Annotated in this window: 36 protein-coding genes; 20 read left to right on the top strand and 16 right to left on the bottom strand. The window is 65.6% G+C overall.

What is annotated here, in order from left to right; all coding sequences use genetic code 11:
- From SSA01S_RS12920 to SSA01S_RS12940, 5 genes are all read left to right on the top strand, one after another.
- A partial coding sequence (locus tag SSA01S_RS12920) for a TniB family NTP-binding protein (RefSeq protein ID WP_156477779.1) occupies positions 1-1,574 on the top strand: 1,574 nt, incomplete at its 5' end.
- Between the two features lies 1 nt (position 1,575).
- Positions 1,576-3,459 (top strand): TniQ family protein, encoded by a 1,884-nt coding sequence (locus tag SSA01S_RS12925; RefSeq protein WP_061780656.1) that lies wholly within the window; start codon positions 1,576-1,578, stop codon positions 3,457-3,459.
- On the top strand, positions 3,452-3,832 hold the full coding sequence (locus SSA01S_RS12930; protein WP_061780657.1) for a hypothetical protein: 381 nt from the start codon (positions 3,452-3,454) through the stop codon (positions 3,830-3,832). The genes SSA01S_RS12925 and SSA01S_RS12930 overlap by 8 nt, the downstream gene beginning before the upstream one ends.
- 97 nt (positions 3,833-3,929) lie before the next feature.
- Entirely contained in the window at positions 3,930-4,640 is a 711-nt protein-coding gene (locus tag SSA01S_RS12935; RefSeq protein WP_061780658.1) for a hypothetical protein, read from the top strand.
- A 4-nt stretch (positions 4,641-4,644) separates the two neighbouring features.
- Positions 4,645-5,415, top strand: a complete 771-nt coding sequence (locus tag SSA01S_RS12940) for a hypothetical protein (protein ID WP_156477780.1) — start codon at positions 4,645-4,647, stop codon at positions 5,413-5,415.
- A gap of 780 nt (positions 5,416-6,195) precedes the next feature.
- On the opposite strand, the gene SSA01S_RS12945 is transcribed toward SSA01S_RS12940, so the two are convergent.
- Genes SSA01S_RS12945 through SSA01S_RS12960 form a run of 4 tightly spaced genes read right to left on the bottom strand, consistent with a single transcriptional unit; the run spans position 6,196 to position 8,527 of the window.
- Complete coding sequence (locus SSA01S_RS12945; protein ID WP_061780660.1) at positions 6,196-7,095, bottom strand: pirin family protein; 900 nt, start codon at positions 7,093-7,095, stop codon at positions 6,196-6,198.
- Complete coding sequence (locus tag SSA01S_RS12950; protein WP_061780661.1) at positions 7,088-7,549, bottom strand: NUDIX hydrolase; 462 nt, start codon at positions 7,547-7,549, stop codon at positions 7,088-7,090. The genes SSA01S_RS12945 and SSA01S_RS12950 overlap by 8 nt, the downstream gene beginning before the upstream one ends.
- Positions 7,546-8,238, bottom strand: a complete 693-nt coding sequence (locus SSA01S_RS12955) for a glutathione S-transferase (protein ID WP_061780662.1) — start codon at positions 8,236-8,238, stop codon at positions 7,546-7,548. Before SSA01S_RS12955 ends, SSA01S_RS12950 begins: the two co-directional genes overlap by 4 nt.
- A 4-nt stretch (positions 8,239-8,242) precedes the next feature.
- Positions 8,243-8,527 (bottom strand): BolA family protein, encoded by a 285-nt coding sequence (locus SSA01S_RS12960; protein ID WP_058731947.1) that lies wholly within the window; start codon positions 8,525-8,527, stop codon positions 8,243-8,245.
- Positions 8,528-8,567: 40 nt separating this feature from the next.
- Here SSA01S_RS12960 and SSA01S_RS12965 point away from each other — a divergent pair, with 40 nt between their 5' ends.
- Entirely contained in the window at positions 8,568-9,182 is a 615-nt protein-coding gene (locus tag SSA01S_RS12965; RefSeq protein WP_058716698.1) for a J domain-containing protein, read from the top strand.
- 137 nt (positions 9,183-9,319) lie between these two features.
- Here the strand turns inward: SSA01S_RS12965 and SSA01S_RS12970 are convergent, their stop codons facing one another.
- On the bottom strand, positions 9,320-10,084 hold the full coding sequence (locus SSA01S_RS12970; protein WP_061780663.1) for a VOC family protein: 765 nt from the start codon (positions 10,082-10,084) through the stop codon (positions 9,320-9,322).
- Positions 10,085-10,278: 194 nt separating this feature from the next.
- On the opposite strand from SSA01S_RS12970, the gene cobS reads away from it, so the two are divergent.
- The 4 genes from cobS to SSA01S_RS12990 all read left to right on the top strand — a co-directional run bounded on the left by cobS (position 10,279) and on the right by SSA01S_RS12990 (position 14,731).
- Entirely contained in the window at positions 10,279-11,283 is a 1,005-nt protein-coding gene (gene cobS / locus SSA01S_RS12975) for a cobaltochelatase subunit CobS (protein WP_061780664.1), read from the top strand.
- A 5-nt stretch (positions 11,284-11,288) separates the two neighbouring features.
- Positions 11,289-13,112: a cobaltochelatase subunit CobT gene (cobT, locus tag SSA01S_RS12980; RefSeq protein ID WP_061780665.1), complete on the top strand. Its 1,824-nt coding sequence runs from the start codon at positions 11,289-11,291 to the stop codon at positions 13,110-13,112.
- Positions 13,109-13,354, top strand: coding sequence for a ribbon-helix-helix domain-containing protein (locus SSA01S_RS12985; protein ID WP_061780666.1), 246 nt, complete (start codon positions 13,109-13,111; stop codon positions 13,352-13,354). Before cobT ends, SSA01S_RS12985 begins: the two co-directional genes overlap by 4 nt.
- Before the next feature lie 330 nt (positions 13,355-13,684).
- Complete coding sequence (locus SSA01S_RS12990) at positions 13,685-14,731, top strand: PepSY-associated TM helix domain-containing protein (protein ID WP_167348919.1); 1,047 nt, start codon at positions 13,685-13,687, stop codon at positions 14,729-14,731.
- Here the strand turns inward: SSA01S_RS12990 and SSA01S_RS12995 are convergent.
- Together SSA01S_RS12995 and SSA01S_RS13000 are read right to left on the bottom strand one after the other, a co-directional pair.
- Positions 14,685-15,041, bottom strand: coding sequence for a GntR family transcriptional regulator (locus SSA01S_RS12995; protein WP_061780668.1), 357 nt, complete (start codon positions 15,039-15,041; stop codon positions 14,685-14,687). The two genes, SSA01S_RS12990 and SSA01S_RS12995, sit on opposite strands and share 47 nt — an antisense overlap.
- Positions 15,042-15,124: 83 nt before the next feature.
- Positions 15,125-15,703 carry a nitroreductase family protein gene (locus SSA01S_RS13000; protein WP_061780681.1) on the bottom strand — a complete coding sequence of 193 codons (579 nt, stop codon included), beginning with the start codon at positions 15,701-15,703 and terminating at the stop codon, positions 15,125-15,127.
- A 140-nt stretch (positions 15,704-15,843) separates the two neighbouring features.
- Between SSA01S_RS13000 and SSA01S_RS13005 the strand changes: the two genes are divergently transcribed.
- Positions 15,844-17,430, top strand: a complete 1,587-nt coding sequence (locus SSA01S_RS13005) for a peptide MFS transporter (protein WP_061780682.1) — start codon at positions 15,844-15,846, stop codon at positions 17,428-17,430.
- A 175-nt stretch (positions 17,431-17,605) separates the two neighbouring features.
- Here SSA01S_RS13005 and SSA01S_RS13010 read toward each other — a convergent pair whose 3' ends face one another.
- Positions 17,606-18,598 carry an aldo/keto reductase gene (locus SSA01S_RS13010; protein WP_061780669.1) on the bottom strand — a complete coding sequence of 331 codons (993 nt, stop codon included), beginning with the start codon at positions 18,596-18,598 and terminating at the stop codon, positions 17,606-17,608.
- The gene (locus tag SSA01S_RS13015; RefSeq protein ID WP_061780670.1) at positions 18,595-19,839 is read right to left on the bottom strand and encodes a dicarboxylate/amino acid:cation symporter; all 1,245 of its coding nucleotides are present in this window, start codon (positions 19,837-19,839) and stop codon (positions 18,595-18,597) included. Before SSA01S_RS13015 ends, SSA01S_RS13010 begins: the two co-directional genes overlap by 4 nt.
- A gap of 98 nt (positions 19,840-19,937) precedes the next feature.
- Here SSA01S_RS13015 and glmM point away from each other — a divergent pair, with 98 nt between their 5' ends.
- From glmM to SSA01S_RS13050, 7 genes are all read left to right on the top strand, one after another.
- On the top strand, positions 19,938-21,278 hold the full coding sequence (gene glmM / locus SSA01S_RS13020) for a phosphoglucosamine mutase (RefSeq protein WP_058716708.1): 1,341 nt from the start codon (positions 19,938-19,940) through the stop codon (positions 21,276-21,278).
- Positions 21,278-21,502: a DUF1272 domain-containing protein gene (locus SSA01S_RS13025; protein ID WP_058753351.1), complete on the top strand. Its 225-nt coding sequence runs from the start codon at positions 21,278-21,280 to the stop codon at positions 21,500-21,502. Before glmM ends, SSA01S_RS13025 begins: the two co-directional genes overlap by 1 nt.
- A 57-nt stretch (positions 21,503-21,559) precedes the next feature.
- Entirely contained in the window at positions 21,560-22,246 is a 687-nt protein-coding gene (gene gpmA / locus SSA01S_RS13030) for a 2,3-diphosphoglycerate-dependent phosphoglycerate mutase (protein WP_056432082.1), read from the top strand.
- 130 nt (positions 22,247-22,376) lie between these two features.
- On the top strand, positions 22,377-23,279 hold the full coding sequence (locus SSA01S_RS13035; protein ID WP_082795079.1) for an N-acetylmuramidase domain-containing protein: 903 nt from the start codon (positions 22,377-22,379) through the stop codon (positions 23,277-23,279).
- Positions 23,276-23,827, top strand: coding sequence for a hypothetical protein (locus SSA01S_RS13040; RefSeq protein ID WP_156477781.1), 552 nt, complete (start codon positions 23,276-23,278; stop codon positions 23,825-23,827). Before SSA01S_RS13035 ends, SSA01S_RS13040 begins: the two co-directional genes overlap by 4 nt.
- Before the next feature lie 105 nt (positions 23,828-23,932).
- Complete coding sequence (gene purE / locus SSA01S_RS13045; protein WP_061780672.1) at positions 23,933-24,418, top strand: 5-(carboxyamino)imidazole ribonucleotide mutase; 486 nt, start codon at positions 23,933-23,935, stop codon at positions 24,416-24,418.
- Entirely contained in the window at positions 24,418-25,473 is a 1,056-nt protein-coding gene (locus SSA01S_RS13050) for a 5-(carboxyamino)imidazole ribonucleotide synthase (RefSeq protein ID WP_061780684.1), read from the top strand. Before purE ends, SSA01S_RS13050 begins: the two co-directional genes overlap by 1 nt.
- Positions 25,474-25,482: 9 nt before the next feature.
- Here SSA01S_RS13050 and SSA01S_RS13055 read toward each other — a convergent pair whose 3' ends face one another.
- From SSA01S_RS13055 to SSA01S_RS13070, 4 genes are all read right to left on the bottom strand, one after another.
- Positions 25,483-26,178 carry an energy transducer TonB gene (locus SSA01S_RS13055; protein WP_167348920.1) on the bottom strand — a complete coding sequence of 232 codons (696 nt, stop codon included), beginning with the start codon at positions 26,176-26,178 and terminating at the stop codon, positions 25,483-25,485.
- Between the two features lie 159 nt (positions 26,179-26,337).
- The gene (locus SSA01S_RS13060) at positions 26,338-28,143 is read right to left on the bottom strand and encodes a DUF885 domain-containing protein (protein WP_061780674.1); all 1,806 of its coding nucleotides are present in this window, start codon (positions 28,141-28,143) and stop codon (positions 26,338-26,340) included.
- Positions 28,144-28,283: 140 nt separating this feature from the next.
- Positions 28,284-28,583, bottom strand: coding sequence for a hypothetical protein (locus SSA01S_RS13065; RefSeq protein WP_061780675.1), 300 nt, complete (start codon positions 28,581-28,583; stop codon positions 28,284-28,286).
- 12 nt (positions 28,584-28,595) lie between these two features.
- The gene (locus tag SSA01S_RS13070) at positions 28,596-31,442 is read right to left on the bottom strand and encodes a M16 family metallopeptidase (RefSeq protein ID WP_061780676.1); all 2,847 of its coding nucleotides are present in this window, start codon (positions 31,440-31,442) and stop codon (positions 28,596-28,598) included.
- 214 nt (positions 31,443-31,656) lie between these two features.
- On the opposite strand from SSA01S_RS13070, the gene clpB reads away from it, so the two are divergent.
- Entirely contained in the window at positions 31,657-34,236 is a 2,580-nt protein-coding gene (gene clpB, locus SSA01S_RS13075; protein WP_061780677.1) for an ATP-dependent chaperone ClpB, read from the top strand.
- Between the two features lie 74 nt (positions 34,237-34,310).
- On the opposite strand, the gene SSA01S_RS13080 is transcribed toward clpB, so the two are convergent.
- On the bottom strand, positions 34,311-37,415 hold the full coding sequence (locus SSA01S_RS13080; protein WP_082795080.1) for a TonB-dependent receptor: 3,105 nt from the start codon (positions 37,413-37,415) through the stop codon (positions 34,311-34,313).
- Positions 37,416-38,049: 634 nt separating this feature from the next.
- Positions 38,050-41,028 carry a TonB-dependent receptor domain-containing protein gene (locus SSA01S_RS13085; protein WP_244885683.1) on the bottom strand — a complete coding sequence of 993 codons (2,979 nt, stop codon included), beginning with the start codon at positions 41,026-41,028 and terminating at the stop codon, positions 38,050-38,052.
- Between the two features lie 260 nt (positions 41,029-41,288).
- On the opposite strand from SSA01S_RS13085, the gene SSA01S_RS13090 reads away from it, so the two are divergent.
- Positions 41,289-41,810 (top strand): hypothetical protein, encoded by a 522-nt coding sequence (locus SSA01S_RS13090; RefSeq protein WP_156477782.1) that lies wholly within the window; start codon positions 41,289-41,291, stop codon positions 41,808-41,810.
- Positions 41,811-41,882: 72 nt separating this feature from the next.
- On the opposite strand, the gene SSA01S_RS13095 is transcribed toward SSA01S_RS13090, so the two are convergent.
- Positions 41,883-43,138 (bottom strand): aspartyl/asparaginyl beta-hydroxylase domain-containing protein (locus tag SSA01S_RS13095; RefSeq protein ID WP_156477783.1); only part of this gene is annotated, 1,256 nt, incomplete at its 5' end.

Here is a 43,138-nt window from a genome sequence, read left to right on the forward strand (position 1 = left end):
CACTTTCTGCGGGGCAAGCGGAGGCGCTGGCTGGCCTGGAGGGTCCGATCGCCGAGGCCGATCGCCTCATGCGTGTGCGCCCACAATCCCTCTATGCAGCCAAGCCGCTGGAGAGCGGCGGCGCTATCGTAGATCTGGTGGAGGCCGTCGGTGCTGACCGCGCCGCCAGAATCGAGTCTGCGCGCCGTGCGCCAACTCGACCGGACGATAGATCGCCTATCGCCGCTGTCCTCGATGGATATCCCATCGACCGCCATGACTTGCTTGCTAACCGGATTGCAATAACCGAGGTTGAAGTTCCCGGCGTGGCAGTACCGGTCGATCGACGTGCGCATGGCACTGCGATGGCCTCGTTCATCATACACGGAGATCTCGACGCGTACGAGCCTCCTCTAAATCGCACAATTGCCTCCGTTCCAATCTTGGGCGCTCCGCAATCGCTCAGCGTGGAAACGACGCCTCCGGACAAGCTTCCAATCGGAATGGTTTACCGAGCCGTATTGGCCTTGGTCGCCGACGAGGATGGAAACCTGAGAGATGACAGCAACATCGTCATCCTCAACCATTCGATCTGTGATCGCGAAGCACCTTTCTCTCGCCGCCCCAGCAATTGGGCCAAACTACTCGACCACCTCAGCCACCAATATCGGCTCCTGTTTGTGGTGAGCGCAGGAAATGTCATCGATACGTTTGACCTCGACACGTATACCAGCTGTGCGCAGTTCGACGCGGCACCATCAAATGAGCGGCAGATTGTCCTCCTTCGCAGCGTCGAGAATTTCAAAGGTCGACGTGTCATTCTCAGCCCTGCAGAGGCGATCAACGCCATCACCGTGGGGGCGGTCCACGAGGATAGAACAGTTGGCAATCCGCAAGGGCATCTGAATCCCTATGCGCCTATCGGCGTGCCCAATCTGGGGTCGTCTGTGGGGCTCTTCTCGTCCATCCTGCGCGAGCTGGGAGACGGCTTCTACGAGAAGGGCACCGAGGAGGTGCTGCAGAAACGGTCCTATCTCGGCCTGCGGGAACGCGGCGTAAAGCTGTTGATCATCGACGAGGTGCAGCACCTCCAGTATCGCAGCACGCCGCGAAGCGATGTGACGGATACGCTGAAGCGCGTGCTCGACGACGCGATCTGCCCGCTCGTTTTCATCGGCATCGATGACGCGGCACCCTTCCTCAATGCTAACAAGCAGCTCGCCAACCGTCTGCATCCGCCTTGCGATCTGCCACCGCTTGACATCTGGAACGAGACGCAGCGGGCGACTTTCAAGGCCTATGCTCACGGCTTGGACAAGGCACTGGTCGATAGCGGGCTTACGACCCGTCTTTCGGGCCTTGCCAAAGGCAATCGCCTCACTTGCCTGATGGCGGTCTCCAACGGGGTGCTGGGGAGAGTTTCTAACCTCGTCAGGTCCGCCCTCGCCGAAGCGTTGTCCAGGAATGCCGAGATGATCGAGGTCTGCGATCTGTCAGCGGCAACGCAGTCCTGGGCCATGGTGCAGGGCTTCATCGACTACGACCCATTCGTCAGCAACGTTCGCTGGGCCGACTTCGGCCCGAGGCCGAACTGACATGGCCGAGATCAGCCGCGACATTCCGTCGGTTCTCCTGCCGCTGGCGCCAGAACCAGGCGAAAGCCTGATGGGGCTCGTTTCACGCGTTGCGGCGCGAAACATGCACGGGACGGTGGCTCACATCCTGGCTGCCGCCAAGTACCCCCATCACGCGCACTTCGACATGGCCATCTCGCGACCCGAAAGGTTGACCGATCTGGCTCGGGTACTGGGCGTTACCAAGGCGGACCTGGTCGAGCGCTTCCATGAGCCGGTACCCACGCCATATCGGACGATCCGCGTCGACTTCTTCGGCACGAACGTCATGGCCTGCGATCTCGACTTCCGTGCTCGCCGAATCTGTCCGCGCACGCTTCGCGAGACGCCGCACCACCGGGCGATCTGGAATCACCGATTAGTGCCATGGTGCACAGAGACCGGGGGGCTCGTTATCGAGAGATGCCCTGCATGCGCTGCCGATCTACGCTGGCATCGAGCCGAAGGCGTGGCCGTCTGCGACGCTTGCAAGGAGGATCTTCGTCAGTTCGACTCGACCTTCGATGAAGGGCTCCGGCATATCGTGGATCCGCTCCTCGATCTGATCTCTCCGGATCCCGCGCGATACGAACCGGCGATCCTGCGTTTGCATCCGGACGTGCGCGACATCGGTCGAGGAGCAGCTTTCGAGCTTGGATGGACGCTCGCCTGCGCCTTCGGCGGACCAGCCGGCGAGACGCCCCGGCAGAGGCAAAGCAAGTTGCCTAGGGACACGATCGTCGACACGCTTGTGCAGGCTGCCGACCTTCTCACCGCTTGGCCCGGATGTATCGAAGACCTACTGGCCAGCTTTGGGCGCTCCAATGACGCCATTACCCTCGACCGTACCGTACGGCGTCTACGGGCGGACTTTCGTCCGCGTCGCTCGTGGCCCGAGCTCTCCGAACTCGTGGTCAAGGCACATCCCTCGATCTTTACCTGGAGCGTCAGATCGAGGGGCGTCGTCCACGACTTCGCTCCCGGCCTTGTCGGCGGCCAGGAGGCGATCCGACTGCTTGGCATGGGATCGCGCAAGTTCACGCACCTCTATCGCAGCGGCCTTGTGGACCAGATCGTGCGGAGCGGTGGTGAGCGTCACGCCTTCGCAACCTACGATGCCACAAGTCTGACAGCGGCAAGCGAGGTGTTCAGGGATCGGATGCGGGTCACCGCCGCTGCCGAAAAGCTCGGAACCACCTACCATGGGATCGAACAGCTTATTTGCCTCGAAGTACTTGAGGAGATCACCGACGCACGTGTCCTTGCCGTCTCTTTAGGACGGCAGATCAGCCGGAGCGGGTTTGAAGAGCTCGAGGCGGACATCCGACGCGCGGCGGTCGCCAGCGGGGATGGCTGGGTGCCTGCCTATGATGCGCTCAAGGCGATGGGCAGTGCCGAGAAGCCTTACGGCCCTCTCCTCGTCGCGATGCGGGACCGCCTGCAGCCTTTCGCGCTCGAAGTTGGCGAAGCTCCTCTTCTCGCGCGTGTCCGTCTTCCGAATCGCCGGTGCCTTCGTGATGCGCGCCTTGCTTTCGAGCCGATGGCGCATCCCAATTTTCTGTTCGATGACCAGATCAGCCGGATCGACGCCGTCGACGTACTGAACCTGACGCCAGCCACTCTGCTCAAATCGATCGCTGGCGAGCTCGGGGACGCGAAGACTGCTGCAACCCGCCTTCACCGGGAGGTCGTGCTGCGGATGGCTCGCAGGCGCATCGCCGCTGGCGAGATCCGCCACCGCTGGATGGAGGGGGCCCGCAAAGTCCCCGAGGCGCTCAAGCCGGGTGGGCCGATCCCACGGCTCGGCCCCGCCGGCTGGGATCGCGCAATCGTTGAATTTCACATGGAAGGAGCACGACATGGATAAGCTGCTGACGCGGAATGTCGGAGGCATGGCGGTTGGGCGGCACGACCGCGCCCTCCGGATGGCCAAAAGGCTCACGCGTATCCTGCGCAACGATCTCGGATACGCCGACATCCGCCTCCACATGGCGCAGAAGTGTGTGGCTGCAGGTCTCGCCTGCCGGAACATGCACGACCTCGCTCACGCATCGTTCCCGCGCGGTTGGGACGGCAACAATGCCGTCGACCTCCTCCTCGTGAAGGGTTTCGTACGCGATGAGGCGACGGCCGTCATGGCGATCGAGCTCCTCGAGGAGCGTCATGCCTTCGTGCCCACCGCCGCCTGGAACCCCATCGGCTACGCTTGGCCGAGCGACACCAGTCGCATGATCCACTGACCTTTGGCGGCGTCGAAGTCCGACGAGACGCGCCCCCCCTGAGTGTTCCACCACCAGCCGCAACGATGCGGCTCAAATAGGGAAAACGAAGATGCCCATGAACCACGACATGCCCCCGCTCGCGGATCAGGCTACCTATGATATCCCGCACCTGATGAACGGCGGCACCGACATCGTGCCGGTCGAGGCGGTGTTTCATGTGCCGGCCGTCCATCCGGCGGGCAGCGGACCCTGGCTCGCCGAAGCCGACAAGATCGCGTGGCGTGACCGGACCACTGGCCTGGACTGCATTATCCGGCGCTCGCGGGCGACCGGCTGCTTGGAAGGTTTCGTCGCTGTGCCGCCGTCCCATCCGCTCTTTGGCCTGAGCGTTGCCGCGATCGTGGCATTCGACCTCAGGGTGCATGGCGGCGTCACCTATGCGGCAGAGTGCCAGCGGAACGTGCCAGAAGACACGAGCGTCTGCCACGTTCCGCGTCCAATTTTCCGGCAGACCCCGGCCCGCGATGCCATCATAGCCAAACCCGCCTCACCGCAGCGCCTGATCCCCGGTCATGGGCCTGAAGACGATGCGTGGTGGTTCGGCTTCTCCTGCGACAAGGCAACCGATCTGCGTCCCGATGGCAGCCGCTCGTCGAGGGCCGATCGTGTTCCGCTCGGGATTTCGCTCCCCGTCTATCGGGACGAGAACTTCGTCTACCGCGAGTGTCTCAAGCTCGCTCATCAGCTGCATGCCCTTTCTGCTGATGGCCATACCACTAGGATCGTCTCCGATCGCCAGCTCACCAACGGCAAGACGGAGGGCTGAGCGAATGACCGAAGCCATGTGCATCGATGAGCCTTGGGGCAGCCACCTGCGGCTTGAGCCCCGCGGCGGCCAGCCGCCCGTTCTCGTGGATCAGAACGGAGACGAGTGGGGGACCGTCCGCGACGCCTTCTGGTTCGGCTTTCTCAATGGCCGCAGCGACTATGGCCGCATTCCGCCCGACCGGCTTGATAAAGTGCAGTCGGTCCTGATGGCCATGCTCCGGAGAAACGTCGACGAGCGCGAGATCGTCATGGATATCTTCGAGGGCAATGCTGACCACGCATGGTGGGTGAAACAGTGTCTCAGATCGACCGGACTCATCGCCAACGCGAGCCTCACCTCGGAAATGTTGACCTCGCTCGGTCGTTCGGTGCTCGCCATGCTGGTGGCAACGGAAAAGACCGATAGGATCGGCAGCAATGGAACGATCCCGCCAAAGGCCGAGCTCGCCACCCTCGGCACTTCGTTAGCGGACCGCGAATCCAGGGTGGCGCACATAGAGAGCAAGGCAGCCGGATGGGACCGGGCCTTTCTCAGATCGCAGTTCGCCAACAAGGCTGCGGTGGTGCTGTCGGCCAAAAGTGCTGGTCCGATCCGCGTCCGCCAGACCGTCTGGATTCTTACCTTCGCCGACGAACAGCGCAGGGACGCGTTCTATGATTGGCTCTGCACGCGTCTCGACCGGTGGGATGATTGGATGGGAATGGCCGAGGATGCTGACGCCAATCGCCTCACCCATCACCTCCTCAGTACGATGGCCTCCACTTTGAACTAATATTGCAATGACGTCCCGGCAGAACTGGACTAGCCGGGACGTCATAAGCGTGAACAGGCTGTGCTCGTGACGCGCATTGCTGCTTAAGGCGAGGCTAACCTCCGCGGCAGGCCTGATTCCACTTCACCACACGTTCGAACCAGCAGCCTGTCCGATGGCGTAGAACGGTGGAGCCCAGCGATACGATGAGGTTCCCTTCGATCCATCAGATCAGGTCCCGGCGGAGTGCGTCATCTAAACGCGAGAGGCGCCCTTGGAACCCCCAGCTTGCTCGCCTTTTGGACTTCCGACGCGGTTCATGAAATTTCCTGTAGCGGACTACCGAAATCGGACGTATCTTCGGTCTTAACAGGACATGGTGCAGCTCTGTCGGTCTGGACGCTTCCCAAGAGCGCCCTTGATGAAGTGCACCAAGGGACACTGTTCGCCAAAGCCGCAGAAATTCGTGTCGGATTCGTGCAGCTTTATCGGATACGTTCACATTGATGGTGTTTTAGCGGTTCGCTGGCTGAGTGAGCTGTTTTCACGTTCAGGCGTTGGCCCATGGCCTTCGACTTCGCTCAGGCCGAACGATGAAAACGGCTTCAACCCTCACCGGGCGCTTCTCCCCTCCCGCAGGCGGGAGGGGCTGGGGGAGGGCCGGGAGTCTCACCGAGACCAACGCTTGTGGCCCTTTCCCCTCCTCAACCCAGTTTCAGGTAAACGATGCCCCGCATCGTTGAGGTCATGCTGGGGGCATGACCGACCTGAAACTCCCCGCCGGGAGAGGGGCTCCCAGGCTCACGGATAGCTGACGGTCTTGGGCACCTCCGGGATTTCGATCCGCTCGGCATCATCGCCCGGCACGGTCGGGAACTCCCGCGCCTTCCACGCCCGCTTGGCCTCTTCGATCCGTTCGCGGCGGGAAGAGACGAAATTCCACCACACATGGCGGGGTGTCGTGAACGCATCGCCACCACACAGCATCACCCGCCCGCCCGATTCGGAGCGCAGGGTCGCAGCGATTCCCGGCTTCAGGATATAGAGCCGCTGCGGCTCCAGCGGCATGCCTTCCAGGCTCGCTTCGCCCAGCGCGCAATAGACGGCGCGTTCCTCGGCCGCCGCATCGATGGGGATGCTGCCGCCGGGCTCCAGCGCGATGTCGGCATAGATGGTGCCTGCATAGGTCGTGGTCGGCGCGCGCTGTCCCCACAGCTCCCCCATGATGATTCGCGCGGTCGCGCCCTGTCCTTCGATTTCGGGCAGGGCGTCGGCGCCGACATGCTCGAAGCAGGGATCGATCTCCTCCTGCGCCTCGGGCAGCGCAAGCCAGGTCTGTATGCCCGACAGGACCGGGCCTTGTGGCCGCATCTCGCCCGGCGAGCGTTCGGAATGGACGATGCCGTGCCCCGCCGTCATCAGGTTCACCGCGCCCGGCTCGATGACCAGATCGGTGCCCAGCGAATCGCGGTGGCCGATCGCGCCGTCGAACAGATAGGTGACGGTCGCCAGGTTGATATGCGGATGCGGCCGCACGTCGATGCCCGAGCCGGGTTGCAGCTGCGCCGGGCCCATCTGGTCGAAGAAGATGAAAGGGCCGACCATCGTCCGCTCCTTGTTGGGCAGCGTGCGATGCACCTTGAACCCGCCCAGATCGTGGCTGGAGGGCTGCAAGGTGCGCAGCAGAAAATCGTCAAACATGGGTGGGCTCCGTGGGGGTCGACTCTGGGGCGTCGAGCAAGTCGAGAAGATCGGTCGGGAAATAGGGTTCGTCGTGCGCCGCCAGTTCTTCGCGGGAAAACCAGCGCCAGCTCTGCATGACCCGCTGTTCCAGCGGCGTGTGGCCCGCGCCGGTCACGTCATGCGCGTCGATGTCGACACGGAAATAGCGCTCGTCCGCCTCGACCTCGACACCCTCGATGGTGCGAAACTCGACCTGCCGCCGCGCGACCTGCGGCCCGCAATCGCGGTCGAGCCCGGTCTCTTCGCGCAATTCGCGGCGCGCGGCCTGCTCATAGCTTTCCCCGGGATCGACCGCACCGCCGGGCGTGCACCAGAAAGGCGGTCGGTCATCGGGGGTGAAGCGGAACATCAGGGTCCGCCCGGCGGCATCGACCAGCAGGATGCGCGCGGCGGGGCGGGGTTGGCGAATCATGCGGCGTCGAGCTCCGGGTAATGGCGGAAGATTCCGTCCTCGTTGAACGCCTGTCGCCGCTCGCTGTCCAGATAGGCGGCGATGCCGGGAAGCGTCCGGACCCGATCATGGAGCGCGATCAGCCGGGGGTAATCACCCTCCACCGCCGCCATCCGCGCCGGGAACATGTAACGCAGGCCCGCCACCAGCTGGAACAGCGAGGTGTCGACCGGCGACCAGCGCTCGCCCGCCATCCACTGCCGGTCGCCCAGCGCGCGCTCGAAATAGCCGAGGAATTTGGGGATACGCTCGCTCCGGAATTGCGCGGCGGCGCGGGCGGCCTCGGGTTTCTGTTCGTGATAATAGGCCATCATCGCGACCGGGTGATGGACGTTATGTACCTCCGCCACCATGTCGCTGATCGTCAGTTGCAGCTGGTTGAGCCATGTCCGCTCGGCCACCGGCGCCAGATCATGGCGCTCGGTCAGCCAGTGGAGGATGTTGGCGACCTGCGCAATTCGCTGCCCCTCGACACACAGATAGGGCGGCGCGAAGGGCGGGCGCTCGCCCTCCTCCATATCGTCGAGCAGCGCCTCGGCACCCTCCTCCACGCCCCGGTCGCGATAGGGCAGACCTGCGGCCTCCAGCGCCAGCCGGACGAATTCGCCGCGACCCGGCAGGCCGGGCCAGTACCACAGATCATAGGACATTCGCTTACTCCTCGGGCGCCTTCGCGCTGATCGCCAGCGCGTGGATACGCTCCGACAACAGATCGGCGAGCGCGTGGTTCACCATACGCTGACGGGCGACGCGCGACTGGCCTGCGAAGGCGGGCGAGACGATGACGACGCGGAAATGGCTTTCGCCGGTGCCGTCATCGCCCAGATGGCCGCGATGCATCGCGCTTTCGTTGATGACCTCCAGGTGAGTCGGGGCCAGCGCCTGGGTCAGGCGGGCGGTGATCTGATCGGCGATAGGAGCGGTGGTGATATCGGTCATGGCCCCTATATAGACGGTTTTTCGGGACAAGCGGATAGCAGTGGCGCGTCGGTCGAGCAGCGATACCCCCAGGGACAAGCCCGGTGCCCGGTTTCACGGCCGGGTCGAGAATAGCGACCGCGTGTGCGATCACGCCGGTTGCGACGAGGCGGGCGAGTTCCGCGCGCCGCCGGCCGAAGGAACACGCAGCGGCGATGGCCCCGGCCAGTTCCGCTGGTTCTGCCTGGAACATGTCCGCGCTTTCAACAGCCGCTATAATTTCTTCGACGGCATGAGCGCCGACGAGATCCACCGCGCCCAGCGCCCCTATGCGGGCTGGGAGCGCGAGACGCGCGCCTTTGCGCAAGGGGGGACAGATCCGGGGCCGCGCTGGGCCGATTTCTCCGATCCCTTGGACGCCATCGCGGCGCGCTATCGCCGCGAGGCCGCGCCCGAACGCTCGGACGGCAAGCCGCTGTCGGGGCAGGACCGCGAAAGCCTGAAGGTCTTGGGGCTGGAGGCCAATGCCGACCGGAGCGCGCTCCGGCGACGCTATAGCGAGCTGGTCCGACGCTATCACCCCGACCGCAATGGCGGCGACCGCAGCCAGGAGGCCCGGTTGCAAAAGGTCATCGCGGCATACCAGCAGCTGCGCCAAGCCCCGGCGTTTGCGTGACCTTTATTCCTCCCCTGTAAGGGGAGGTGGCAGCGCGAAGCGCTGACGGAGGGGGGCCTCTACATAGGGCGACCTTTGCGGCACGCCACCTCCACCACCGCTTCGCGGCGGTCCCCCTCCCCTTGCAGGGGAGGAATTTACCTCCGCGGCCCGACCAACCCGAACCGTGCGCCTTGCGGGTCGAGCGCCGCCATCGAATACTCCCCGCCGGGAATCTCCACCGGCCCATATTCGATCGTCCCGCCGCCCTCGGTCACCCGCGCCGCCGCGACATCAATATCCTCGACCGAGACATAGAATCGCCACCCCGGCGTGCCCCCCGGCGGGCAGCCCATCAGCGCGCCCAGCACCACCGGCCCGTCCGCCAAGAAACGATATTCGCCCAGCTCGCCCATCGGCATCCCGCCCTGATGCGTCCAGCCGAAATGCCGTCCGAAAAAGGCCAGCGCGCGGTCGGGGTCGCTGGCGATCCGCTCGTTCCAGCTGACATGGCCGGTCGTGTCGCCACGCCCGTGTTCGGCAAAGGCGCGCGACGGCTGATCTGCCTCGGCCGCCATGATGTAGAAGGGCGCGCCCAGCGGATCGGTGACCAGCGCCATGCGCCCCACCCCCGCCATGCTCCAGGCGGGCATCAGCACCTGGCCACCATCCTCGACGATCGCCTCGACCGATTCATCAACATCGACGACCGGCAGATATCCCAGCCAGACCGCCCCGCCCGGCGAACCCGGCGGCCGCTGCATCAGGCCGCCGATCGCCTCGCCCTCGGGCGTCGCGACGATGCGGTAGTCGATATCGGCGATGCCGCTATCGCCGACCTGCCAGCCGATGAGGCGCGCATAGAAATCCTGCGCCGCCGCGACATCATCGGTCAGCAATTCGTACCAGATGAAATTGGCCATAATCACCCCACCCCTGTGAAACTCTCGGCCTCGTCGGGCGACTGCGCCACCTCTCATCCCGCCGAATCACAGGACAGGATGACCCCGAAACGCCCTGCCCGCAATCTCGCGCGCTTCGCGTATCTTGGCGATCAGCGGCATTGAGTAGGGAGCCGCGCTTGGCCTAAGGCGTTGAGCGACGAGACGAGGGCCTGATGACCAACATCCCGAATACGCTTCCCGACAGCCGCGATACGACGATTCTCGATGCACCCGACAAGATGGTGTCGGTGCGCGACCTGTTCGGCATCGACACCGACATGGAGGTTCCGGCCTTTTCGGTGTCGGACGAGCGCGTCCCCGATCTCGATCCCGCCTATGTGTTCGACCCCGACACGACGCTGGCGATCCTGGCGGGCTTCGCGCACAACCGCCGCGTGATGGTGCAGGGCTATCACGGCACCGGCAAGTCGAGCCATATCGAACAGGTCGCAGCGCGCCTGAACTGGCCGTGCATCCGCATCAACCTGGACGCGCATATCAGCCGTATCGACCTGATCGGCCGCGACGCCATCGTCCTGAAGGACGGGCAGCAGGTGACCGAGTTCCGCGAGGGCCTGCTCCCCTGGGCGCTCCAGACGCCGACCGCGCTCGTCTTCGACGAATATGATGCGGGCCGCTCCGACGTGATGTTCGTGATCCAGCGCGTGCTGGAGACGGAGGGCAAGCTGACCCTGCTCGACCAGAACCGGGTCATCCGCCCCAATCCATGGTTCCGCCTGTTCGCCACCGCCAACACCGTCGGCCTGGGCGACACCAGCGGCCTGTATCATGGCACGCAGCAGATCAACCAGGGCCAGATGGACCGCTGGAACATCGTGGTCACGCTCAACTATCTGCCCGCCGCGACCGAGGCGCAGATCGTGCTCGCCAAGTCGGGCGAATATGACAAGCCCGACGGCAAGCAGCTGGTCGAGAACATGGTCCGCGTCGCCGACATGACCCGCAAGGGCTTTATCAACGGCGATATCTCGACCGTGATGAGCCCGCGCACGGTCATCACCTGGGCGCAGAACACGCTGATCTTCGGCGATCCAGGCTTTGCTTTCCGCCTGTCCTTCCTCAACAAGTGCGACGAGAATGAGCGCGCGCTGGTGGCCGAATATTATCAGCGCGTCTTCGGCAAGGACCTGCCCGAAAGCGTCGTCGGCCGGGCCTGATCCTCTTGGGCAACGACACACCCCTCGACCGGTTCAAGGCGGTCCTCGGCGGCACCGCGCGTACCATCGCGCAGGAGCCGGAGGTCGAGCTCGCCTTCACCGCCGATGCGCCGACCTCCTCGGGCAAGCATATCCGCGTGCCGATGCCCGGCCGGGCGCTGCCCGCCGAACAGGTGGCCGAGGCACGCGGGTTCGCCGACGCCTTCGCGCTGCGGCTGAAGCTGCACGACACGGCACTCCACGCCAAGGCCGCCCCGGTCGAGGCGGTGGCGCGCGCGGTCTATGACGCGGTCGAGACGGCGCGGATCGAGGCGCTGGGTGCGCGCGGTTATGCCGGGATCGGCGACAATCTCGCCCATGCGCTGGACGTACGGTTGCGCTCCGACCCGCTGACCCGTGCGCGCAACCGCGACGAGGTGCCCTTGTCGACCGCGCTGGGGCTCCTCTTGCGGGAACGGATGACCGGGCGACCTTCGCCTGTCGAAACCGCGCCCGCCCTGGCGCTGGTCCGCGACTGGCTGGAGGGGGCGACCAACCTCGACGCGCTGGCGGGCGCGATGGACGACCAGAAGGCGTTCCAGTCGCTGACCGCCAAGATGCTCGCCGATCTCGAACTCGCCGAGCCGCCCGCCGAACCCGACCAGGCCGATGAAGGCGGCGACGATCAGGAAGGCGAGGACGAACAGCAGCAGGACGAGAGCGAAGAGGATAACGACGAACAGGGCCAGGGCGAAGGCGAGGTCGAGGCCCGCGCCGAAAAGCGCGACTCGGACAGCGAGGACGGCGAGTCGCAGGAGCAGAGCCAGGACTCGCTCGACGATCTCGACGGCGAACCCGGCGAGGATGGCGACGAGGGTAGCCAGCCGACGCGGCCCAATCGCCCGCTGAACGATCTGGCGTCGCAGTTCGACTATAAGCCCTGGACCACCCAGTTCGACGAAGTGGTTGCCGCCGGAGAGCTGTGCGACGCCGACGAACTGGCGCGGCTTCGCGGTTATCTCGACCAGCAGCTGGCGCATCTCCAGTCGGCGGTGTCGAAACTCGCCAACCGCTTGCAGCGCCGGTTGATGGCGCAACAGTCGCGGTCCTGGGACTTCGATCAGGAAGAGGGCATTCTCGACGCGGCGCGGCTGGCCCGCGTCGTGGTCAATCCCGGCCAGTCGCTGTCCTACAAGATCGAGCGGGATACCGATTTCCGCGATACCGTCGTCACCCTGCTGATCGACAATTCGGGCTCGATGCGCGGGCGGCCGATCGGCATCGCGGCCATCTCCGCCGACATTCTGGCGCGCACGCTGGAGCGGTGCGGGGTGAAGACCGAGATTCTCGGCTTCACCACCCGTGCGTGGAAGGGCGGGCAGAGCCGGGAAACGTGGCTCGCCGCCGGGCGTCCGCCGCAGCCGGGACGGCTGAACGACATTCGCCATATTGTCTATAAACAGGCCGACGAGCCATGGCGGCGCGCGCGCAACAATCTCGGCCTGATGATGCGCGAGGGGCTGCTCAAGGAGAATATCGACGGCGAGGCGCTGATGTGGGCGCACAGCCGGTTGATCGCGCGGCCCGAGGAGCGGCGCATCCTGATGGTCATCTCCGATGGTGCGCCGGTCGACGATTCGACGCTGTCGGTCAATTCGGGCAGCTATCTGGAACGCCACCTGCGCCAGGTGATCGGCTGGATCGAGAGCAAGAGCCCGGTCGAGCTGATCGCGATCGGCATCGGCCATGACGTGACCCGCTATTATGCGCGCGCGGTGACGATCATGGACGCCGAGCAGCTGGGCGGCACGATCATCGAGCAGCTGGCCAGCCTGTTCGACACCGAATGAGCCGCATCGCGGCCCCGGCGGAGGGCTTTGTCGGCCCGGTGAAACGCTCGATCACCATCGCGGGCCATGCGACCTCGATCAGCCTGGAACCGGTGTTCTGGACCGCGCTGGAAGAGGCGGCAATGGCGCACGCCCTGCCGCTGTCGGCATTGGTCGCGGAGATCGACGCGCTGCGCATCGTGGCGGACGACCCGCCCAATCTGGCGAGCGCGATCCGGTCGTGGTTGTTCCTGCGACGGTAATTTGACGCGCCAAAGTGTAAAGAGGCGGGGGTCGATACATCTCTCCAATTCCTCCCCTGCAAGGGGAGGTGGCAGGCCGCAGGGCTGACGGAGGGGTGCCCGGTTTGCGATGGCGGACCTCGACAGCAAGCGGTGATACCCCTCCACCATCCTTCGGATGGTCCCCCTCCCCTTGCAGGGGAGGAATGAATGTCGACTCGACAGCCACCCCTTCTCCGCGCCCCTGCGCGCCCCATCCCGCCTTCCGTTCAGCCTGAACCGAGATCGGGTAGAGTCGATTGACGCCGCCCCTCGCCTCCGGCAGGGCGCGCCGTCTGTTTCGGGGTGTTTGTGGCCGGAATTTCGCATCGCAACCGGGGATTGCGGGTCCATCGCTGGCTGGGGCTGGCGATCGGGCTGTTCGCCATCGCGCTGGCGCTGTCGGGCACGATCCTGGCCAGTGCCCCGCTGATCGAGCGGATCGCCTCTCCCGCCCGCTACCGGATCAGCGGCGAGACCCGCATTGCGCCCGGTGCCTATGCCGAGGCCGCGCATCGCCGCCTGCGCCCCGGCGAGCGGATCGCCGCGCTCTCGCTGGAGCAGGGATCGTCGCCCGTCATCGTGACGCTGGAGCGAAGCAGCGACCGGGCACGGCGCCTGCTATTTCTCGATCCTGCTACCGCCACGGTGCTCGCCAGCGGCTGGCAGGATGGCGGGGTGATAGGCGCGATCCGTCGCCTTCATGACGGGCTGTTCCTGTCGGGCGCGGGACGGTGGATCGTCGGCACCATCGGGTTGGGTGTGTTGCTCGCCAGCCTGACAGGGTTGTGGACGCAGGCGACGCGTAAAGGTCCCAAGCGCGCGACAAATCGCCGGATGCACAAGGGCGAGCGCGCCACCGCCTGGCATCGCAGGGTCGGGCTCTGGTCGGCGGTGCCGGTTCTGGTGATGACCGCGAGCGGCGTGGCCCTGGCCTTTTCAGGCAACCCGTCAGGTGCCCTCCCTGCCCGGCCGGTCGCTCGCCCGGCACTGTCCCTGGAGCGCGTGGTGACCAGCGGCCGTGCCTGGTCGCGGGGCACGCTCACTGCGATCGACTGGCCGACCGAGCGCTCGCCCGACTGGACGCTCCACTTCACCGGGAGCGATCCGGCGATCGTGAAGGTAGCCGACGACAGCGCCAGCGCGGTCTCCGCGCCCGGTCATGCGGTGCCGGTGATGTTGTCCTGGGTCCACCGCCTGCACGGCGGACAGGCCATGCCCTGGGTCTGGCGGCCGCTCGCCGCGTTGACCGGCTTGCTGGCCCTATGGGCGGCAGTGACCGGCCTGATCGGCTGGGCCGCCCGTCCGAAGCTCAGACGCGCTCGACGCGGAGCAGGTCGGTCGCGTCCAGGCCGATAAGCTCGATATGGTCGCGGATGCGCGGCCACTGCACCGACAGGAAGGTCTGGCGCTCGGCGGCGCGCAGGCGATCGGCGGCACCCGGCAGGACGAACATGCCGACCCCGCGCCGCACCTCGACATAACCGTCGTCCTGAAAGCTCTGATAGGCCTTGGCGACCGTCAGCGGGTTCGCGCCCTGTTCGGCGGCGAGCGCGCGGACCGAGGGAAGTTGGTCCCCCGTCCGGTAGGTGCCGTTGAGGATGCCTGCCGCGATCGTGCCGCGCAGGCGGATGTAAACCGGGCTGTCGTCGCCGCTAAGAGCTGTCATGCCGGGTTAATACAGCATGAGCGAGCAAAAGTCGAGAGGTCGCCCTCACATCGTTTGCACATCCGTCGCACGGCCGGATCGCCTTATCCGTGCCAGGTCGAGACCATCCGCGCCATGTCAGGGCGCGGCCGCTCGTCGAGCGGACGGCCGGGCGTACCGATGAAGACGAAGCCGACGATCCGCTCCGGCGCGGCCCCGAACGCATCGCGCACCGCGTCCGAAAAGGCGGGCCAACCGGTCAGCCAGCCGCCTGCATAGCCCATGGCGTGCGCGGCATGGAGCAGGTTCATGCACGCCGCCCCCGCCGACAATTCCTGTTCCCACAGCGGAATATGGCTGTCGGTGCGAGGCGACGACAGGACGACGACCAGATCGGGGGCCTGATGCGCGAATTGTTCGAGCGAGGCGATTTCGGTGCCGCTCGCCTGCGGTCGTTCCGCACGATAGGCGGTGGTGATGACCTGAGCCAGTTTGGCCCGCGCCTCCGTCGGCATGACCACGAAGCGCCAGGGGGCCAGCTTGCCATGGTCGGGCGTGCGCGCCGCGATGGTCAGCATCTCCGCCAGTTGCGCGGCATCGGGGCCCGGTGCGACCAGATCGCGCGGCTTGCCCGAACGGCGTGTCGCGAGCAGCGTGAGGGGCGTCGTGCGGTCGTTGAAAATCATGTCCGTCATGGGTTCGATCCTTACGGCGTTGCGCATGATATTTACAGTCGCGGCTTTGGCGTTAGGTTACCAAACCATTACGCCCGCTTGCGCGCCCATGGCGCGCAGGGGGCGATCCCGATGGAGTGAACGCCGGCATGGCGACTGCGTATGAGGCCGCCGCGCGCGGCAAAACGGTTTTGGGCCATCCCCGAGGCCTGTTCCTGTTGTTCTTCACCGAGATGTGGGAGCGTTTTTCCTATTACGGAATGCGCGCCATCCTGGTCTTCTACCTGACCAAACATTTCCTGTTCGCCGATGAACCGGCGTTCGGCATCTACGCCGCCTATACCTCGCTGGTCTATGTGACCCCGGTCATCGGCGGTTATCTGGCCGACCGCTATCTGGGGGCGAGACGTGCGGTGATGGCGGGCGGGCTGTTCATCGCCTTCGGCCACATCCTGATCGCCCTCATGGAGGGGCCGCAAGGCGCGCAAGGGGCCTATCTGGAGGGCTTCTACCTCGCGCTCGCGTCGATCGTGATCGGCACCGGTTTCCTGAAGGCCAATATCTCGGTGCTGGTGGGGCAGCTCTATGCGCGCGACGACATGCGGCGCGATCCCGCCTTTTCGATCTTCTATATGGGCATCAACGTGGGCGGCGCGCTGGGGCCGATCGTGTGCGGCGTGCTGGGCGAGACGGTGGGCTGGGCCTATGGCTTCGGCGCGGCGGGTGTCGGCATGGTGCTGGGCCTGATCGCCTTCATCGCGCTGAAGCGCGAACTGCACGGCGCGGGCGAGGCGCCCTCGCTGCCCGTACTGCGCGCGCCCGTGGTCGCGGGGCTGTCGCGTGAGTGGCTGATCTATCTCGGCGCGATCGTCGCCACGCTGGGCGTGTGGCAGCTGATCCAGCATCAGGATGCGGTCGGCACGCTGCTGGTCGTATTCGCCGCCGCCACCGTGATCTTCATCCTGTGGCGTGCGGTGTTCCAACTGCCCAACGTCGACCGCGACCGCATCCTCGCCGCGCTGTTCCTGATCGCGCTCTGCCCCCTGTTCTGGGCCTTGTTCGAGCAGGCAGGTTCGTCGCTGAACCTCTATACCGACCGTTCGGTCGACCGGACGCTGCTGGGCTGGACCATCCCGGCCTCGGCCTTCCAGTCGGTCAATTCGATCTTCATCATCCTGCTCGCCCCGCTGTTCGCCGCACTGTGGACGATCCTGGGCAAGCGCGGATGGGAGCCCAGCGCGCCGTTCAAGTTCGGCATCGGCTTGGTCGGCGTGGGCGCAGGCTTCATGGTGCTGGTGGCAGGCGCGGCCGCCTATGCGGGCATGCCGACTCCGGTGATCTTCGTCATCCTGGTCTATCTGATCCATACCATGGCCGAGCTGTGCTTCTCGCCAGTGGGCCTGGCGGCGATGACGCGGCTGTCGCTGCCCAGCATGACGGGGCTGATGATGGGCACTTGGTTCCTGGCAACGGCGGCGGGCAATTTCATCGCCGGCCTGATCGCCCAGGCGACCGGTGGCGAGGGCGCAGGGCCCGACAAGGTGCTCGACGTCTATACGCGGATCGGCTGGTTCTCGATCGGGATCGGCGTGGTGGTGCTGGTCGTGTCGCCCTTCATTGCCAAGCTGATGCACCTCGATCTGCTGAAGGCCGACGCGGCGCTGGCCGGGGACAAGGAACTGGCCGAACCGGCAGCAGCGGGTGTCGATACCCGGCTGGAACAGAAGCCGCTGTAACGAAGGGCCGGTCTGTCGTTTCGAGCGGCAGACCGGCTTTTTCGTTCGCGCGGAGACGCACAGAGGTTCGGGCGCGCTTCAACGCCTCAGCGTATTTTGGCGTTCGGCTTTGCCGCACCGTCATGGTGTTAGGGCAGCCTGACGGCGGGATACGCCTCCTCCGCGCGAACCAAAATCAGAGCCGCGTCATCGCCATCGCCCGCTCGCCATAACGTGGCCCGGCAGTGCCGCCGCGCGGGGCGGCTTGGTCCAGCTTCGCCAGATCCTCCGTCGACAGCACCAACTCCGCCGCCTTCATCGAGTCCTCCAGCGTCGTGCGGCGCTTGGAGCCCGGGATCGGCACGATGTCGTCGCCCTGCGCAAGCAGCCAGGCCAGCGCCACCTGTGCCGCACTGGCCTCATGCGCAGCAGCGATGGTCTTCACCACCTCGACCAGCTGCATGTTGCGGTCGAAATTCTGTTCCGAATAGCGCGGGTCGTTCCGCCGATAATCGCCCTCGGGCAGGTCCTCGCGCCGGGTGATCTGCCCGGTCAGGAAGCCGCGCCCCAGCGGGCTGTAGGGTACGAAGCCGATGCCCAGTTCGCGCACCACCGGCAGGATGTCCGATTCGACGTCACGCTCCCATAGCGAATATTCCGACTGGACCGCCGCGATCGGATGGACGGCGGCGGCGCGGCGGATCGTCTCGGCGCTCGCCTCCGACAGGCCCAGCCGCCGGACCTTGCCCTGCTCGACCAGGCGAGCCATCGCGCCGACCGTGTCCTCGATGGGGACATTGGGATCGACGCGATGCTGGTAGAACAGGTCGATCGTCTCGACGCCCAACCGCTTGAGCGATCCCTCGCAGGCGCGCTGGACATTGGCGGGGGTCGAGTCGACGCCCGTCATCCCGTTCTCGTCATAGAGAAAGCCGAACTTGGTCGCGATCACCACCGCGTCGCGCTTGCCGCGAATGGCGCGGCCGACCAGTTCCTCATTGACCAGCGGGCCATAGATTTCAGCGGTGTCGAACAGGGTCACGCCCAGCTCGATCGCGCGGTGGATAGTGGCGATGCTCTCCGCCTCGTTCGCCTCGCCATACATATTCCGACCCACACCGGCCATCGGCATGCAGCCCAGGCCCAGCGCGGAGACCTCGAACTCGGGGCCGAGTGTGCGATATTTCATGGGCGTTCCTCATCGATCGTGCCGCTCCAGCGCGAAACGGTCGCGGTGGCGGCAAGGTCCATGCTGACATTGCCGAGGGTACGGAAAATGTCGGGAATCGTCTCCACCGCGATGAGCAGCCCCAAAGGCGCGGCGGGCACCCCCAGCGCGACGCAGACGGGCGCGATCGAGGCGAAGAAGGTGATCTGCGACGGCAGGCTCGCCGACCCCAGCGAGACCAGGATCGCCGCCACCACCGCCGCCGCGACCGCCGCCGGGCCGGGCACGATCCCGAACCAGTCGGCGATATAAAGCGCGACCGCCACGTTCATCGCGGGCTGCGTCCCCCGGAACATAGCGACCGCCATGGGCAGCACCAGGCTGGAGGTGGCGGGGGCGATGCGCAGCGTCTTCGTCCCCTCGACCATGGCGGGCAGGCTGGCGAGCGAGCTTTGCGTCGAAATGGCGACCGCCTGGGCCGGGGCCAGCGCACGGGCGAAGCGCGGCAGGGGCACGCGGCCGGCGATGGCGGCGACGGCATAGGCCATCAGCATGACGATGACGCCGATGCTGGCGATTGTCGCGATGTAATGAAGGAGTGCCCCGAACGCCGCACTCCCTGCGCTCGCCCCGACGACGAAGGCCAGCGCAAAGACGCCGAGCGGGGCCAGCCACAAGACCCAGCCGATCAGGACCAGCATTGCATCGCGGATCGCGGTGAAGAACCCCAGCAGCTGCGCCCGGCCGCTGCCCTCGATCCGGGTCATCGCAAAGGCGAAGGCCAGGGTGAACAGGATCAGCGACAACAGCGCATTGTTGGTCGCGGCGGCAAAGATGTTGGTCGGCACGATCCCGGTCAGGAATTCGCTGATCGGCGGGGTCGGTCCGACCGGTGCGGCATGGCCCAGCGCGGTCTTCAGCGCCGCCGCCGCGCCGCGCGGGATGGGTACGAGATGCAGCAGCACCGGGGTGACCAGCGCCGCCATCGTCGCGGTCAGCGTGACGAGGCCGAGGAAGGTCACGATCGCCCGCCCGGCGATGCGCCCCGCCTGCGCCGCCTCCGCCGTCGTCGCCACCCCGGTGATCAGCAGCGTGACGACCAGCGGGATGACCGTCATCTGCAACCCGTTCAGCCACAGCGTCCCCACCGGCCCCGCCACGCCGATTCCCCATCCGGCGGCTTGCGGCGACAGGGTCGCCACCCCCACGCCCGCCAGCAGACCGGCGGCGAGGCATAACAGGATCAGCGTGGCACGGGACATGGGATGCCTTTGACGTCTTTGAGCTTTTGGAAAGGTCACGCTAAACGGGACGCGACCACTTGATGTTTCCCCTTCTAGACCGGCAGGAACCAGGCCGTATGGCAAGAAAATATTTCGGCACCGATGGCATTCGCGGCGCGACCAACGGCGCGGTGATGACCGCCGAGATGGCGATGAAGGTCGGCATGGCCGCCGGGGCCTATTTCCAGCGCGGCGACCACCGCCACCGCGTCGTGATCGGCAAGGACACCCGCCTGTCGGGCTATATGCTTGAGTCGGCGCTGGTCGCCGGGTTCACCAGCGTCGGCATGGATGTGGTCATGCTCGGCCCGCTGCCCACGCCCGCGGTCGCGATGCTGACCCATTCGATGCGCGCCGATATCGGCGTGATGATCTCGGCCAGCCACAATCCCTTCGCCGACAATGGCATTAAGCTGTTCGGCCCCGACGGCTACAAGCTGTCCGACGAGGCCGAGGAATCGATCGAGGACCTGATCGAGCAGAATGTGCCGCTGGTCCCCTCGGGCAAGATCGGCCGGGCGCGCCGGGTCGATGACGCGGCGGGCCGCTATATCCACTTTGCCAAGTCGACCTTCCCGCAGGCGCTGCGCCTGGACGGCCTGCGCGTCGTGATCGATTGCGCCAATGGTGCGGCGTATAAGGTCGCCCCCGCCGCCCTGTGGGAATTGGGCGCGGACGTGGTCGCGATCGGCGTGACCCCCAACGGCACCAACATCAATGACGGTGTCGGCTCGACCGCGCCGCAGACGCTGGCCGAGACGGTGGTCGCCAGCGGTGCCGACATCGGCATCGCGCTGGACGGCGATGCCGACCGCCTCATCATCGTCGACGAGCATGGCCAAGTCGTCGATGGCGACCAGCTGATGGCCATGATCGCGACCAGCTATGCCCGCGAAGGGCGGCTGGCGGGTGGCGGCCTGGTCGCCACCGTCATGTCGAACCTGGGCCTGGAGCGGCATCTCGCCGCACAGGGTCTCGGCCTGATCCGCACCAAGGTCGGCGACCGCCATGTGCTGGAGGCGATGCGCACGCGCGGCTATAATGTCGGCGGCGAGCAGTCGGGGCATATCATCCTGTCCGACTATGCGCGCACCGGCGACGGCTTGGTCGCCGCGCTTCAGGTGCTGGCCGAGCTGAAGCGCGCAGGCGCGCCCGCCAGCGAGGTGCTGCACCGGTTCGATCCGCTGCCGCAGCTGCTCAAGAATGTCCGCTTCGCGGGCGGCAAGCCGCTGGAGCATGAGAAGGTGCAGGGTGTCATCGCCGCCGCCGAAGCCGAGCTGGCCGGGCGCGGCCGCCTGGTCATCCGCCCGTCGGGCACCGAGCCGGTCATCCGCGTGATGGCCGAGGGCGAGGACAAGCGCCAGGTCGAAACGCTGGTCGACCGCATCTGCGACGTGGTGCGCGAGGTCGCCGCCTGATGCTGGAGATGCGCCCCGATTGCGAACGCTGCGGCGCGGACCTGCCCCCGTCCCAGGGCGGCGCGTTCATCTGTTCGCTGGAGACCACCTTCTGCGCCGAATGCGCCGACGAGCTGGACGAAACCTGCCCCGATTGCGGCGGCGAACTGCTCGACCGGCCGACCCGCATGGGCCGCGTACTGAAGGCCAATCCCGCCTCTACCCAGGCCCGTTTTCGCGGCTGACCTCGACCCCGCGTGCCCGCCGCTCTATGCGGGCGTCATCACATAGAAGGAGTTTCCATGCCCCAGCTCGTCCTGATCCGCCACGGCCAGTCCGCCTGGAACCTGGAAAACCGCTTTACCGGCTGGTGGGACGTCGACGTGACCGCGCAGGGGGCCGCCGAGGCGCGCGCGGCGGGCGCGATGATGGCGGAGAAGGGCCTGGACTTCGACCTGACCTTCACCAGCCTCCAGACTCGTGCGATCAAGACGCTGAACCTGGCGCTGGAGACCATGGGTCGCCTCTGGCTCCCGACCGAGAAGCATTGGCGGCTGAACGAGCGTCATTATGGCGGCCTCACCGGCCTCGACAAGGCGGAGACGGCGGCCAAGCATGGCGACGAGCAGGTCAAGATCTGGCGCCGCAGCTTCGACGTTCCCCCGCCCCCGGCCGAGGCGGGCGGCGAGTTCGATGTGTCGAACGATATCCGCTACAAGGGCATCGACGTGCCGCAGACCGAAAGCCTGAAGGACACGATCGCCCGCGTCCTGCCCTATTGGGAGGAGCGGATCGCGCCTGCGCTGCGCGACGGCAACAGGGTGCTGATCTCCGCCCACGGCAACTCGCTGCGCGCGCTGGTCAAGCATCTGTCGAACATCCCGGACGACGAGATCACGGGCCTGGAAATCCCGACCGCGCAGCCGATCGTCTATGAACTGGCGGACGACCTGACCCCGACCGACCGCTATTATCTGTCGGAACGCTAAGCGCCCCCGCCATCAGGCCGCCCCATCACCTGACCGATGGGGCGGTCGCGTCCACCGCACGAGGCTTGATCCGCGCCACGGATCGTGCAGTCTGGCCGTCTGTTCCCGTTACCATGACAGGAAGAGCGCCATGACGACGATTCGAGCGGCCGTGGGGCGCGGAGCCCCCAACCATCCCGACGATGTCACCGCCATCCAGCGTCTGCTGGTTCGCCACGCCCGCTGGCTGGACGGCGCGCCGCCGCCCGATATCAACGGCCAGTATGACGCCGCCACCGCGCGGGCGATCCTGGGCTTTCAGAAGGACGGCGCGGCGCTAGCCGTGCCCGATGGCGTGGTGTCGCCGCGCGGCGGAACGCTCGCCCGGCTCGACCTCGACCAGATCGCCGGGCCGCAGCATCGCATCTTTCGGTCGCTGTGCTGGGCGCATCAGGGCGACACGCTGACCGAGGCCGATTATGCGACCGCCGCCACCACCCTGGGGTGCGAGGTCGCCGCGATCAAGGCGGTGGCGGATACCGAGGCCAAGGACGAACCCTGGGACATGATGGGCCGCCCGATCATCCTGTTCGAGCGGCACAAATTCGCCAAGCACAGCCATGGCCTCTACAATCGCAGCCATCCGGATATTTCCACCCCACGCGCAGGCGGCTACGGCCCGTCATCGCGGCAATATGACCGCCTGCGCCGGGCGGCGATGCTGGATGAAACCGCCGCGTTGAAATCGGCGTCCTGGGGCCTGTTCCAGATCATGGGTGAAAATCACGGCGATGCAGGTCATCCCACCGTCGCCGCCTTTGTCGACGCCATGATGCTGCGCCGGTCCGAGCATCTGAAGGCCTTCGTCCATTTCGTCGCTGCCAATCCGGGCATGAAGAAGGCGATCAAGGCGCGCGACTGGGCGGCGTTCGCCCGCGCCTATAACGGACCCAATTATGCGCAGAATGATTATGACGGCAAAATGCGCCGGGCCTATGAGCGGTTCGCCCCCGCGACACCGGCCCCGGCGCGTCAACCCGCTGGAGTAAGATGAGGATGCGCGCCCACCCGATCATCGGCTTGCCCGCCGCCCTGCTGCTCCTCGCCTGCGGGGCCCCTGCGCGCTCGGTTCCTGCCCAGCCCGACAATGGATCGGACCCCAGTGTTGCGGTTCCTTCGGCGCCCTCGCCTTCTCCGGCCGCGACATCGGCGGGCACGCCGGACGGCAAGCCCGTGGCGATCACGCTGACCGACAAGCGTCGGGTCACGCTGGCTGGGTTCCGGGTCGTCGAAAATCGCGGCCTGTCCGCCGGGCAATGCGGCGTGACGATCGATCGACAGCGGCTGATGACCCTGGGGGTCGACGATACCGATGCCTATAGCTGCGACGCGCTGGTCGCGGCGGGCATCCTGCCGCCCGATGGCCAGCGGCAGCGGATCGGCCTGATCTACGACACGTCCTCGCCCAACGCGCATTTCCGCACCGCCGTGGTGCTGCGCGAGGAAGGGGGACTCTGGCGGGTCGATCCGCGCTATGCGGGCAAGTTCGATGACACGCCAGCGGGGCGGTCCATCGCCGCCCTGCGCCGCGCGCTGAAATAGGCGGCGGGTTGACGTATACAGAAGGTTGCTCGTTCCGCTCCTGCCAGCTAGTCACGCGCCCTCCCCCTCGGCACCGGGGCCGCAGGGGCAGGGCGGAATGCGGATATGATGTCGGTCGGGATCATCATGGGGTCCACTTCGGACTGGGAAACCATGCGGCACGCCGCCGAGACGCTGGAGGCGTTGGGCGTCGCCCATGAAACCCGCGTCGTCTCCGCGCACCGCACGCCGCAGCGGCTGTACGACTATGCCACCGGCGCCGCCGATCGCGGGATCAAGGTCATCATCGCAGGGGCAGGCGGTGCGGCGCACCTGCCCGGCATGGCCGCGTCGATGACGCACCTGCCGGTCCTGGGCGTACCGGTCGAGTCGAAGGCGCTGAAGGGCATGGATAGCCTGCTCTCGATCGTCCAGATGCCCGGCGGCATTCCCGTCGGCACGCTGGCCATCGGCAAGGCGGGCGCGATCAACGCCGGCCTGCTCGCCGCGTCGATCCTGTCGCTGTCCGACGAGGCGCTCGCCGAGCGGCTAAAGGCGTGGCGCAAGCGCCAGACCGACAGCGTTGCCAACGATCCACAGGGCGGAGAATGATGCTGAAGCCGGGTTCGACGATCGGGATTCTGGGTGGCGGCCAGCTGGGCCGGATGCTGGCGGTGGCGGCGGCGCAGCTGGGCTATCGCACCCATGTGCTGGCTCCCGATGAGGAAAGCGTGGCGGCGCAGACCGCCTCGTCGCTGACCCGCGCCGATTACCACAACAAGGTGGTGCTGGCCGATTTCGTCGCGGCCTGCGACGTCGTGACCTATGAGTTCGAGAATGTCGACGTGACGCCGGTCGAATGGCTGGCGGAGCGCCTGCCCGTCCACCCCGCGCCCGCCGCGCTGCGCGTCGCGCAAGACCGGATCGCCGAGAAGAGCTTCGTCGAAAAGGTCGGCGGCCGCCCCGCCCCCTGGGCCGCGGTCAACTCCGCCGCCGACCTGACCGCCGCGCTGGAGCGGATCGGCTGCCCCGCCATCCTGAAGACCACGCGGTTCGGCTATGACGGCAAGGGCCAGGCGCTGATCCGCGACCTCGCCGAAGCGCCCGCCGCCTGGGAAGCGATCGGCGGCCCCGCCGTGCTGGAGGGGTTCATCCACTTCAGCCACGAATTCTCGATCCTGATCGCGCGTGGCGAAGACGGGCAGGCGGTCCGCTACGACCCGCCGCACAATGTCCATCGCGACGCGATCCTGCGCAGCTCGACCCTGCCCGCACCCGCCGAAATCCTCGCCCAGGCCGAGGAGGCGACCGCGCTCGCGATCCGCATCGCCGAGGAACTGGGTTATGTCGGCGTGCTGGCCTGCGAGTTCTTCGCGACTGAGAACGGCCCCGTCTTCAACGAGATGGCACCGCGCGTCCACAATTCCGGGCACTGGACGATCGAGGGTGCGGAAACCTCTCAGTTCGAGAACCACATCCGCGCGATCTGCGGCCTGCCACTGGGCGATACCTCGCTGACGGGGGCGCGGGTGGAGATGGAAAACCTGATCGGCGACGATGCCTGGGAACAGGCGCTGACCGAAAAGGGCACGCACCTGCACCTCTATGGCAAGGGCGAATCGCGGCCGGGACGCAAGATGGGGCACATCACGCGCGTGGTGCGCTAAGCCCGCTCGCTATTTGTGGATGGTGAAGGTCACGGGCACCAGCACCTCGGGCTGGATGACCTGATCTCCCTTCATCACCGGGCGGATGCGGAAATTGGGATACAGCCCCAATGCCGCTGGGCCGAAGCCCCGCCCTCTGGGCCGCTCCGCTGCGATCGAACAGCTTTTAGGGCGGCCGGGTTCGGGCACGACACAGAGCAGCACCGCCACCCCGCTCACCCCGCCGAACCGGGCCATCTTCGGAAAGGCTTCGTCGATCAGGGACTGAGGCGGCTTTTCGATCCATTCGGCCAGCGCGAAACGTAACCGTCCTGCCCCGGGTCCATCACCATCGCCGCGTCCGTTACCGGTGCCGCGCCCTTCGCCGCCAGTTCCCTGACCACTGGCGATCCCTGTCCCCCGACTATCGGACGCTGCCACACCGATGCGCAGCGGCAGCTCCGCGCTGATATCCGACGCCGGAGCCAGGCGATCGACCGGATCGAAATGCGCCGGTGTCGATGCGGCGGGGGCGGCCTGTTCGGCCAAGGGCGCCCGCGCGGGACGGGGCGACCCGCCAGCGGCGGTCGGGCGAACGACTTGGCTTTCCCGCTTGACCGGCTCAGGCCTGGTGGCCGGTGGTGGAACGGGGATGGGTGGCGGATCGGGCAAGCGCGGCACGTCGAACACGGCGAGCGCATCGGACTCCGGTGCCGCGATGGACAACGGTCGGGGTCCCCACAGGAGCAGCGCCAACAAGGCGGCGTGCACCGCCGTGGTGGCGACAGCAGCCGTCCGCCGCTTCCCCCTGTCCTCCCGGAACGAAAAGCCGCCCTGCATCGCGATGTTCTCCCATCAGGAAGATCACCGCGATGCCCCGTCCGGTCAAGCCTTGGCCCACTCCTCCCCGATCCGGCGCAGCACGTCGAGCGGTACGCGGCCATGGCGCAGCACGGCGGTGTGGAATGCCTTCAGGTCGAACGCCGCGCCCTTCTGTTTCTTTGCCAGATCCCGGATGTCGACGAACACCGAATGGCCCAGCTTGTAGCTCGCCGCCTGGCCCGGATTGACACAGTAGCGCTCGACCTCGCGGGTGGCGAAGCCCTCCGCCTCGCCCTCGGCCTCGACGAAGTGACGGATCGCCTGTTCGCGCGTCCAGCGCAGGTGATGAAGGCCGGTGTCGACCACGCAGCGATTGGCGCGGAACAGCAGGAACTTGAGGTATCCCAGCTGCCCCAGCGGATCGTCGTCATACATGCCGATCTCGTCCGCCAGCTGCTCGGCATAGAGCGCCCAGCCCTCGCCATAGCCCGAAAAGCCGTTGATCTTGCGGATCAGCGGCAGTCGCGTGTTGGACAGCGCCAGACCGCCCTCCATCTGATGGCCCGGCAGGCCTTCGTGATAGACGGTCGTCGCCAGGCAGAATTTGGGCCAGTCGGCGCTGTCCTTCAGGTTGAAATAGACCAGGCCGGGGCGCGAGCCGTCGATCGCGGGCCCCTGCGCAAAAGCCGCCGCCGCGCCCGCCTCGGTCTGGGGCGGCACGCGGCGCACCTCGAAGCCGTAAGGCGGTATCCGCTCGAACACCTGCGGCAGGCGGGTGCGGATCGCGTCGAGCCGGGCGTTACAATAGGCGATGGCCGCGCGCTTACCCTCATCGGTATTGGGGTAAAGCTGGTCGGGGTTCTTGTAGAGCGCGGCCATGCGCTGGCCGACCGTCCCCTTGGTGAAACCCTGCTTCTTGAGCAGCGTATCGAGCCGGGCGGACAGCATCGCCGCCTGCTCGCGGCCGAAGCGGTGCACCTCGTCGGGCGAGAAGCTGGTCGTCGTATTGGCCTTGAGCGCCACCGGATAATAAGCCGCGCCCTCGCGCAGCTTCCACACGCCCGCGTCATGTGTCGCCTTGGCCCGCAGCGTCTTGGCATAGGCGATCTGGCGGTCGAGCGCGGGCAGGATTTCGGCGTCGTAGATTTGGGTCGCCTGCTGCGCATAACGGTCGCCCAGCCCCTTGTCCGTGGCGCGACGGGCCAGCGACTGAACGACCAGCGCGTCGGACGCGGGCTGGCGGCTCTTGGCCATCTGCTCCAGCGCGAGGTCGAGGATGAAGTCGGGCGGCACCACGCCCTGCCCCGCATCATGGCGCATCCGCTCGGTCTGCGCGTCCATCTGCGAGGCAAAGGCGCGCAGCCGCATCAGATAGGCGTCGGCGTCGCCCGCGCTCGTGATCTTGTGCTTGGTGTCGAGGAAGTCCGGAACCGACTGGTACGCGCCGGAGAGCTGCGACACGACATAGGGGCTGGGGCCATAGGAACTGCCGCCAAAGTCGAACGCCTGCACGGCTTGGGCCGAACGGCGGGTGTAGAGCACCGACTCCAGGTCGATCCGCTCTTCGGGCGACAGGCTGGCGGGGTCGATCGCCTCCAACCGGGTCAGGTCGGCCCGGGTCGCGGCCTTCGCCGCCGCGATTCCGGCGGGCGACTGGTCGGAGAGCTTACTGCGTAGATCGGCATTGGCGCCGGTGTCGAGGCCCAGGTTGGTCGCGGCTTCCGGGCTGCGGCGAAGCTGCTCCTGGACCAGCGTGTCGAACAACGCGGTCAGTTGGCGGGAGGGCGTGTTCTGGGCCACGACACCCTCGCTACCCGCCGCCACGGCCAAGGCCGCCGAGCCTCCCAGGAAATGCCGCCGATCGATCATGCCCGTCCCCTTTGTGGTTGTCCGGCGCAGCGTAACGGAATTGGACCGGAATTGAACCGGTTATCTGGCAATGGGCGGCATAAGAAAAAGGGCGGCGCGCCCCATGACGCACCGCCCTTCCCCCATCTCAAGCGCGTAGATTACCCCGCGCGCGTCCCCGACAGCGGGAAGCTGCCAAACGCGCCCGCGCCGACCGAACCGGTTAGCGTGTCGCCATCGGCGGTCGCTTCGCAGTCCAGCGTCATCGGCATCGGCGAGGAGATGGACATCTTCCAGCGGATCGTGTTGCCGGACACGTCGCCTTCGATATCCATCGCGCCCATCTGGCCGCCGCCCGAACCGGTGAAGCGGTCGCCCTCGGTCGTGACGGTCAGCGTCATCTCCTGGTCGCCCAGCGGCGACTTGACGATGCAGTTCCAGGTCCCGTCAATATCGGCCATTTTCACTCTCCCTTATTGCGCTGCCGGAGCGGCGACGACCGCCGAGGGTTCGATCACCTCGACGGGCAGGCCCAGCGTGTCGAGCTGCGGCTTGACCGTCTTGGCATCGCCGACCACCACCCAGACGAAGCTCTTGGGGTTCAACGCCGCCTGGATCGACTTGTTCAGCTCCGGCAGGGTCATCGCCTGATAACGCTGGGTGATCGTCGCATAGTAATTGTCCGGGCGACGATACAGGTCGTTGGCCTGCATCGCCGACAGCACCGCGCCCGAGGTCTCGAAATTGCCCGACAGCGAGCGGATCGCACCGGTGATCGCACGGTCGAATTCAACCTGGTCCATCGGCTTGGTCGTCAGGAATTCGGCCACGTCGGTGCGCAGCGCGTCAATCGACGGGCCGGTCTTGTCCGCCTGGACCGGGGCGGACATGATATAGGGCGCGGCGAATTCCGACGTCTGGAAGCCGCCCCGCACACCGTAGGACCAGTGCTTGTTCTCACGGATATCGGTGTTGATCCGGCTGAGGAAGCTGCCGCCCAGCGCGTCGTTGGCGGTGTTCTGGACCAGCAGGTTGTCGGTGCCCTTCAGCGCCGTCGGCGCGCCCGCCAAGATGATCGACTGCGGGCTGTCGGGACGGTTCACCAGCACGATCTTGGGTGCCGAGGGCTGGCCCGCGGCGAAGTTCTTCACGCCCGCCGCGCCGGTGCCGCGCCAGTCGCCGAACACGAGGTCGAGCGCGGCCTTCACCTCGGCCAGCGGACGGTCCGACGTGACGAAGATCTTCGCCTTGTCGGGACGCAGCCAGGCCTGCTGGAACGCGACCAGCTGCTCGCGGGTCATCGCCGCCACGGCGGCAGGATCGCCCGCCCCTTGCGCCTTGGCATAGGGGCTGGTCGGCCCATAGACGAGCGGCGGCAGGACGCGGCCGGCCAGCCCCTGCGGACTGGTGAGTTCCTGCTTGATGCCCGCCAGCGTCTGCGCCTTCACCCGCGCCAGTTCGGGATCGGGGAAGGCCGGATTGCGGACGATATCGGCATAGAGGTCCAGCGCGGGCACCAGATTGGCGCTCGGCACGTCCAGCCCGACGACGGTGCGGTCGTTCGACGCGCTCGACCCGATCGTCGCGCCCAGCCGCTCCTGCTCCTCGGCGATCGCGATGGTGTTGCGGTGGGTCGTGCCCTCATCGAGCATCGACTGCACCATGCGCTGCGTGCCCAGCTTGCCCGGCACGTCGGCGGCGATCCCGGCGTCGAAGGACATGGCGATCTGCGTCACCGGCACCGCGGTGCGCTGCGCGTAGATCAGCTCGATCCCGTTCGCCAGGCGGCTGCGCTCGACCGCCGGGAAGCTCAGCGGCTTGACCTGTCCGACATCGGGCAAGGCCCCGCGCGTGCCCTTGGCGGGCTGGTCGGGGGCGGCGGGAACATCGGCGCGCGGCGGCACCTTGGCTTCCTCATACGCATCGCGCGCGCCCGGCACGACGGTCAGCGTATAGGCCGGACGCGACAGCCACTTGTTCGCCGCCGCCTTGACGGTCGCGGGCGTCTGCGCCGCGATTCCTTCCAGCTGCTTCTTATATTTGCCCGGATCGTTCGAGTAGAGCGCGCCTTCCGCCAGCGCGACCGCCTTGCCGCCAAAGCCGCCGACCGATTCCAGCCCCTGGACACGACCCGACACGAAGCGGGTCACGGCGCGCTGCACCTCATCGGCGGTCGGGCCGTTCTTCAGGAAATCGGCGAGGATTTCCTGCATCCGCTTGTCGACCTGCGCAGGATCAACGCCAGGGCGCACGATCGCGGTCATGTTGAACATGCCGACCTGCGAGAAGGGACGGTCGCCCGCCGAGACCTGAACCGCCAGCTTCTCCTGCTTGACCAGGATATTGTCGAGCCGCGACGAGGCGAGCCCGCCCAGGATTGAACCCGCCACGACCAACGACGCCGTCTCGGGATCGTTCAGCCCGGGCACTGCCCAGTTGCGGCTGATCATGACCGCCGCCACGCGGTCCTTCATCACTTCGTTGACGGGCGCGGGCAGCGTCGGAATGGTGACCGTCGGCAGCACGCTCTTGGGCCCCGGCTTGATCGCGCCGAAATATTTCTCGACGAGCGGCTTGGCGGTGGCGACGTCGATATCGCCCGCCAGCACCAGCACGGCGTTGTTCGGGCCATAATGACTCCGGAACCAGTCCTTCACCGTGTCGAGCGAGGCGGCGTCCAGATCGGCCATCGAACCGATCGTGGTGTGGCCATAGGGATGGTCGGCGGGGAACAGCCCCTGGGTGATCTTATACTGGGTCAGGCCATAAGGCTGGTTATCGCCCTGGCGCTTCTCGTTCTGGACGACGCCGCGCTGCTCGTCGAGCACCCCTTGCGTCACCGCGCCGAGCAAATAGCCCATGCGGTCCGATTCCAAGAACAGCGCGCGGTCGAGCGCGGCGGTCGGCACCGTCTCGAAATAATTGGTCCGATCGAAATAGGTGGTGCCGTTATAGTCGGTGGCACCGACCGACTTGAGCGGCGCGAAGAAGTCGCCCGGCGCGTTTTCCGAGCCGTTGAACATCAGATGCTCGAACAGATGCGCAAAGCCCGTCTTGCCCTTGGGCTCATGCTTCGATCCGACATCGTACCAGACGCTGACCGCGACGACGGGGGCCTTGCGGTCGGTATGGACGACGACGCGCAGCCCGTTCTTCAGGGTGAAGGTCTGATAGGGGATGTCGACCGCCTTCACGAGGGTCGAGACGGGCGCGGGCTTCGCCGTCGCGGCGGCGTTGGTGGCCTGGGCCAGCACGGCCTGCCCCGGCACGACGAACGCAAGGGCGGCGGCGCCGGTCAGCGCCACGGACTTGATACGCATATCTGTTGAGTCTCCCCACTCGGTGTATGGCCCGAGCATAGCGGGCGCGCGGCGGACCGCAATCCCGGTCCGACGAACGGAATTCGCAAGCTTTTCATGGACACCCTTTCGTTATCGAAACGGCCGTCCCATGTTGCGGCTAGTGAAATTGCGCCAACCCCTTGTGTTGCCAAATTGCAACACCATCTGACCTGGAAAGCGACAGGAACCCCAGATGAACCTCGAAAAATTCACCGACCGCGCGAAAGGCTTTCTGCAAGCCGCGCAAACCGTGGCGATCCGCAACAGCCATCAGCGGATCGCCCCCGAACATCTCCTCAAGGCACTGATCGAGGACGATCAGGGCATGGCGTCCGGCCTGATCCAGGCGGCGGGCGGCGATGCCAAGCGCGTCGAGCGCGAGACCGATGCGGCACTGGCCAAGATCCCCGCCGTCTCCGGCTCGGGCGCGCAGTCGTCGCCCGGCCTCGACAATGATCTGGTCCGCGTGCTCGACCAGGCCGAACAGGTCGCGCAAAAGGCTGGCGACAGCTTCGTCACCGTCGAGCGACTGCTGCTGGCTTTGGCGCTGGCCTCGACCAATGCGGCTGGCAAGGCGCTGGCGGCGGGCGGGGTGAATCCGCAAAGCCTGAACGGCGCGATCGAACAGCTGCGTCAAGGCCGCACCGCCGACACGGCGGGGGCGGAGGACCGCTATGACGCGCTGAAGAAGTTCGCCCGCGACCTCACGCAAGTGGCGCGCGACGGCAAGCTCGACCCCGTGATCGGACGCGACGAGGAAATCCGCCGCACCATCCAGATCCTCGCGCGCCGAACCAAGAACAACCCCGCGCTGATCGGCGAACCCGGCGTCGGCAAGACCGCCATCGCCGAAGGGCTCGCGCTACGCATCGCCAATGGCGACGTGCCGGACACGCTGAAGGACCGCAAGCTGATGGCGCTCGACATGGGTGCCCTCATCGCCGGTGCCAAATATCGCGGCGAGTTCGAGGAGCGGCTGAAGGGCGTCCTGGACGAGGTGAAGGCCGCCGAGGGTGACATCATCCTGTTCATCGACGAGATGCACACGCTGATCGGCGCGGGCAAGGGCGACGGGGCGATGGACGCCTCCAACCTGCTGAAGCCTGCCCTTGCACGCGGTGAGCTGCACTGCGTCGGCGCGACCACGCTGGATGAATATCGCAAGTACGTCGAAAAGGACCCCGCGCTCCAGCGGCGGTTCCAGCCCGTCTTCGTCGGCGAGCCCACGGTCGAGGACACCATCTCGATCCTGCGCGGGCTGAAGGAGAAGTACGAACTCCATCACGGGGTGCGCATCACCGACGGCGCGCTGGTGGCGGCGGCGACGCTGTCGAACCGCTACATCACCGACCGCTTCCTGCCCGACAAGGCGATCGACCTGATGGACGAGGCCGCCAGCCGCATCCGCATGGAGGTGGAGTCCAAGCCCGAGGAGATCGAGACGCTCGACCGCCGCATCTTGCGCCTGAAGATCGAGCGCGAGGGCCTGCGCCGCGAGAGCGACGCCGCCAGCATCGACCGGCTCGGCCATCTGGAGGAGGAACTCGCCAATCTCGAGGAACAGTCGCACGCGCTGACCCAGCGCTGGCAGGCCGAGAAGGACAAGATCGCGGGCGAGGCGAAGCTGAAGGAACAGCTCGACCAGGCGCGCATCGAACTCGACCAGGCGCAGCGCAGCGGTGACCTCGCGAAAGCGGGTGAGCTGTCTTATGGCCGCATCCCGCAGCTGGAGAAGCAACTGGCCGAGGCGCAGTCCGCGACCGAAGGCGCGATGCTGCGCGAGGAAGTCACCGCCGACGATATCGCGGGCGTGGTCAGCCGCTGGACCGGCGTGCCGGTCGACCGGATGCTGCAGGGCGAGCGCGAGAAGCTGCTCCGCATGGAGGAGGTGATCGGCAAGCGTGTGATCGGACAGGAGGATGCGGTCCGCGCCGTCTCCACCGCCGTCCGCCGCGCGCGTGCCGGGCTCCAGGACCCGAACCGGCCGCTGGGCAGCTTCCTGTTCCTCGGCCCGACGGGCGTCGGCAAGACCGAGCTGACCAAGGCGCTCGCCGAATTTCTGTTCGACGATCCCAGCGCGATGGTGCGCATCGACATGAGCGAGTTCATGGAGAAGCACAGCGTCGCCCGGCTGATCGGCGCCCCTCCCGGCTATGTCGGTTATGAGGAAGGCGGCGTGTTGACCGAGGCGGTGCGGCGCAGGCCCTATCAGGTCGTGCTGTTCGACGAGGTGGAGAAGGCGCATGGCGACGTGTTCAACGTGCTGCTCCAGGTGCTGGACGACGGCCGCCTGACCGATGGTCAGGGGCGGACGGTCGACTTCTCGAACACGCTCATCATCCTGACCTCGAACCTGGGCAGCCAGTATCTGGCGGCGGTCGAGGACGGGCAGAGCGTCGAGAGCGTCGAGCCGCAGGTGATGGAGATCGTGCGCGGTCATTTCCGCCCCGAATTCCTCAACCGGCTGGACGAGATCATCCTGTTCCACCGGCTGGGCCAGAGCCATATGGGCCCGATCGTCGACATCCAGGTCGGCCGTGTCGCCAAGCTGCTCAGCGATCGCAAGATCAGCCTGCACCTGACCGACGCCGCCCGCGAATGGCTGGGCCGGGTGGGTTACGACCCGGTCTATGGCGCACGGCCCTTGCGCCGCGCGGTGCAACGCCACCTGCAGGACCCGCTGGCCGAGGAAATCCTGCGCGGAAACGTGAAGGACGGGTCGACCGTTACCGTGGATGAAGGCGACGGCAAGCTGGCGCTGTCGGTCGCCTGAAAAAAGGGGAGCGAAGGCCCACGGCCCTCGCTCCCCTCTCCCCCGCCCCCCAAGGCGGACGACGACCCGTTCGATCAGAACAGGATGTCGAAGCCCAGCCGCACCGAGCGCGGCGTCAGATAGCCCAGCGGCGTGCCGTACAGCGGATCGGGCGTGTACTGGTTGCCCGCCTTCTGGTTTTCGTGCTGCACGTAACGCTGCGTGATCGGCTGCGAGTTGAAGATGTTGAACGCATCCGCCCGCACCACGAAGCGGTTGAAGCCTAGCGACTGGGGCAGGACGTAGCGGAACGACAGGTCGATCTGCTTCACCCAGTCCGTCCTCAGGCCGGTGCCGCGCGGCGAGGGCTGCGTCGCGGTATAGTTGCCCGCCGCGTTCAGCGGCCCATAGGCGCAGTAGAAGCTCGACGCACCGTAACCCGCCGCATTGGCATCGGTCGGGTGATAGCCCATGCAGCTCAGCCGCTGCGGCGACTGGACCAGCACATTGGTGCCGAACGACAGATTGTCGGTGACGTGATAGCTGCCAAAGGTCTTGAACACGAAGGTTCGGTCATTGGGCAGCAGGCCGGTCGAATAATCGGTCAGCCCCAGATAGTCGTAATCCTGCGTCGAGCCGGCATCAGACTGCGCACCGTTACCGGCGTCAGACTTCACCGTGCCCTCGTAATTGCCATAGGAGCGCGCCACGGTGATCGAGCCCTGGAGCGACCAGATGCCGTCATCCGCCCGCTTCCAGTCGAACACCAGCGAACTGTACTGCCGCTTCGGATTGGGGAAGGCCAGGCCGGTCAGTGTCACCGTCTTGGTCGGGTCGACCCAGTCGCGCACCGTCTGCGACGACCGGCCCGGGTTCCAGATATAATAGGCGCTGTTGTTCTGGTAAAAATCGCACTGGCTGGCCGAGGCATTGGCACCGCCGTTGCAATAGTAATTCGCCAGGAATGGCGCGAAGTCGGTATCTTCCGACACACGGCCCAGGTTGCGATAGGTGCCGGTCAGGCCGACCGAAAACAGCTCGCTCACCCGGAACCGTGCCCCCAGGACGAATTCGTCCTCATAGGTCGGCTTGGCCCCGACCGCCATCTTGGCCGCCGCCGGGTCCTGCACGCCCGCTCCGAAGATCAGGCAGGTGCCTTGGCCGTTGACCGGATTGCCCGGTGCCGCCGAGATGTTCGTCGGGCAGTTGGACGAATAGCCCGAGCCACCCAGCGTCGTCAGTGCCGGCCCCAGGTTGAGCAGCGGCAAGCCGGTCTGCACATCGACCGGGAAATTCGCCGCCGTATAACCGGTGGGATAGGCGAAATACTCGCGGAAATAGAGGTCGCGGCCACGGAAGCCGAGATTCATCGCGGGCGGGATGAAATAGCGGCCATAGCTGCCGATAAAGCGGAACCGCGAGTCGCCGCCCGGCGTCCAGCTGAACCCGACACGCGCCGCGATATTGTCCTTCAGCGACAGATAACGCTGGCCCGAAAGGTTGGACTGCTGGAACTCGTCGTCGCGCACGCCCAGGTTGATGGTCAGGCCGCGCGCGGGCTCCCAGCTATCCTGCACATAATAAGCGCGGTCATTGCCCGAAACGAACCCGCCCAGCCGCTCGTACATCAGCCGCACGCCGATATCGCGATAGTCATACTGGATCGGCAGGCCGCCGTTCAGCGTGGTGATCTTCGTCTCGCTGACATCCTCATTGTCCAGGCCGAAGCGGACATGGTGACGCCCGAGGATCTCGAAACGCAGGTCTCCGTCGATCCGCCAGAACTTGCGCTGCGTATCGTTGATCGCATTGCCGCTATAAGGCTGGGCCGAGATGGTCTTGGCCAGGCCGCCGGTCGTCGCGGTACGGCGGTCGATGACATAATAGGACGAGGTGTCGAGCGGCATCGAGTCGTTCGAGTCGCGATTGATGCCGTAGGCACCCGAAATCTGGAAGAAATCGGTAATGCTGCCGGTATAGCGCCCCACCCAGTTGAAGCCGCCCTGCTTGTACTTCTGGCTGCCGGTGTAGACGCCGGGCGTGCCACCGGTGAAACTGGCGTTGGGCGTGAAGGTATAGTTATCGGTGCGCGTCGTCTGGCGCGTGTCGAACATCGTGAATTCGAGATGCTGGGTCGGCGTCGCATAGATATCCAGCTTGCCGCCGTAGAACGGATCGGTGCTGATCGACCGGAAATAGTTGTTGGAGATGGGCGACGCGCCTTTGCCCACAATGTCGTTGGCCTGGTACAGACCATAGAGGAAGATATGATCCTTGATGATCGGGCCACCGGCTTCGATGCTCAGCGCCTGGGTGGCGGTATGCGCCAGGCGACCGATGTTCGACGGGTTGGTCGGCGTTCCGATATTCGGGCTGCTCGATTGCAGTCCGGTCTCGTCGAAATTGCCGTGGATCGCCATCATCGGGGTGTTGGAGCCCGATTTGGTCGTGGCGTTGATGACGCCACCCGTCGCCCGTCCGAACTCGGCCGCATAGCCAGCGGTCTGAACGTCGACCGTCTGATAGAAGTCGAACGGCACTCGCGCCGACCCGACATAGGTGTCCGGGTTGGTGATGTTCAGGCCGTTGATATAATAGGCATTCTCGGCCACCGACGAGCCGCCGAGCGACGGCACGTTGCCAAAGCCCGGAGCGCCCTGCACCGCGCCCGGCGCCAACAAGGTCAGCGCGGTGACCGAACGCGCGATCGGTAGCTGCGCCGCCGTCGCCACCACGTCCAGGTTCAGGCCGGTCGTGGTCTTGGTGAAATCCTGGCGGATGCGCTGACCGGTGACGATGACTTCGTTGGCGGGCGCGTCCTTGGCCGTCACGGTCACCGTGATGCGGCTTTCCTGTGCGGGTGCGATCTGGATCGTGTCGCTCTGCGTGCGATAGGCGTCGCCCTCGGCCGTGAGCTGATACTGACCCGGGGTCAGGCCGACCGCGGAAAAACCGCCGGTCGCCGATGTCGTGTAGGTCCGCGACTGGTTCTGCGCCAGCGAGCGCAGCGTCACCTTGACCCCTGCCACAGGCTTGTTGCCCGCATCCACCACCGTGCCGGTGATCGCACCGGTGGTATAGTCCTGCGCCGCCGCCGGTGCGGACAGCGCCACCATGCCGACCCCAGCCCCCAGCATCGCCAAAGCATACGCCGCCGTTCCCCCGCGCAGCGTGCTGCGCAAGAAGCTACCATTTCTCATCGCGTCTAAGCCCCTCTGTCGGTCGGTGTGCCGACCGCTATTTTCCGCCCTCACGATGGAGCGGATGCAGGGGATATTTCACCAAAGTGACAAACCGCCACAAATGACATTTGTTACATCATGCGGTTTAGAGAGATCGATGGGCACGAAAGCCACACCGCAATGGCCTATTCAAATCCTTATATTTCAAAAGCGCTATATTTCAGTGATTTGACAAAATGGCGTCAACAACTATTGCATTAATACACCAACACACCTCGAATGGTGTCGTGCACTCCTCAGCAATTACACCATAATGTAATTATATTTAGCAGCAAATTCTCGATAGAAAATTATGGCGAACAAAATCCAAAGATAACATATCTGTTAAACGTTGGAACTGCTGGAAAACTTGTTTCGGCATCGCGGCGGCTGGGAGCTTTCGCGGATGATTGCAGCCGCACGACCATGAACCGCAAGCGCGCAGCAGGCTGACAGCGCAGACAGAAATATCTTCTGGCGTAGGATCGGCCGCAAACGTTTCTGAATAACGCTGAGAGACCGCGGTGTCGGATCGCGTATCGTCGCCAGCCCTAAACGAAAATGGGGCGGCGGCCATGAAGACCACCGCCCCATCTTACTCACGCGACTTCGATCAGAAGCGGACGCGACCGCTCACGAAGAAGCGACGGCCCAGCACGTCGTAGAAGGTCGGGAACGTGTTCGACTGTTCGCCATTGCCACCATTCTGGGTGGACGCCGCCAGCGGCGGATTCTTGTCGAACAGGTTGCTCACGCCCATGTTCATCTGGAAGTGCTCGTTCACGTCGAACGTCGTGGTCAGGTCGAAGTAGTTCGTCGCACCGAAGCGCTCCGAAGCGTAGGTGACCGCAGGATTGTCGTCCGTGACCGGCCCCATATAGCGCCACTGCAGCGACGCCGAGATCGCGCCCAGACCCAGGGTGGTGCGCAGCGTGTGGCGCCATTCGGGGGTCGGGACACCGCACTGCGCGCCGAAGCGACCCGCACAGCTGATGACCGTCGGAACGCCGATCACGGGCGTGAAGTCGTTCTTGATCAGCTTCGTACCGGCGAAGCTGAACGACAGACGCGCATCGTCCGCGCCGAGCAGCGCACCCAGAGGCTGGGTGTAACCGGCGTTGATGTCGATGCCCGAGGTCTTCAGGCCGCCCGTGTTCTGGTTGGTCGAGCTGAACGTCTCGATCTGGCCGGCCGAGTTGCGGGTGATCAGGTTACAATAGGCCTGATTGAAGCTCTTGAAGCAGAGATCGCCGATCGTCTGCGTCGAGACCGTCCCAATATAGCCGCTGATCTTGATGTTGTAATAGTCGACCGTCAGCGAGAAGCGCGGCAGGAACGACGGACGGAACACACCGCCGAAGGTGTAGGTTTCCGCACGCTCTTCCTTCAGGTTCTGATTACCGCCGGTGAAGGTGAGCGGGTTGACGTCGGTGCCCTGGATGCCGGCATTGCCGATCAGGTTGACCGGGGCACCAGCCGCAGCGAACTGCGAACGGCAGATCGCGTTGAGCTGGGTGTTCGACACCGCGGTCGCCGTGCCGCACTGGTCGGCATTGCCGTTGAAGCTGACCGTATTGCCCAAGAACAGTTCGCTGACGCTCGGGCCACGGATTGCGCGCTGATACTGACCACGGAAGGTCAAATCACGGATCGGCGCGAGTTCACCACCCGCTGCCCAGGTGAACACGTCGCCAGGGCCGTTCGAGTAATGCGACTGACGCGCGGCGCCATTCACTTCCAGACGGTGGATGAACGTGTCGGACAACAGCGGCACGCGAAGCTCGCCGAAGAATTCGCGAACCGTGTAGCTGCCGCTGGTCGGCTGGCCGGGGTTGAAGCCCGCGACATTGCCCGACGACAGATACTGGTCCGGCGTGACCGAACCGGCTTCACGGCGCCATTCCGCACCGGCCGCCAGACCAACGCCGCCAGCGCCCAGATCGAACAGGCTCGGGTTCGTCACCGCGAAGCTGGCGACCTCGGTGGTGTATTCCTCGAGATTGGTAGCACCGACGCCGATATAGTTGAGCGCAGCCTGGCTCAGATTACCCTGACCAAAGATATTGGCGGGCGCGCAACCGGCCGCCCGGGCGGATGCCGACGCGCAGACCAGGGTTCCGCCGGTGACCGGGACGGCGCTGATCGTGCCGTCGGGTGCCTGGAACGCGGTGTTGGTTGCTGCCAAGAAGCGATCGATCGCGACGTTGCCGTCCTGACGCTGCGCATTCTTGGTGTGCGCATACATGTAGTAGCCATCATAGCTGAAGCCGGCGCCGATGTCGCCCTTCATACCCGCGACGATGCGGAACGCGTTACGGTCGTCCTGGTTGATACGCGGGCCGAGCTGGGTCGTGCGATAGTTCCACTGGGGAACGGTCACGTAACCATTACCGTCGGTATCGAGCGTGCGCAGCGCGTTCTGCACCGAGGGGTCCAAGAAAGGCGAATTGACCTGAAGGTTCAATGCCCCGGCAACGCCATTGGAGCCGAACGGCGTACCCTGGCTGATCGGGGTGGCCGCCAGCTGCGCGTTCACGCGGTTGTTGGCGAACTGGGTCTCGAAATACGGCGTGAAGTGCTCGTTGATTTCATACTGGCCCATCGCCGAGACCAGGAAGCGCTCCTGCGGCACCTGGAGATAGTTGATGGGGTTGAAGTTGTAGCCGTCCGCTGCAGTGTAGCACTTGGACGAACCATTGGGGTTGAACACCTGATAGGCGGACGCGGCGCTCGCGCCGGTGCCGCAACCGTTGTTCAGAGCGGCGTTCAGACCGGGCACGCGGATACGGCCCTGCGGGATCGAACCCGAACCGCCCGCCGAGAACAGCGGCGAACCGTCCTGGTTATCGCTGAGCGCGTTGGTCGAGAAATCACGTTGGCCCGCGAAAGTCGGCTTGCGGTTGGTATAGTCGACGAACATCGTGATGTTACCACGATTGTCATCGAAATTGGCGCCCATCAGGCCATAGACGTCCCAGATCTGGCCGTCGCCACGCTCGGTCACGTTGTAGCTGGTGCCCGCTTCGACGCCCGAATAGTCACGCTTCAGCGTGAAGTTGACGACACCCGCGATCGCGTCCGAACCGTAAACGGCCGACTGACCACCAGTCACGACGTCGACGCGGCTGATCAGCGGAGCCGGGATGGTGTTGAGATCGACGACCTGCGTGACGTCGAACGACATGTAGCGACGACCGTCGACGAGCACGAGGGTGCGCTGCGAACCGAGGCCACGAAGGTTAACGGTGGCGACGCCGCCGCCGGGGTTATTCGAGGTCGACGAAGTCGTCGGGGTCACCTGCGGCAGGTCGTTCAGGACGTTTTCGATGTTGGTCGAACCGGCCTTCAGGGCGATGTCCTGAGCGCTCACGACCGACACCGGGCTGGTGCCTTCCAGGTCCGGCCGGGCGATACGCGATCCGGTAACGACAACCTCGCCCTGCGGCGAGCCAGCAGCTTCCTGCGCGGCGGGAACGGCGGTGGTCGGCGGAGCGGCCTGCGCGAACGCGGGCGACGACGCAAGCGCCAGCGCGATTGCGAACGTTCCGGTCCCACAACGCAGTGCCACGTCAGTGGACAGACGATTGATCACTAGCAATACCCCTTCTTCAACGGTCCCCTTCATCGGCCACATTGGCTCTTTGCGATGGGAATCCGGACATTATCGATCCTGAAAGGTCGAATGCGTTTACATTGCTGCGTGTGCAACATCGCTGTAAAGCGACAAACGGCCGTCACGCGGTGATCGCCACACCGGTGTCGCAATAGTGCAACAGTCGATGACGGCTGTTGACGCGAATCGCCCCCGCGCGGACCATCGCCTTTCAAGATCAATCGAGGAACCGGCAGTTTATGCGTATCAGCCCCTTAGCCGCGTTGGCTTTTTCCATGATCGCAATCGGCACGGCTAAGGCGGCGCCCGGCCGGGCCGAAGTCAAGCGCGACGCGCAGGCCTTCCGGGCTCTGATTGCCTGCCGTGACATTGCGAACCCGACCGACCGCCTGCAATGCTATGACACACAGAGTCGCGCGCTGTCCGAGGCCGCGGACTCGGGCAAGCTGGTCGTTGCGGATGAAGCCCAGATCAAGGAGGCCAAGCGCGACCTGTTCGGCTTTGGCAGCATCAAGATCCCGTTCCTGTCGGGCAGCGACGCCGATACGCCTACGCAGGTCGAGGCGGTTATCTCCGGTCTACGTCAGTTGAGCATCAACAAGTGGGAATTTACCCTGGATAACGGGATGCGTTGGCGCCAGACCGACGATGAAGCGATCTTCCCCAGGGTGGGCCAGCCGGTCACGGTCAAGACCGGCGCCATGGGCAGCTACTGGTTGAAAATGAAGTCCAAGGCCGTGCGCGTCCTGCGCGAGAAATGATGCGCCCGAGGCGGTCTCAAAATTCGCGAGAGTGATTTTCGAGGCGGCACGAGCCCGTGTTCAAACGGCTGCTCAAACCTGACCCTGACCGAATTGATGCATAGCCTCGTTGGCCTTGCGGAGGAGGTCCTTCTCCGCTTCGGTCAGATAGGGGTTCCAGGCATCGATGATCAGGATGACGCGGGTTTGGCCGCTGTCATTCCAGGCTTCATGCTCGATGGTGTCGTCAAATGCCCAGGCGCCCCCCTCTTGCCAGTGTCGCGTTTCTGAACCGACCCGGAAACCGCATCCCTCGGGTACGATCAGCGGCAGGTGAACGACCGACCGCACATTGGTGACGCCATGGTGCGGGGGAATCCGGGTGTGTGGCTGGAGCGTAGAGAACATTGCGGTCGGCCCCCGGTTGGGAATGTCCAACATGGGGATGCGCCGTAACAGGTCCGCCGTCATCGGACACTGGGCCTGCACCTCCTGCACCGGCTTGCCGTCCCGCCACAGGAACATCGCGCTCCAGTCGAGCGAGTTGTTCAGATCCTTCCACTGGTTTTCGGGCTGCCCCGCCGCGATACGAACATAAGGCGCACCCGCATGGCCCGCGGCGACCAAGCCCTCCAATTCCCGGCGGATGACCGGCGCCGCCGCTTCCAGTTCCGCAAACCAGGGAAAGAGCGCCCGGTCGAAATACTGAACCGGCGGAAGATAAGGAAAATGCAGACCGACCGGTTTGGGATGATAGACCTGCCGCTTGCCAGCCATGATCTCCAGCGCGTGGTCGAAGCGCACAGAACCAGTCGCGTCCTCGCCCACAACCGACCGGATATTCGCTTCCAGCGCCGCATTGTCGGCATCTACCAGCGCCTGGCCATGCTCCAACGCCTGCCGCATCGCCGGGGGCAATCCTTCCAGCGGCGGCGCGGCATCCAAGAGTGCCCGATAGGCGCGAACGGCCTCGGCTCGACGGCCGTACCGCTCCAGCCATTGCGCTTTTTGCAGCAGGGCGATCACAAAATACGGATCTACCGTCAGCGCATCGTCCAGCGCCTGCAATTCCCCTTGCGCATCCCCGCACATCCGACGGGCCAGCGCCAGGTTCAGCCAGAGGGGAGGCGCCTTCGGGTCGCTGCGCACCGCACGCTCGAAATAGGCCGCCGCTGCCTTGCCGTCACCGCGCGACAGCGCCCGGTTGCCCAGACCATTGAGCGCCCTGGGATTTTCGGGCGAAAGCGCCAGCACCTCGTCATAGCTTTGCAGCGCGCCGGCGAGATTCCCGCTCCGTGCCAATTGCTCGGCACGCGACAGCAACTCGTTGATGGCGCTCATAGGATCAT

The sequence above is a fragment of the Sphingomonas sanguinis NBRC 13937 genome (assembly GCF_001591005.1).
GTDB classification, from domain to species: domain Bacteria; phylum Pseudomonadota; class Alphaproteobacteria; order Sphingomonadales; family Sphingomonadaceae; genus Sphingomonas; species Sphingomonas sanguinis.

Coding starts and splice junctions, on each gene's coding strand:
- SSA01S_RS12945 (WP_061780660.1), bottom strand. CDS start 7,095: ATGTTTGACGATTTTCTGCTGCGCACCTTGCAGCCCTCCAGCCACGAT.
- SSA01S_RS12925 (WP_061780656.1), top strand. CDS start 1,576: ATGGCCGAGATCAGCCGCGACATTCCGTCGGTTCTCCTGCCGCTGGCG.
- SSA01S_RS13025 (WP_058753351.1), top strand. CDS start 21,278: ATGCTGGAGATGCGCCCCGATTGCGAACGCTGCGGCGCGGACCTGCCC.
- SSA01S_RS12985 (WP_061780666.1), top strand. CDS start 13,109: ATGAGCCGCATCGCGGCCCCGGCGGAGGGCTTTGTCGGCCCGGTGAAA.
- gpmA (WP_056432082.1), top strand. CDS start 21,560: ATGCCCCAGCTCGTCCTGATCCGCCACGGCCAGTCCGCCTGGAACCTG.
- SSA01S_RS12970 (WP_061780663.1), bottom strand. CDS start 10,084: ATGGCCAATTTCATCTGGTACGAATTGCTGACCGATGATGTCGCGGCG.
- SSA01S_RS12960 (WP_058731947.1), bottom strand. CDS start 8,527: ATGACCGATATCACCACCGCTCCTATCGCCGATCAGATCACCGCCCGC.
- SSA01S_RS13010 (WP_061780669.1), bottom strand. CDS start 18,598: ATGAAATATCGCACACTCGGCCCCGAGTTCGAGGTCTCCGCGCTGGGC.
- SSA01S_RS13090 (WP_156477782.1), top strand. CDS start 41,289: ATGCGTATCAGCCCCTTAGCCGCGTTGGCTTTTTCCATGATCGCAATC.
- SSA01S_RS12950 (WP_061780661.1), bottom strand. CDS start 7,549: ATGATTCGCCAACCCCGCCCCGCCGCGCGCATCCTGCTGGTCGATGCC.
- clpB (WP_061780677.1), top strand. CDS start 31,657: ATGAACCTCGAAAAATTCACCGACCGCGCGAAAGGCTTTCTGCAAGCC.
- SSA01S_RS13060 (WP_061780674.1), bottom strand. CDS start 28,143: ATGATCGATCGGCGGCATTTCCTGGGAGGCTCGGCGGCCTTGGCCGTG.
- SSA01S_RS13050 (WP_061780684.1), top strand. CDS start 24,418: ATGCTGAAGCCGGGTTCGACGATCGGGATTCTGGGTGGCGGCCAGCTG.
- SSA01S_RS12940 (WP_156477780.1), top strand. CDS start 4,645: ATGACCGAAGCCATGTGCATCGATGAGCCTTGGGGCAGCCACCTGCGG.
- glmM (WP_058716708.1), top strand. CDS start 19,938: ATGGCAAGAAAATATTTCGGCACCGATGGCATTCGCGGCGCGACCAAC.
- SSA01S_RS12995 (WP_061780668.1), bottom strand. CDS start 15,041: ATGACAGCTCTTAGCGGCGACGACAGCCCGGTTTACATCCGCCTGCGC.
- SSA01S_RS12955 (WP_061780662.1), bottom strand. CDS start 8,238: ATGTCCTATGATCTGTGGTACTGGCCCGGCCTGCCGGGTCGCGGCGAA.
- SSA01S_RS13005 (WP_061780682.1), top strand. CDS start 15,844: ATGGCGACTGCGTATGAGGCCGCCGCGCGCGGCAAAACGGTTTTGGGC.
- SSA01S_RS12930 (WP_061780657.1), top strand. CDS start 3,452: ATGGATAAGCTGCTGACGCGGAATGTCGGAGGCATGGCGGTTGGGCGG.
- SSA01S_RS13080 (WP_082795080.1), bottom strand. CDS start 37,415: ATGAGAAATGGTAGCTTCTTGCGCAGCACGCTGCGCGGGGGAACGGCG.
- SSA01S_RS13015 (WP_061780670.1), bottom strand. CDS start 19,839: ATGTCCCGTGCCACGCTGATCCTGTTATGCCTCGCCGCCGGTCTGCTG.
- SSA01S_RS13040 (WP_156477781.1), top strand. CDS start 23,276: ATGAGGATGCGCGCCCACCCGATCATCGGCTTGCCCGCCGCCCTGCTG.
- SSA01S_RS13065 (WP_061780675.1), bottom strand. CDS start 28,583: ATGGCCGATATTGACGGGACCTGGAACTGCATCGTCAAGTCGCCGCTG.
- SSA01S_RS13070 (WP_061780676.1), bottom strand. CDS start 31,442: ATGCGTATCAAGTCCGTGGCGCTGACCGGCGCCGCCGCCCTTGCGTTC.
- cobS (WP_061780664.1), top strand. CDS start 10,279: ATGACCAACATCCCGAATACGCTTCCCGACAGCCGCGATACGACGATT.
- SSA01S_RS13035 (WP_082795079.1), top strand. CDS start 22,377: ATGACGACGATTCGAGCGGCCGTGGGGCGCGGAGCCCCCAACCATCCC.
- purE (WP_061780672.1), top strand. CDS start 23,933: ATGATGTCGGTCGGGATCATCATGGGGTCCACTTCGGACTGGGAAACC.
- SSA01S_RS12935 (WP_061780658.1), top strand. CDS start 3,930: ATGAACCACGACATGCCCCCGCTCGCGGATCAGGCTACCTATGATATC.